The sequence below is a fragment of the Streptomyces verrucosisporus genome, assembly GCF_017114865.1.
GTDB lineage: Bacteria > Actinomycetota > Actinomycetes > Streptomycetales > Streptomycetaceae > Streptomyces > Streptomyces fenghuangensis.
Map to the genome: position 1 here is coordinate 1 of NZ_JADEYH010000026.1, position 57370 is coordinate 57370.

Genomic DNA, 57370 nt, shown 5'->3' on the forward strand with positions numbered 1-57370 from the left:
GCCGCTCGGGCGCCGCGAGGAGCCCCCGGCCTCGCGGCGCCCGAGCGGCGCCCCGTCGTTCCTCCCCTCGGTCCGTCCGCTGACGCGGTGGTCGCGCCCGGGGCCGTCCCCGTGTCGTACGGATGGATGGCCGCGGGCACACCCGTTTGAAAAAAGTGTGTCAAGCGGTTCTCGGACGGAACGAAGGCCGTATGGCCCCCATCCCCCGGCCGTGCGGCCCTATGGAGGAGCATGGGAGAAGATCAGTGTGATCAGTGCACAACGGAACACGGTGCGGAGGAGTCGAGCGGGCAGCACGGACATGGCCGCGGCTTCCGCACGGAGTTGGGAGAGGGAAGATGAACGGACCGGTCGTGGTGGGAGTGGACGGCTCGCCGTCGAGCCTGGACGCGGTGGCCGCCGCGGCACACGAGGCACGGCTGCGCGGTGTGGGGCTGCGGGTGGTGCACGCGTTCCTGTGGCCGGTTCTGCACGTGCCGCTGGGGCCGTCCCCGATGGGCCCGCCCGAGGGCGGACTGCGCAACATGGCCGACCAGCTGGTGGCGCAGGCGGTCGAGCACGCGCGCGGCGCGGAGGCCGGAATCGAGGTCGAGGGCGAGGTCGTCGTCGGCGAGCCGCTGACGGTGCTGGAGGCCCGGTCGCGGTCCGCGTCGCTGGTCGTGGTCGGCAGCCGCGGCCTGGGCGGTTTCACCGGACTGCTGCTCGGCTCCACCGCCGTGCACCTGTCCGCGCACAGCCACTGCCCGGTCCTGGTGGTGCGCGGCAGGCAGGACCCGACGGGCCACGTGCTGCTGGGCGTGGACGGCTCGGCGGCCGGCGAGGCCGCCGTCGGGTTCGCGTTCGCCGAGGCGGCGGCGCGGGGCGCGGCCCTGGTCGCACTGCACACCTGGAACAACTGGACCGGTCCGGTCTCCGGCGGTCCCGCCGAGCCGCTGCCCCTGGTCTACGACGTGGACATGCTCCGGGACGAGGAGGAGCGGGCGATGGCCGAGGCGCTGTCGGGCTGGCAGGCGAAGTACCCCGACGTCACCGTGCACCGGCAGCTCGTCCAGGGAGGCGCCCGCCAGGCGCTGATCGAGGCCAGCGGCAGCGCCCAGCTGCTGGTGGTCGGGGCGCGCGGCCGGGGCGGCTTCTCCGGTCTGCTGCTGGGCTCGGTCAGCCAGGCCGCCCTGCACCACGCGCACTGCCCCGTCGCCGTGGTCCGGGCCTCCGGAGCCGACCGGAAGGGGTGAGGCCGTGCCGCGTCGCCCGGACTCTCCCGCCTCCGTCCTCCGCGCCGGGGAAGCCCACCACGGGCTGCCCGTCCACGAGGTCGTGCTGCTGCTGGAGACCGACCCCGACCGAGGCCTGGCGGGGGACGAGGCGGCGCGGCGGCTGGACCGCTTCGGGCCCAACACGTTTCCCGCCGCGGCGCGCGGCGGGCCGCTGCTGCGGGCCCTGCGCCAGTTCCACCATCCGCTGATCTACATCCTGATCGCCGCGGGCGCGGTCACCGCCGCGCTGGGCGAGTCCGTGGACTCCGCGGTGATCTTCGCGGTCGTGCTGATCAACGCGTTCGTCGGCTTCGCGCAGGAGTCGAGGGCCGAGGCCGCGCTGGACAGCCTGCGGTCGATGGTGCGCACCACGGCCAGGGTGGTGCGGGACGGGCACGAGCGCGCGGTGCCCTCGGAGGATCTCGCCCCCGGGGACCTGGTGCTGGTGGAGGCCGGCGACAAGGTGCCGGCCGACGTACGCCTGCTGCGGGCGGTGGAGCTGCGGGCGGACGAGTCGGCGCTGACCGGCGAGTCCGTCCCCGTCGCCAAGGACGAGGTGCTGCTTGATCCGCTGACGCCGGTCGCCGACCGGCGCAACACGCTCCACTCCGGCACGCTGGTGACGGCCGGGCGCGGGGCGGGCGTCGCGGTGTCCACCGGGGCCGGCACCGAGCTGGGGGAGATCCACCGGCTGGTGGGCGCCGCGGAGGTGCTGACCACACCGCTGACGGAGAAGCTCGCCAGGTTCAGCAGGGTACTGACGGTGGTCATCCTGGTGCTGGCGGCGGCGACCTTCGCGATCGGCCTGGTCCGCGGGCAGGGTGCGTCGGGCACGTTCACCGCGGCGGTGGCCCTGGCGGTCGGGGCCATTCCCGAGGGGCTGCCCGCGGTGGTCACGATCACCCTGGCCATCGGCGTGTCGCGGATGGCGCGCCGACGGGCGGTGATCCGCAGACTGCCGGCGGTGGAGACGCTCGGCAGCACCACCGTCATCTGCTCGGACAAGACGGGGACGCTGACCGAGAACCAGATGACGGTGCGGGCGGTGTGGACACCGGACGGCGAGTTCTCCGTGACCGGTTCGGGGTACGCGCCGGACGGCGAGTTCCGGCGAGGAGACGGCGGCGCCGTCCCCGTGGCGGCGGACCGGGCGCTGTACCGGTGCCTGCTGGCCGGGGCCCTGTGCAACGACGCCGTCCTCACCGGCGGGGCCGCGGAGTCCGGCGGGGAGGGGCGCTGGAGCCTGACGGGCGATCCCACCGAGGGGGCGCTGATGGTCGCGGCGGCCAAGGGGGGCCTGGGCCCGGACGCCACGGTGGCGTTCCCCCGTGTCGGTACCGTCCCCTTCAGTTCCGAGCGGCGGTACATGGCGACTGTGCACCGGGACGAGGCGGCGGGCGGTCACCTCCTGCTGGTCAAGGGCGCCGTCGAGCGGATCGTGGAGCTGTGCTCGGGCGGGATGGGGGCCGACGGCGCCGTCCGGCCGCTGGACCGCGAGGCGGTCCTGCGCGCCGCCGGCGAGCTGGCGGGCAGGGGGCTGCGAGTCCTGGCGACCGCCGAGCTGCCGGGAGTGGAGCCGGAGGGCTTCGGGGACGGGGCGCTGCCGGACTCCATGGTGTTCACCGGGTTGCAGGCCATGCTCGATCCGCCCCGTGCCGCGGCGGTCGACGCGGTGCGGGCGTGCCGCACGGCCGGGATCGGGGTCAAGATGATCACGGGCGACCACGCGGCCACCGCCACCGCCGTCGCCGGCCGGATCGGCCTGCTGACCGGGCGGCGCGAGGGGGAGGTGCTCACCGGGGCCGATCTGGACGCGCTGCCGGCGCGGGGGTACCCGGACGCGGTGGAGCGGGCCCGGGTGTTCGCCCGGGTGTCCCCGGAGCAGAAACTCTGGCTGGTCGAGGCGCTCCAGGCACGGGGCCAGGTGGTGGCCATGACCGGGGACGGGGTCAACGACGCCCCGGCGCTGCGGCAGGCGAACATCGGCGTCGCCATGGGCCGGGGCGGCACCGAGGTGGCCAAGGACGCCGCCGACATGGTGCTCACCGACGACGACTTCGCCACCATTGAGGCCGCGGTCGAGGAGGGCCGCGGAGTCTTCGACAACCTCGTCAAGTTCATCGTGTGGGTGCTGCCGACGAGCCTGGGCCAGGGGATGCTCGTCCTGGTGGCGATCGTGTTCGGCGCCACGCTGCCGGTCCTGCCCACCCAGATCCTGTGGATCAACATGACCACCGCCGTCGCGCTCGGGCTGATGCTCGCCTTCGAGCCGAAGGAGGAGGGGATCATGCGGCGGCCGCCCCGTGATCCCGGCAGGCCCCTGCTGACGACGGGGCTGGCCCTGCGTGTCCTGCTGGTCTCCGCGCTGATCGTCGGCGGGGCCTGGTGGCTGTTCACCTGGGAGCTGGCGGAGGGCGCGGGCCTGGCCGAGGCGCGTACCGCCGCGGTCAACCTGGTCGTCGCCGTCGAGCTGTTCTACCTGTTCAGCTGCCGCTCGCTCACCCGCTCGGTATGGAGCGCCGGGGTCTTCGGCAACCGGTGGATCGTCGGGGGAGTGCTCGCCCAGACGGTCGGCCAGCTCGCCATCACGTATCTGCCGGCCATGAACCGGCTGTTCCACACGGCCCCGATCAGCGGGACGGCGTGGCTGCGGATCCTCGGTGTCGCGCTGCTCGCCTCCCTCGCGGTCGCCGTCGACAAACGGCTTCGGCGGCAGCTGGTGTGAGCGGCGGGCGGTGCGGGGCGCGAGGGCGCCGCCCGCCGCCTCTCATCGGCTAGGGAAGGCGCACGACCACGCCCGGCGGCGTGGGGTCGTCCTCGTCCCAGGTGAGGTGGTCCACCACCCTCACCACGCCGGGGACCTGTTCGGTCAGGCGCACGGCGAAGGCGGCCGTGGTGCGCCGGTCGACCTGGCCGCGCAGTTCGGCCACGCCGTCGCCGACGTGGACGTCCACCTGGGACGGGGCGACCCACAGCGTGTGTTTGAGCACCCCGTCCACGATGTCCGCGCGGATGTCGGCGTCCGGGCGTACGTGCATCCGCACCAGGTCGCGGCGCGAGACGATGCCGAGCAGTCGCCGCTCGCCGTCGACGACCGGCAGCCGTTTGACTCCCCTGCCCTCGATCAGTCTGGCGGCCTGTGCCACCGGCTCGTCCGGTCCGACCGTCACCGCCGGCGCGGTCATCAGCTCCCGTGCGGTCCCGGTCCGGTCCGGAGGGCGCGGAGGGCGCGGGAGCCGGGGGAGCGGGGAGCGCGGCCTGTCCCCGGTGTGCCCCTCGGCCCGCAGCAGGTCGGCCTCGGAGACTACACCGACCACCCGGTCCTCCGCGTCGACGACCGGGAGGGCGCTGACGCGATTGCGGTCCAGCGCGTCGAGGATCTCCCGGTACCGGGCGTCCTCGCGCACCGAGACCACGTCGGCGGTCATCAGGTCGCGTACGTGCCACTGCCTCATCGAAGCTCCCGCTGGTGTCGTCGCCGGGTCACCTGAACCTGGATGGCACAATCTTCCCAAAACCTGCCTGAATCCGGCAAAAGGGTCTGTATGGGTGACCTCTGGTTTGTACTGATCGCCGTCGTCGTATGGGTCGCGGCCGGGCTCCTGGCCGCCTGGTGGCTGGCTCGCCGGGGGCACGGCGGTCCGGGCTGGCTGCTCATGGGCGTCGTCTTCGGCCCCGTTCTGGCCTTGGTCGCCGGCGAGCGCGTCCGGCGCCGGCCGACGACGGTCGCGCGGGCCGAGGCGGGGCCCCGCGGCCCCGGCCGGCTGAGGGTGCTGGTCGGCGTGGACGGGTCGCCGGAGTCCGAGGCGGCGCTCGGACTCGCGGTCAGCCTGCTCGGGCCGTACACGCAGACGCTGGTGGCCGCGCAGGTCGTGGACTACGACGCGGCGGAACTCGACTGGCAGGGGAGGATCGTGGCGGCCAAGGAACGCCTCAGTGCCGTGGCGGAGGAGGCCGGCGGGCGGGTGACCGAGTGCGAGATCCTGGCGGGCCCGCCCGCGGCCGCGCTGGCGCGGTTCGCCGATGAGAACGACATCGACGTGGTGGTCGTGGGCAGGCACGGCCGAGGGCTGTCCAAGCGGCTGCTGGGCGACGTGGCCCGGGAACTGCTGCGCGACGGATCGGTACCGGTCCTGGTGACCGGCGGGCGCCACGGTGTGTCCGGGCGATGAGCGGCGAAGGGGGTGCGCTGGCCGCCGCGCTGCTCTCGATGGGCGTACTGGCCCTGCTCTCGCCCGTCCTGGACCGCCGTCTGGGGCGCGACACGGGATATGTGCTCGCGGTCGGCTTCCTCGTCGTGGCGGCGGTGCTCGCCCCGGCGGCCTCGACGGCGCTGGACGGCGGCGCGGTCACCTTCTCCCACGCCTGGACCGATTCCCCCGAGATCTCCTTCACGCTCCGCATGGACGGGCTGGCCACCCTGTTCTGCCTGCTGGTCCTGGGAGTCGGCGCGCTGATCATGGCGTACTGCCCCCGCTACCTGACCGCCGGTGGAAGGCACGGCAGGACCTACCTCCTGCTCACCCTCTTCGGCGGCGCGATGCTGGGCCTGGTCCTCGCCGGCGACCTGCTGCTGCTGTTCGTGTTCTGGGAGATGACCACGGTCGCCTCCTTCTTCCTGATCGGGACCGGCGGAGCCAGGGCGGCCAGACCGGCGGTGCGCGCCCTGCTGGTGACGGGCATGGGGGGACTGGCCCTGCTGGTGGCGATGGTGCTTCTCGGCATCGCCGCGGGCAGCACCGACCTGGCCACCGTGCTGAGGGCGCGGGAGGAGGTGCTCGACTCCCCGCTGTCACCCGCCATCGCGACTCTGCTCATCCTCGCGGCCTTCACCAAGTCGGCGCAGGTGCCGTTCCAGTTCTGGCTGCCCGGAGCCATGGTGGCGATCACACCGGTGAGCGCCTATCTGCACGCGGCCACCATGGTGAAGGCGGGCATCTACCTGCTGCTGCGGTTCTCCGCGCTGTACTCCGGACAGACCGGGTGGGTGATCTGCCTGATGGGGGTCGGGCTGTTCACCGCCGTGCTGGGCGCCGTCCAGGCGCTTCGCGAGCACGATCTCAAGGCCATGCTCGCCCACTCCACGGTCAGCCAGCTCGGCCTGCTGGTCGCCGCCATCGGGGTGGGGACGACCGTCGCACTGGCCGCCGCCATCCTGCACACCTTCGCGCACGCGCTGTTCAAGGCCACCCTCTTCATGATCATCGGCGTCATCGACCGGCAGGCCGGCAGCCGCGACATCCGGGAGCTGTCCGGACTGATGCGGATCATGCCGGTCACCGCCACACTGGCCGGTCTGGCCGGACTGTCGATGGCCGGGGTCCTGCCGATGATCGGTTTCGTCAGCAAGGAGTCGCTCTTCCAGGGGTTCGCGGGCGCGGACGTCTTCCCCGGCGCCGGGGTGGTGGCCGCGGCGCTCGCGGTCACCGCCTCGGTGCTGACCTTCGCCTACGGCATGCGGATCTTCTACGGCGCGTTCGCCGGGCCCATGCTGCAGCGGCAACTGCACGAGCCCTCCTGGGCGTTCATCGCCCCGGCCGCGGTGGCGGCGGTCGCCGGGGCGGTGCTCGGTCCCGCGGTGTCCGTCCTCGACCCGCTGATGCGCCAGGCCGTCTTGAACGCCGAACCATGGGCCGTGCCGCCGTACTTCGCCTTCTGGCACGGGCTCAGCCCCGAACTGTTCCTGTCCGCCCTCACGATCGCCAGCGGCCTGGTGCTGTTCTCGGCGCGCGACCGGGTGGACCGGATGCTGCAGCGGCTGCCGCGGCCGGACGGCGCGGCCGCCTTCGACCGGGTCCACTCGGCCGTACTGGGCGCGGGCGCGGTGGTGGGACGGCCCGACCGCAGCGACTCCACGGCGGCGTACCTGGCCCGCCCCGCGGCCGCCCTGGTGGTCCTCGGCTGCGTGGGGGTGTTCGCGGCCGACGGGCCGGGGATCCGGGCCGGGGCGCCGTCGGACCCGGTGGACTGGGGGGTGCTCGCGCTGCTGGCGATGGCGGTGGCCGCCCTGGTGCGGACGCGGTCGGCGCTGGCCGCCGTGTCGCTGCTGGGAGCGGTCGGACTGATCGTGGCCCTGTGGTTCCTGCTGGCCGGGGCGCCGGACGTGGCGCTGACGCTGCTCCTGGTGGAGGTGCTGACCGCGATGACCGCGGCGTTCGTTCTGAGCGACCTGTCCACCCGGTTCCCGCGGCCCCGCCGCGGCGCGGCCGCGGCGGCACTGGCCGGGGCGGCCGGGCTCGTCGCCGCACTGGGCACACTGGCGCTGACCGGAAGGCGGGAACTGTCGCCCGCGGGCGCGTACTTCCTCGAGGCCGCCGAGCCGGAGACCGGCGGGCGCAACGTGGTCAACACGATCCTGGTGGACTTCCGCGGCCTGGACACCCTCGGCGAGGCGAGCGTACTGGCCGCCGCCGCGCTCGGCCTGCTCCTGCTGCTGCCCGGGCAGCCGGACGGGACGGTCGGCGGGCCGCGGGCGCCGTACGGCCGGGTGCTCGGCCCGGCCCACCGTCTGCTGCTCCCGGGCATCGCGGGGCTGTCGGCGTACCTGTTCCTGCGCGGGCACTACGAGCCGGGCGGGGGTTTCAGCGCCGCACTCGTCGCGGGCACGGCGGTCGCCTTCGGTTACCTGGCCGGCCGCACCGGCCCGCGGTGGCTGAGCCCCCGGCCGCTGCTGGCCGCGGGGCTGGTGCTCGGCGCGGCCGTGGGCCTGGCCGCCATGGTGCTCGGCGACCCCTTCCTGACCCCCTTCACAATTCCGGTGCCCGGTGGCGGTCTGTCCTCGCCGCTGCTGTTCGACGCCGCCGTCTACCTGATGGTCCTCGGGCTGGTGGTCACGGTGGTGGACCGGCTCGGCGCCGGCCGGGCGGAGCACCGGTGACCGCGGCGATCGCCGTCGGCGTCCTGACGGCGGGAGGGTTCTTCCTGCTGCTGCGTCCCGGTCTGGTCCGGGTCACGTTCGGGTTCGTGCTGCTGGGCCACGCGGCGAACGTACTGCTGCTGGCGGCCGGGGGGCCGGAGCGCCGGGAACCCCCGCTGATCGGCGACGGCGACCCGGCCGGGATGGCGGATCCGCTGCCGCAGGCCTTCGTGCTCACCGCCATCGTCATCACCTTCGGCATCACCGTGTACCTGCTGGGCCTGGCCCGCGCCGAGCACCTCGCCGGCTCCGGCAGCCGCTCCGGCACCGGGCCCGAAGGGCCCGCCGAGTCCGCGGAGCCCCCGCGGTGAGCGGCCTGGTGCTCGCCCTCCCGGTGGCCGTTCCGCTGCTGGCGGCCGGCGTGCTCGTGGCGTGCCCCGGCGGCCGACGGGCGCAGCGGCTGATCACGTCGGCGGTCAGCGCCGGGATTCTGGTGCTGTCCGCGGTCCTGCTCGCCGGGAGTCTGGACGGAACGGTCCGGGGCCTGAGCATGGGCGGCTGGCCGCCCGGCTTCGCGATCGTGTTCGCCGCCGACGCGCTCAGCACGCTCATGCTGTGCGTCAGCGCCGCCCTGGTGCTGGCCTCCCTCGCCTTCGCCGCCGGGACCGGGGACGACGCGAGCCCCTGGTTCGCCCCGCTGGCGATGATCCTCTCGGCCGGGGTGTACGGGGCCTTCCTGACCGCGGACCTGTTCAACCTCTTCGTCTTCGTCGAGGTCATGCTCGTGCCGTCGTACGCGCTGCTGACGATGAGCGGAGGCCGCGCGCGGACCGCCGCCGGACGGATCTACCTCACCTTCAGCCTGCTGGCCTCCACCCTCCTGCTCGCCGGCGTCGGCCTGGTCTACGGGGTCACTGGCACCGTGAATCTGGGGGAACTGGCCGGGGCGGCACGGCAGAGCACCGCCGCGGCCCTGGCCGTCGGCGTGGTGCTCCTGGCCCTGGCGGCCAAGGCGGCGGTCGTGCCGCTGCACGGCTGGCTGCCGCGCACCTACCCCGAGGCCCCACCCGCGGTCACCGTCCTGTTCTCCGGGCTGCTGACCAAGGTCGGTGTGTACGGGCTCCTCCGGGTCTACGCGGTCGTCCACGAGGGGACGGGCCTGCGCTGGCCGGTGATGGCCGCGGCCCTGCTGACCATGGTGGTGGGGGTGCTGGGCGCGGTCGGGGAACGGGGTATGCGGAGCATCCTGACGTTCCACATGGTGAGCCAGATCGGTTACATCCTGCTCGGCCTGGCACTGTTCACCCGCGCCGGACTCACCGCCGCGGTCTTCTTCCTGGTGCAGTACGTGCTGGTGAAAGCCGCGCTCCTGATGTGCGCGGGTGCCGTGGAGACCGCCTACGGCACCGACCGGACCGACTCGCTCGCCCGCCGCGAGCCCCTGATCGCCGCCGCCTTCCTGGTCTCGGCGCTCTCCCTGGCCGGGCTGCCGCCGCTGTCCGGATTCGTCGCCAAGCTGGGCCTGGTCGACGCCGCCGCGACCGAGTCCGATCATCTGGCCGTCGGGGTCGCCGTCGGAGTCAGCTTCCTCACCCTGGTCTCCATGGTCAAGATCTGGGCCGGCTCCTTCTGGGGCGGGGAGGACCCTTCCAGGGAGGAGTCCCTGCTCCGGCTGATGGCCCGCGCCACCGTCCGGCCGGCGCTCGCCGTGCCCGCGCTGGTGCTCACCGTGCCGTCGGTGGTGCTGGGCATCGCGGCGCAGCCGCTGCTCACCGCGGCGGCGGAGGCGGCCGGCGGACTGCTGGACGCCTCCGCCTACGTACGGGCGGTGACGCGATGAGCGCACGTCGGCCGGCCCGGCTGCGCCGCGCGGCCGTCCGCTGCGCACGGGTGATGGCCTTCCTCGGCCACTACGGGGTGCGGTTCCTGCACGCCAACGTGACCGTGGCCCGGGAGATCGTGACACCGGGCAGCGGGCTGGCGCCCGCCGTGGTCGAGATGCGGCTGCGCTGCCGCACCCAGGCGGAGACGGCCGCCCTCGCGCACCTGATCACGCTGACGCCGGGAACGCTCGTGCTGGAGGTGCGCACGGAGCCGCCGGCCCTGTTCGTCCACGGAATGCACGCGGCCGACGCCGACCGTTTCCTCGGCGAGCTCGGTGATCTGGAGGGCCGGCTGCTGACGGCCCTGCGCCCCCCGGACTCCCGGGCGGCGCGGGGGACGAGGAGACGGGAAGGGAACCCATGACGATGACCGCAGTCCTGCTCGGCGTGCTCGCGGTGGTGATGGCCGTGGCCGTGTGGCGCATGGCGGCCGGGCCCACGGAGGCCGACCGGGTGGTCGCGGTGGACCTCGGTTTCGTGGTGTTCGTGGCGGCCGTCGCCCTGCTGGCGGTGCGGCTGGACACCCCCGCGGTGCTGATCCTGGTGCTCGCCGCGACACTGCTCGGCTTCCTGTCCACCGTCGCGGTGGCCCATCTGCTGGAGCGGTGGTCGTCGTGACCGTCTCGGAACTGCTCGGCCACGTACTCGCGACCACCGGCACCGTGCTGATGGCCGTCGCCGCGCTGGGCCTGGTCCGCCTGCCCGACGCCTACAACCGTGCCAACGCGGTGACCAAGGCGGCGACACTGGGCGTGGTGTGCGTGCTGCTGGGCGTCTTCCTGCTGATGCCCGGTGTGTTCACGGGCGTCGTCCTCGTCCTCGGGGTGCTGCTGCAGCTGCTCACCACCCCGTTCGCGGCGTACGCGGTGGGGCGTTCGGCGCACCGCTCGGGCGCCCCACTGGCCCGGGCCACGTACCGCGACGACCTGGGCGGAGTCCCGCGCGACGGAGGGTGGTGAGACCGGGCGCCGTTCCGGTCCGGAACGGCGCCCGGGCCGGAGCGGCCGCGGCGGGGTCCTCAGGACAGGGAGAGGAAGAGCTTCTCCATCTTCTGGGCGTCGAGGCTGTCCGCGCCGCCCTCCTGCGCCATGCACTGCTTGAGGCCGCTGGCCACGATGGAGAAGCCCGCCCGGTCCAGCGCGCGGTTGACCGCGGCGAGCTGGGTGACGACGTCCTCGCAGTCGCGTCCTTCCTCCAGCATGCGAAGGACGCCGGCGAGCTGGCCCTGGGCGCGCTTGAGCCGGTTGACGGCCGATCGCACGTTCTCGGGAGGAAGCTGGACCACGATGGTCGATCCTTTCGTTCGTTCTGAGCCGGGCGGGCTCAGTCGCTCTGACCGGAGCCGGGGTTCTGGGCGGCGACGGAGGCGTGCACCTCGTCCATGTCGAGTCCGCGGACGGCGGTGATCACCTGGTCCAGGGCCTGGGCCGGAAGCGCGCCGGGCTGGGAGAAGACCAGGACTCCCTCGCGGAAGGCCATCAGGGTCGGGATGGAGGTGATGTCGGCGGCGGCCGCCAGGGCCTGCTCGGCCTCGGTGTCGACCTTGCCGAAGACGATGTCGGAGTTGGCCTCGGAGGCCTTCTCGTAGACCGGGGCGAACATGCGGCACGGGCCGCACCAGGAGGCCCAGAAGTCGACCAGGACGATGTCGTTGCCGGTGACGGTCTTCTCGAAGTCGGCGGCGGTGAGTGCGACGGTGCTCATATGGTGGTTCCTTCCGTTTCACCGGAGTGGTGGCGGTTGATACCCCCTGGGGTAGTCAACGCCGGGATGGGGCGGAACATTCCGCCTGTGCTCCGGTGCCTTCCGCATGGCGGGCGGCACCGGTGTGCCAGTGTCCTGGTACACCGGTACCCCGGAGCGCCGACGGGAGGCGTTCCGGGGTACCGGGTCGGGAGTGGGGGCCGGGGTCAGGTGCCGTGCACGGCCCGCCGCAGCGGACAGCGGTCGACGAAGCCGTAGCAGACACCCGCTCCGGCGCCGAGCGAGGCGACGGCGGCGAGGACCGGCAGACGTATGTCGGCGGGGGCCTGCTGGACCAGGACGAAGGTGCCCATGGCCAGCACGAACCAGGCGAACAGCCGGGAGAGGACGTCCGCGGGGACGCGTCCGGCCAGCCTGGCCCCGGCGAGGCTGCCGACGATCGCGGAACCGGTGACGGCCAGGGTCAGTGCCCAGTCGATCTGGATGGTGGAGAGGTATCCGGCGAACCCGGCGGCGGACTTCATCGCGATGACCAGCAGCGATGTGCCGACGGCCACCGGCATGGGCAGCCCGCCCAGCAGGGCCAGGGCGGGCACGACCAGGAAGCCCCCGCCCGCGCCGACCAGGCCGGTGGCCAGGCCGACGGCCGCTCCGTCCAGCAGCATCCGCCCCACCGGGAGCTGCTTGTGGGCCTTGCCGGGGTCGACGTTCCGGCGGCCGCGGAGCATGGCGGCGGCGGTGACGATCATCATGACCGCGAAGGCGATCAGCAGGACGACGTCGGGGATGTTGCCGCCGATGAGCCCGCCGGTGTAGGCGCCGGCCATGCCGGCCGCTCCGAACAGCACGCCGGTACGCCAGCGGACCCGCCCGCCGCGGGCATGGTTGACCACGCCCACGGCGGAGGTGACGCCGACGACGAACAGGGAGGTGGCGATGGCCTCCTTGGCGTCCATGCCCGCGACGTAGACCAGCAGCGGCACGGTCAGGATCGACCCGCCTCCCCCGAGGAGCCCGAGGGAGACGCCGACCAGCAGCGCGAGGATCAGGACGAGCGTCAGCGTCATGGTGGTCACCTGCTGCCGGCGAGCTGCGCGACGGCCTTGCGCGGGTCGAAGGACGGCGTGCGGTTCCACGGCATCCTCGACAGCAGCACGCCCATGGCGCAGGTGTTGCTGATGGCGGCGAAGGCCAGGCCGCCGCCGACGAACGCGGACAGGGCCTGCAGCCCGGGCACCACGAAGCTGCCGAGGGCGCCGACCAGGACGAGGGAGCCGGCCACCAGGCGGACCTGGCGCTCCATGTCCCAGCGCTCCTGGCCGTAGTTGGTCGGGGCGCCGGACTTCTCCCAGGAGGTCATGCCGCCCGACAGGACGCTCAGTCCGGGCAGCCCGGCCTCGGCGAGGGCGCGCTCGGCCTGGCCGGCCCGCTGCCCGGAGCGGCACACCAGCACCACGTCGGTGTCCAGGTGCCTGGTCAGCTCCTCGCGGTGCTCGCGCAGGGTGTCCAGCGGGACGTTGTAGGAGCCGGGGATGTGCGCGGCCTCGAACTCGGCGGGGGAGCGGACGTCGAGCAGCCGCGGCGGGTGCTCCGAGTCGAGCTTGGCGCGCAGTTCCTCGGTGGTCAGGCTGCGGGGAGTGGTGGAGGTGGTCATGTACTGCTCTCCTGCGGTGTTCGCTGGTTCAGAGGGGGTCGGTGGCCCGGGGCCGGGGTTCTTCGGGGTTCCGGGGTCAGGGGACCTGGGCGGGTACGGGGCACAGGCCCAGGTCGCGGGCGTTGTCGAAGCTGTCGTCGATGGCGACGACGTTGCGGCCGCGGGCGTCGAGCAGGGCGGCGACGACCCCCGCGCGGTAGCCGCCGGCGCAGTGCACCCAGACCCGGCCCGCGGGGATCTCCCCGATGCGGCCCGGCACCTCGTGGACGGGAATGTGCACCGAGCCGGGGATGTGCGCCTCGGCGCGCTCCTGGTCGCGGCGCACGTCGAGGAGGACGAACTCCTCCCCGCCGTCGGAGCTCTTGTCCAGGGCGGCCTTGAGGTCCTCGAAGCCGGCGCGCTCGTAGGCGGCCAGGGGCTCGCCGCCGGCCCAGTCCTCGGGGCCGCCGGTGGCCATGGCGGCCGGGTGGTCGATGCCGATGCGGACCATCTCGCGCTGGGCCTCGGCCACGTCCTCGGCGCTCTCACCGAGCAGGGTGACCGGGGTGCCCCACGGGATCAGCCAGCCCAGGTAGGTGATGAACTGGCCGTCCAGGCCGAAGTTGAGGCTGCCGGCCAGGTGCCCGGCGGCGAAGGCGGTGCGGTCGCGCAGGTCGACCACCCACTCGCCGGCCTCGATGCGGCGGCGCAGCTCGGCCGGGTCGGCGACGGAGGGCGCGGACAGGTCCGGCTTGCCGGGTCCGCCGGAGTTGGCCGGGCCCATGTGGGCGTAGTAGGCCGGGTAGGCGTCCAGGCCCGCCAGGAGCTGCTCGACGTAGGCCTCCTCGTCGGCGGTCAGGGCGGTGTTGGTCCTCTTCTCCTCGCCGATGGTGCTGGACAGGCCGGCGGACTGGGTCGCGGAGCAGAACGAGCCGAAACCGTGGGTGGGGTAGACGGCGGTGGAGTCGGGCAGCTCCTTCGCCAGCCGGTGCGCCGAGCGCCACTGGGCCCGCACCAGGGTGTCGGTGTGGTCGGGGCCGAGCAGGTCGGGGCGCCCGGTGGAGCCGTACAGCAGCGATCCGCCGGTGAACACCGCGATCTGCTCGCCGTCGGCCTCCAGGGCGAAGGAGAGGTGGGTGTGGGTGTGGCCCGGGGTGTGGATCACTCTCACCCGCATGGTGCCGGCCTCGACGATGTCGCCGTCGCGGACGCCGGTGCGCTCGTAGGAGACCTCGTCGTCGGCGTTGACCAGGTACTGCGCGCCGGTCTCCCGGGCCAGGGCCAGACCGCCGGTCACGTAGTCGTTGTGGATGTGGGTCTCGAAGACGTGGGTGATCCGCACGCCCGCGGCCTCGGCCAGCGCCGTGACGCGGTCGTAGTCGCGCTGCGGGTCGACCACCAGCGCGGTGGAGCCGTCGTGGGCGAGGTAGGTGCGGTCGCCCAGGCCGGGGGTCTCGATGGGCAGAACGGTGATCATCGGGTCTCCTCGGTGGTGGCGGTGACGTCGGGGGTGCCGGGCTCGTCGCCGGTGGTCACGGGCCGGCCCGCGTCGGTCCAGGCCGCGGTGCCGCCGCTGACGCTGTGGGCGTCGTAGCCCACGTCGCGCAGCAGTGCGGTCGCCTGCGCGCTGCGGCCGCCGCTCTGGCAGATCACGTAGACCGGGCGGTCCTTGGGCAGCTCGGCCAGCTTCAGGGGGAGCAGGCTGAGCGGCGCGGGCCGGGCGCCGGGGACGTGACCGGTGCGGTACTCGCCGCGGTCGCGGACGTCGACGACGAGGGCGCCGGCCGCGTGCGCCTCGGCGAACCGCTGCTGGTCGATCTCGGGAACCATGCGGGGACTCCTGCTCGCTTGCCTTCGATGAATACCCGGGGGGGTATGACTGGGTCAACCGTAACAGGGGTCGCCTTATGCCCCGGGGGGTATATGCGGTGACGTGGGTCACAGCAGGAGGGCTACGAGGTTCGCCGGATCGGTCTTCGAACGTCCCGCCGCGGCGGAGGCACGGGTCCGCCGCGGCGGGAGCGGGGAGCGCACGGCCGCCTGAACACGGTCGGACCGCGGCCGGGCCGGGGTCGGGAGAGGCCGTCCGCACTCATCGGTGCCGCACGTTCCGCGTGTGGCACGGGAGCCGGGGCGGCGGGGGAGAGGGGCGGAGCCCGCGGAGGAACCTAGGAGCGGTCCATGTGCAGCCGTACGGTCAGCCCGGCGGACGTGGAGCGGGTCTCGACCAGATCGCACAGCTGGTGCATCATCCACAGCCCGCGCCCGCCGTCGGCGGAGTCCAGCGCCGGGCGGCGGCGGCCGGCCAGCAGATCGGCGAGATGCCCGCCGTCGCGGATCTCGGCAACGCAGGCGGGGCCGTCGGACCACAGGCGCAGGGTGCCGTGCCCGCCGCCGTGGGCGATGGAGTTGGCCGCGGCCTCCGCCACGGCGAGGACGAAGTCACCGCGCCGAGGCATGCCGAGCCCGGTCGCGTCGGCCCAGGTGTCCGCGTGGTGGCGGACTTCGCCGAGATCGCCGGTGGTGAACGCCAGAGTGCGGGTGTGCGCGGGCGGGGGAGCCGGCGGAAGGGCGTCGCACTCGGCGCTGAGGGCGCGGGGATCGGTGTAGTGCGGGCTGGGCCGCTCCCGGCCGTCCTCCCGCAGCACCGGATGGGTGCGGCGGGCGTCGGCGCACACCCGCGCGGGGAGCCCGAAGACGTCGTAGGGGCACAGGACGGTCGCGGCGCGGCCGGCGAAGGCCGCGTTGATCAGCGCCTCGTGCCGGGTGGCCTCCACCAGTTCGGCCGGGGAGCGTCGCGCCCAGATCGGCTCCCCGACGATACGGGCGGTCCGGCCGGGGTGCCGGTCGGCGAAGTCGCGCAGACCCGAGAGGATGCGGCCGGGGTTGCGTCCGAACTCGGCCATGTCCACCAGGGTGAGGTGGTCCGCGGCGGCGGCGTCCCCCAGGCGCTCGCGCAGCATCCCCAACCGGGGGCCGGGGACGGCGACGAGAACGGGATCGCCGGCCTCCAGCGCGCCGTCGACGAATCCGCCCACCCCGGCGAGGTATTCCCCGGGGCTCCGGTAGAACAGCGCGGGATGGACGAAGGGGTCCGGATTCCTCCGTTCGGCGGGGGCGTGTTCGCTTCGGGTCACGGAAGCACCACCTCTGGCGCGGCGGGAAGGTGCGGGAGAGGGCCGGCCGCACGTGCCGACGGCCGGGGACCGGCCGCGGATCCGCACGGGCGGACGGACGCCGGGGCGACAGCCCGGGAGGGGACGCGCCGGACACACCGGCCCGGTGCCGGTATCGGCACGTCGGTGAACACCTCCGCTCGGTCCTCGGCCCTGCTCCACGAGCCCGTCTGCCCTGCGGGGCCCGGTGTACACCGGCGTTCTCGACTTGTGACCCGGGCCGGGATCGTGGCCGGGCGCGCCGCGTGGAGGCGGACGGCCCCCGGCGGCACGGGGTGTACGAGGTGTAAGGGGCGTGCGGGAAGTACGGGGAGTGCTGGGACAGACGGGGAAGGGTGCGGAGGCTCCCGGGCGCGGTCCGGGCGCAGGTGGCGGGTGTCCGGCCGGTCAGCTCCTCCTGCCGTGCCAGTCCAGGCACACCACCATGGCGTCGTCGTGCGCGGGCGGCTCGCCGCGGTGCCGGGCGAGTTCGGTGAGGACCGCCCGCGGCACCTGGGAGGGGGGAAGGAGCCGGGTGCTGGTCATGGCGCGTGCCAGGGCCCGCTCGCCGAACCGCTCGCCCGACGGCGAGGCGACCTCGTAGACCCCGTCGCTGGCGAACAGCAGCCGGTCCCCGGCCTCGATCCGGAAGTGCTGGACGGCGTAGGGGGTGTCCTCGAACATCCCCAGCGGGAGCTGCGCCTCCAGTTCGACCGGCTCCACCGCGCCGCCGCGCAGCCGCCAGATGCGCGGCGACCCGGCGTCGACGGCCTCCAGCCGCCCGGTGGCCAGGTGGATGCGCAGCAGCAGGACGGAGACATGGGCGGCACCGCGGTGCTGTCCGTAGACGGCCTGGTCGGCCAGGACCGCCTGGCCGACCAGGTCCAGCCCGGCCCGGCGGGCGTTGCGCAGCGCGCTGAGGGCGAGGTTGGTCAGGAGCGCCGCGTCGACACCCTCGCCCATCCCGTCGGTCAGGGTCACGGTGAGGTGGTCGGCCGAGACGGACCAGTCGAAGTTGTCCCCGAAGACGGCGTAGGCGGGTTCGAGCTGGGCGCCGAGCTCGTACTCGGGGCCGGAGCAGGAGCGGCCGGGGAGCAGCTGCCACTGCATCTCGGCGGCGAGGGTGAGGCGCTCGGCCCGCCGTGCCCTCAGATAGACGTCGGTGCTGTGGTCGGCGACGAGGACCTCCCGGCCGAGCGCCTCGCACAACTGCCGCAGCTCTCCCAGTGCCTCGGGCGAGGCCCCTTCGCCGGGCAGGGTCACCGACAGCACGCCCAGCCGGTCGCCGCGGACGGTGACCGGCAGGTGCGCGGTGACGGTGCCGGCGCGCTCGTCGGGGGAGAGGCGGGGCTGCTGGGAGGCGAACGCCCTTCCGGGTTCGGTGGAGTGGACCGGGAAGGGCTCCGTCGGGTAAGGAAGGGGACCGACCGGCTGGAGTATGGTCGTTCCGTAGTCGGCCATCAGCAGGTCCACGGTGAGCGCCCCGAAGTGCCGTGCCAGTGAGGCGCGGAGCGCGTCGAGCAGTGCGTGGGGAGCGGCATCGCGCAGGGCGCGCTCCACGGCCGTGAATCTGTCCACCGTGTCACAACTACTTTCTGTTTCCGCAGAAAAATCCGATATGGGAAGTTAAGTGCCGTTCGGAGCTCGGGCTGACAATACAGACGCGGAGTGTCACAGTTATGGTCGTGAATTCCGGACCCTCCCAGCGCCACTCCGCAGAGGCGGCCCATGCCGCGTCCGAGGTGATAGAGCTCCTGGAAGTGCTGTGGGAACGGGGCCGGGAGGCCGCGTCGCCCGCGCCCGTCTCCGCCTCCCAGCTGAGGGTTCTGTACACCCTCGACCGAGACGAGGGCATCAATCTGCGCACACTCAGCGAGACGCTGGGTTCCGCCCCGTCGTCGGTCAGCCGGCTGTGCGACCGGTTGCAGGCGGTCGGGTTCGTGGAACGCGCCCCCAGCCCGGCGAGCCGGCGGGAACTCGAACTGAGGCTGACCGGCCGGGGCAGGACGTACCTGCGGGACCTGCGGGACCTGCGGGAGGAGGCGCTGGCTACGGCCATGGCGGCGATGTCGCCCGCGGCGCGCAGGGCGCTCGCCGAGGGGCTGCGGGGGTTCCGGGCGGCGGTGGACGAAGCGCTGCCCAGGCGCCGGGGGGCAGGGGCCGGCGGTGGTGTGAGATCGGCGTGAGGCCGCCGCCCTGGAGGGCATGTGCGCCGCCATTCTGTCTCACCGATACATCACACACCTCGTGGCCGCCGCGGAGCGCCGCACCGCGGGGGAGTCCTGGCGTGATGGCCGGTCGGGGCGGGTGCGACAGGGAAAGATTGTTGTGCCGCGGATACAGTTGTCAAATGGAAACAATCGATCGGGGATGCTTTGGAGGGCGGTTTCGGGGAAGGTCCCGTCAGGGGGCGGCGGGTCTCACCATGGCCTGATGCCCCGTCAGTTGGGGCCGACAGGCTTCGCGGCCGCTGCTAATATTTGCCGGACGGCAACAAAAGGGGTGAACGGTACTGTCCCGTCACCCCGCACTTCCAGCCGGATGCCGACGTCACGGGCGTGGGCCGGCGACGAACGACTGTGAGAGGGCTTGTCAGTGAACGCCAGCGACGCAGCCGTACGAGACCGGTTGACAACCGCAATCCGCGAGCGAGGCGACGAGATCGCCGACCGGTGGGTGCAGTTGCAGCGGGAACGTGCGGCGATCGGGATAGACGAGGGCGAGCTGCGGGAGGAGGCCGACGCGCTCCTCGTCCTGCTGGGCGGAGCCCTCAACAGCGACTACGGCATGGAGAACGTGGTCGACGCCCACCAGGACCTGCGCGGCGCGGTGATGGAGCTGTCCCTGCGCAGGGAGCGCAGCGGCGCGACCCCGACGGCCACGTCCCTGGCCATCCTGGCGCTCAAGGACGCCCTGCTGGAGGCCGTGGAGCGCGACAACCGCGATCCGCGGGAGCTGTTCCCGGCGGCCCTGACGATCAACCGGCTGCTGGACGAGGCCGCCGCCCTGTCCTTCAACGCCTACGTGGAGCGCCGCGAGGAGATCATCCAGCGGCAGAGCCGCCAGCTGCTGGAGCTGTCCACCCCCGTGGTCCACCTGTGGAAGCGGATCCTGGCCGTGCCGCTGATCGGCACCCTGGACACCGCGCGCACCCAGGTGGTGATGGAGAACCTCCTGCAGTCCATCCAGACCCATGACGCCCGGGTGGCGATCATCGACATCACCGGTGTGCCCACGGTCGACACCGCCGTCGCCCAGCACCTGATGCAGACCGTCAACGCGGTGCGCCTGATGGGCGCCGACTGCTTCATCAGCGGCGTGCGGCCCTCCATCGCGCAGACCATCGCCCAGCTGGGCATCGACCTGTCCACCATCCTCACCCGCGCCACCCTCGCCGACGCCCTGGCCGCGGCGGTCGACATGACGGGGCAGGACTCACCGGCCACCGGGGCGACGACGAACCGATGACCGGCCGGCAGTCCATGGACATCCCCATCCTCAGGCTCGGTGACGTACTGGTCACCGGGCTCATCAACGAGCTCGACGACAAGACGGCCACCGTCTTCGCCGACGAGCTGACCGAGCGCATCGCCACCGAGCGGGCCACGGGAGTCCTCATCGACATCTCCCGGCTGGAGATCATCGACTCCTTCGTGGCGCGCACCCTGACCGAGCTGAGTACCATGGCCCGGCTGCTGGGCGCCCGGGTGATCGTGGCCGGCATGCGGCCGCCCGTGGCGATCACCCTCGTCGAGCTGGGCCTGCAGCTCACCGGAGTGGAGACCGCACTCAACGCGGAGCAGGGGATGGCCGCACTGGGCTGGCACCATGCCCCGCGGCCCCCGGAAGGGGTGACCCGGCGTGAAACTCTCGGGTGAAAGGACGATGGGCGCCCCGACGGCTCCCGTCGAGGGAGGCGGCGGCGCGGGCGCCGGGGCCACCTACCCGGTCCGTACCGACGAGGACCTCATCACGGTCCGGCACGCGGTACGGGCCGCCACCGTCGAGACCGGCTTCGGGCTCGTCGACCAGACCCGCGTCGTCACCGCCGCCAGCGAACTGGCGCGCAACGCCTACATCCACGGCGGGGGCGGCACGGTGACCATCGAGTTCCCCAGGAACGCCGGACGCCGGGGCGTGCGGCTGACCGTCAGGGACGAGGGGCCCGGCATCCCCGATCTGGAGGCGGCGCTGGCCGACGGCTTCACCACCGGCTCCGGCCTGGGGCACGGGCTGGGAGGCGCGCGCCGCCTCATGCACGAGTTCGAGGTGCACACCGAAGCGGGCCGGGGCACCACCATCAGCGTGACCCGCTGGAACACGCAGTGAGCCGGCCGTCCCCCGCAGCGGAGGGCCTGACCGAAGAGATCCGCATCGACCACGAGAGCGCGATCCACGTGGCGGCCTCGGCCGCGCGCGGCTGCGCGCAGCGGTGCGGGCTGCCCGGGGCCGTGCCCGACCAGGCGGCCGTCATCGCCAGCGAACTGGCCAGCAACCAGGTCAAGCACGCCGCCGACGGAACGGTGTACGTACAGCCGACGCTCCGGGGCGACGGGGTGGAGATCACCGCCGTCGACCGCGGCCCCGGCATCCGCGACCTGGACCGCTCGATGGCCGACGGCTACACCACCACCGGCTCCCTCGGGGCGGGGCTGGGCGCGGTCCGCCGGATCGCCACCGAGTTCACCATCCGCACCCAGCCGGGCTCGGGCACCCTGGTCAACGCCCGGCTGTCCGCTCCCGGCGAGCAGCCGAAGCCCCGGTACGGCGTCGGGTCGGTGTGCCTGCCCGCCCACGGCGAGAAGCACTGCGGCGACGCCTGCGCCGTGGCCGACACCGACGGCGCCCTCACCGGCCTCGTCGTCGACGGACTGGGACACGGCGCCGCGGCCGCCGAGGCGGCCCGCTGCGCCCTGCGCGCCTTCCACACCGCACCCGAACGCCCCCTGGCCGAGATCCTGACCTCGCTGCACCGCTCGCTGCGCCACACCCGCGGCGCGGCGGCGGGCGTGGTGCGGCTGCACCCCGGCCGCGCCGAGTACTGCGGCACGGGCAACATCCGCGCCACGGTGCTCTCGGGCGGGGAGGTGGCCCACCGGATGGCCGGCCAGCCCGGCATCGTGGGCTGGAACGTCCCCACCCCCCGGCCGCGCGCCGTGCCCCTGGCGCGGGGAGCGGCGGTCGTCCTGCACAGCGACGGCATCGAGTCCCGCTGGTCGCACAGCCCGCCCACCTTTCTGCTGCGGCTTCCACCGCCCCTGCTGGCGGCGTCCCTGGCCCACGGGCACCGGCGAGTCCGCGACGACGCCACCGTGCTCACCGTCCGAGCGGCCTGAGCGGCCCAGAGGTTCCATGACCGACAACACCACTTCCCACCACCACACGCTGCCGAGCCTGCGGCACGCGGTACGCGGCATCGCGCGCGTCCACCGGCTGCCGGTGGAGACCAGGGCCCGGCTGGTGATGTCCGCGGTGGAGCTGGCGCGCACCGAGATCGCGGCGGGGCGGCCGGTACGGCTGAAGGCGTACGCCGAGCCGTCCGGCGGCGAACCGGCGGGGCAGCTCGTCGTCACGCTCGACATCCTCAGCGATCTGACGGCCGACCGCGACGGCATCGCCGACCTCCCCCTCCCCGCCCAGTTCGCCTCCGGGGGTTCGGCCACCTGGCGCGTGCCCCTGCCCGGCCGGCACGGTGACGGCGGCAGCGGCGGCGAGGCGGGCATGGTCCCGCCCGCCCGCAACGGCGGCGGGCCGGATGCCGGGAGCGGCTGCCCCACGTCGGAGATCCACGCGGTGGAGCAGGAACTGCGCGCGACGCTGGCCCGCCTGGACGCCCTCACCGCCGAGCACCGACGGCTCAAGCACGAACTCGCCGAGACCAACCGGGGCACCCTCGCCCTCTACGTCCAGCTGGAGGAGCGAGACGAGCAGCTGCGCAAGGCCCACGGCCAGACCCTGCGCGAGCTGGAGGACGCGCTGCGGCCCGCCCCCATCGAGGTCGACGGCCTGGAGATGGCCGTCCACTACGCGCCGGCCGGCACCGACGCGCCCACCGGCGGTGACCTGTACGACTGGCTCCAGCTTCCCGACGGCACCGTCCACATCACCGTCGTCGACGCCCTCGGCCACGGTGTGACCAGCACGCGCGGTGCGCTCAACGTCACCCACGCGGTACGGACCCTGGCGCTGGAAGGGCATCCGCTGGAGTCGATCATCGCCCGGACCGCCGAGATCCTGATGCCCTTCGACAGCGAGCTGATGTCCACCGTGCTGCTCGCCCGGATCAACCCGGCCACCGGCGATCTGTTCCTGGCCAACGGCAGCCACCCGCCGGCGCTGCTGCTGCCGGCCGGGGGCGAGCCCGGGTACCTGGAGGTACGCGGCCGGGGCATCGGCTACCCGCTGCCGGGCAGCGAGCGCCTGCTGCACACCCGGATGGGGCCCGGGGACATGCTCATCCTCTACACCGACGGCCTCACCGAGAGCCGCAAGGACCCGCGCGAGGGCGAGAAGCGGCTGATCGAGGCGTCCCGCCGCCACGCCGACAGGCCCATCACGGAGGTCCCCGGCGCCATCGCCGAGGACATGCACACGGTCATCCTGCACCCCGACGACACACTGGCACTGGCCGTGCGCGTCCCGCCCGCCTGAGCGGCGCACGGGACGCGCACGGGCGGAGTTCCTCAGCCGCCCAGCTCGGAGACCACGGTCTGCAGCCTGGAGGCCAGCGCCTCCAGATCCCGTTCCGAGGGCGCCCCCGGACCGATCCGGGCGGTGAGGTCCTCGCGCGAGACGACCTCGACGGCTCCGCGGTAGCGGTCGGCACCGGTCTCGGCGGCGGGCACCACCCGCGGGCGGCCCTCCAGGAGGACCAGCCGGGGATCGGGGTCGGGGGAGCTGAGCAGCTCCCGTACGTGCTGGGCTGTGATCGTGTTCGTGCTCGGCACCTTGTGGGCCTTCCTCTCGGCTGTCTCGGTCCTTCTCGGGGCCTGGAACCGTCAGGGCCGCCCCGGCCCCGCCGCGCCGGCCTCGACAGGGCCGGCGGCGTCGACGGTCACCCGCTCCCCCCGCGGGCAGTGCAGTACGCCGGAGGGGAAACCGGGCCGCTCCGCCTCCCGGAGGAAGTCCGGCAGAGGGGATTTCATGACGGTGTAGTCGTCGTAGTGCACCGGCAGCACGCGGCGTGGACGCAGCACGGAGACGAGGTCGGCGCCCTGCAGGGCGTCCATGGTCACCAGCAGCCCCCCGGGGAGCGTGGTGCCGCCCAGATGGACCACCGCCAGGTGGATGTCCGGGCACAGACGCGCGATCTCGTGGACGCCGGGGAACATCAGAGTGTCGCCGGAGACGTACAGCCGCAGCCTCACCGTCCCTCCCGGGTCGCCGAACTCCAGCAGGCTGCCCATCACCGGCGGCAGCAGGAAGTCCACCGGGCCGGGGCCGTGGCGGCCGGGCAGCGCCGTGATCCGCACCTGGCTGCCGCCGCGCACCAGGACGTGGTCGTGCCAGGTGGGCAGGCCCGTGGCGCGGCTGAACCCGTGCAGCCCCTGAAGCCGCCGCGAGGCGTGCGGGGTGGTGACGATCGGCAGGGAGCGGGGCAGGCCGCGGCGGGCGATCCGGTCCCAGTGGTCGCCGTGCAGATGGGACAGCACCACCGCGTCCAGATCCGGCGGGAGGTCCTCCACCCGCAGAGCGGGCTCCCTCAGCCGCCGGGACAGCAGCCCCTTGCCCAGGTAGGCGTACTGGCCGCGGTGGAGGAAGTTGGGATCGGTCAGCAGCTTCAGCTCGCCGTAGCGGATCAGGAGGGTGGCGTTGCCGACGAAGAGGAGCTCGGCGGCTCCCGGGGGCGGCGCGGGTCGCATGGCGGAGCCTCCTCGCGTTCTTCACCGTCTCCGGTGGGCCGGGGCCCGGTCGGGCGGCCGGAATCAGGCGGCGGTCGTGGTGCGGCGACCGCCCAGAACCGCGCCGAGAGCGATCATGCCCGCGCCCAGTACGAAGTGGAGCCAGTCGTCGGCCGAGTTCAGGGGCACGAAGTTCGCGCCGCTGTCCTTGTCGATGATCAGTCCGTAGAGCCACAGCAGCAGGTAGATCACACCGCCGCCGATCAGGAACGCCTTGGCCCCGGCGACGCTACGGGCCATGGCCAGGCCGACGACACCGAAGGCGAGGTGCACCAGGTTGTGCAGGATCGACACCTGGAAGAGGCCGAGCAGCTGGGCCTGCGACTCGTGTCCCGCGAACTGCATGTCGCCGTAGTCCGTGGTGATGCCCGGGACGAACCCCAGGATCCCCACCAGCAGGAAGACCAGCGACACCGCCATGGCCGCGGTGCTCACCGGTGCGCGGCGCGCCGTGCCCGCCGCCCTCGGGCCTGTGCTGGCCATCGTCATCATCTCCACTCGGGTCGGTTGACGGCCGGTACGGGGTACCCCCGCTTCCCGGACGGAAACGACGCGGGTGACGCCTCCTCAGGCGCGGCCCTCCCGGGATCCCTCGTACGCGGCCGGCCGCACCGCCGCGAAGGCCGTGCCCGGCGCCAGTTCCGGCAGGCTGTTGCGGTGGACGTCGAAACCAGGGGTGGAGCGGGGCGCTTTCGGCAGCGGCGAGCGGACGGTGAGCACCGCGAAGGTCCGCCACCGGCCGAGCGGTTCGGCGGCCCGCAGGTCGAACACCAGCGGACCGCCGGCGAGCGCCCGCCGCAGGGCGGGGGGACTGCCGTGGACCGGGCGCAGCCGGCGGCGCGGGAAGGCGGCCAGCACCATGCCGCGCCCGCCGACCCGGTAGGTGAGCAGACTGCTGTACGGGCCGCCCAGCGCGTCGCCGCGCGGCAGTGGCAGCCGGCGCAGTACGGGAGGCCGGGCGCTGCTGGTCAGCAGCAGGTCGACGGGCCGGCCGGGGCCGCCCCCGTCCAGCGCCCGGACGGCGAGTCCGAGCCAGTCGGGCAGCGGCCGCGGCAGGCCGGCGCCCCGGGACAGCCGTACCAGGCACTCGTACCGGCCCAGCCCGTCCAGCCAGGGGACGCCCCAGGCGGCCCCGGTGAGACCGGGCATCACCAGCTCACCGGCGCAGGTCAGACCGTCGGGGTGGAAGGCGGGGGCGTGGCGCAGCCGGGCGAGCTGCCTGAAGCCCGCCCGGGTGCCGCGTACACGCAGGGGCACGGGTCGGGACATCGGCGCCTCCTGGAGGTGGGCGGACCGGCCGGACTCGCCGGCGGGTTCCGGTTGAACCCTCCCGGTCCGCAGTTGCCGCGGGGCGGGTGCCGAAACCCCGGCGCGCCCGGCACCGGACCGCCGCCTTACCGGCCGGCCGGGGGAGGGCCCATACTGGACGGGCCGGGGGGCGGCAGGGCGAGAGGGGGCGGCGGCACGCGATGAGGCGGAGCACACTGATCCAGGGCCGGTACCGGCTGCTGGACCTCGTCGGGCGCGGCGGTATGGGACAGGTGTGGCGCTCGCACGACGAGTCGCTGGACCGCGAGGTCGCCGTCAAGTGCCTCAAGCCGCTTGGCGGCCAGGACGACCCGCACGCGACCGGGGCGCTGCGCGAGCGCTTCCGCCGCGAGGCGCGCCTCGCGGCCTCGCTCCAGCACCGCGGTGTGACCGTCGTCCACGACTTCGGAGAGCACGACGGAGTGCTCTACCTGGTGATGGAGCTGCTGAACGGGCACGACCTCGGCCGGCTCCTGGAACTGGGCGGACGGCGGCCGCTGCCCGTGCCCGACCTCTTCGACATCGCCGAGCAGATGGCCGACGCCCTCGCCTACACCCACGACCGGGGCATAGTCCACCGCGACCTCAAACCCGCCAACGTGATGCGCACCGCCGACGGCACCGTGAAGATCTGCGACTTCGGCATAGCCCGGCCCGACTGCGGCACGGCCTCCCCGTCAGGGTCCACCGGAACCAACGGCGGCTTTCCCATGGGCACCCCGCACTACATGTCGCCCGAGCAGATAGCCGGAGCCCACCTCGACCACCGCAGCGACCTGTACTCGCTCGGCTGCGTGCTGTACGAGATGGCCACCGGCGCCCCGCCCTTCGACCTGGAGGGCACCTGGGGCGTCTTCGTCGGCCACCGCGAGACCGCCCCCCGCCCGCCGCGCGAACTCCGCCCCGGCCTGCCCGGGGACCTGGAGCGGATCATCCTCGACCTGCTGGCCAAGGAACCGCACGAGCGGCCCGGGGACGCGGCGGAACTCGGCCGCCGTACCGCCGAGGCGCGCCGCGCGGGGAGCCCCGGCGGGCGGCCGGCCCCGCTCCGGGAGCGGCCCGGCTCCTTCGGACGGCTCCCGGTGTGGACCCACGGCATGGGCGCCGGCGCCAGGGCCGTCGCCGGCCTGCCGCCGCGTCCCGGCACCTCGCCGCTCTTCGGACACCAGGGGGTGCTCAGTGGCCCGTGGACCGGCCCCGGAGCCGACGCCGGGCAAGCCGGTGCCGACCGGGACGGGGATCAGCCGGTGAGGGCCGCCACCGCCTCCTCGACGCTGCCGTAGAAGTCGAAGATCTGGTCCAGCCCGACGATCCCGAAGACACGCATGATGTCGTCGTCCAGACCGGCCAGCGCCAGGCTGCCGCCCACGGCCTGGGTGAGGTGGTAGGCCGTGATCAGGACGGTGATGCCGCTGGAGTCGCAGTAGACCAGGCCGGACAGGTCGATGACGACCGCGGTTCCCCGGTCGCGGGGCAGCTCGTTGAGCGCCTGGCGCATCCGGTCGGCGGTGTGGTGGTCCAGTTCGCCGGCCACCTCCAGCAGACAGGGGCCCGCGGGGTGGGGGCGCAGCGTGACGGTCAGATCTCGGTCGGGCACCCGTGTTCTCCTGTACGCGCTGGTCGGTCCGGTCGTCCCCCCACGGCACGGCCCGGGAGGCGGGACGGCGCCGGGGCGGGACTCCCCGCGGTGCGGATCCGCGGGGACGCTGATCGACTGCCCGCTCCCGGAGCGGGCGAACCCCGCGACCCGGCCGCGCCACGGGCCGTGGCCGACCGCGTTTATCCTACGGGACCGGATGCGGCGCATCCTCGCCGTACCAGTGGATATGCGCATCGGTGACGGGGTCGCGGGACCGCGGGTGCACACGGCGGGCGAGGAGGGCGGAGGCGATGGGCGACGCTGACGGGGCCGAGCCGCTGGAGCTGCTCTTCCCCGGGAACGGCGAGATGGCCGAAAGGATGCGCGCCCTCGACTGGGCGGGCACCCCGATGGGCGACCCGGCCGGCTGGCCGGCGAGTCTGCGTACGGCCTGCCGCATCTGCCTGACCTCCCGCTACCCCATGTTCCTGTGGTGGGGCGAGGACCTGCGGTTGCTGTACAACGACGCCTATCTTCCACTGCTGGGCGACAAGCACCCCGGGCTGGGCAAGCCGGGCAGGCAGGTGTGGGGCGAGATCTGGGACGTGATCGGCCCGATGCTGCGGTCGGTGACGGAGACCGGGCAGGCCACCTGGTCGGAGGACCTGCTGCTGAGGATGGAGCGGCACGGCTATCTGGAGGAGTCGTACTGGACGTACTCCTACAGTCCGCTGCACGACGACGACGGCCGGGTGCGGGGGGTGTTCACCGCGTGCAACGAGACCACCGAGCGCGTCGTGGGCGAGCGGCGGCTCGCCGTGCTGCAGGATCTGGGCGCCCAGGCGGGCACCGCCCGCAGCGTGGGGGAGGCGTGCCGACTGGTCGCCGGGGTGCTGGGCCGCGCGCAGCGGGACGTGCCGTTCGCCGCGGTCCACCTGCGCGACTCCGGCGGTGAGCCGGTCCCGGCCGCCGTCAGCCCGCCGGGCACGTCCCTCCGGCCCCTGCCCCAGGGTCCCGGGGACTGGCCCCTGGAGCGGGTGCTGGCCACCGGCGAGCCGGTGGCCGTCGATGACGTCGTGCCCCGGTTCGGGCGGCTGCCGTCCGGAGGCTGGGAGAGGCCGCCGACCCAGGCGGTGGTCCTGCCGCTGCCGGGCGAGACCGGGACGGGGCCGGTCGGGGCGATCGTCCTGGCCGTCAGTGCCGGGCGGGTCCTGGACGACAACTACCGGGCCTTCTTGGACCTGGTGGCCCGGCAGACCGCCGCGCTGGTCAACGGAGCCGTGGCGTACGAGGTCCAGCAGCGCAGGGCCGAGGAACTCGCCGAGCTGGACCGCGCCAAGACCGCGTTCTTCTCCAACATCAGCCACGAGTTCCGCACCCCGCTGACGCTGATCACGGGCCCGCTGGAGGAGCTGCGCGGGCAGCTCGCCGGAGCCGGTGAGCGGGTCGGGGAGGAGCTGGAGGTCATCCACCGCAACGCGTTGCGCATGGGCAAGCTCGTCAACACCCTGCTGGACTTCTCCCGCATCGAGGCCGGGAGGATGCGGGCCGGCTTCGAACCGGTGGACCTGGCGGCCGTCACCACGGGGCTCGCCGGCGTCTTCCGCTCGGCGGTGGAGCGGGTCGGCCTGGACTTCGAGGTGGACTGCCCCGCGCTGCCCGAACCGGTCCACATCGACCGCGACATGTGGGAGAAGGTGGTCCTCAACCTGCTGAGCAACGCGCTGAAGTTCACCTTCGACGGCTCCATCGGTGTGACGCTGCGCGCCGAGGACGGACAGGCGGTGCTGCGCGTGTCCGACACCGGCGTCGGGGTGCCCCGCGGCGAGCTGCCGAGGCTGTTCGAGCGGTTCCACCGCATCGAGAACGCCCGCGCGCGCTCGAACGAGGGCAGCGGCATCGGGCTGGCGATGGTGAAGGAACTGGTCGGCCTGCACAGCGGCACCATCACCGCCGACAGCACCGAGGGCGAGGGCACCGTATTCACCGTCCGGCTGCCCTTCGGGACGGCGCATCTGCCGGCCGGTTCGGTGGTCCGGGGCGCCGAACCGTTCCCGGTGTCCGCCGCGGACCCGTACCTCCAGGAGGCGCTGCGGTGGCTGCCGGACGGGGAGGAAGGGGAGGAGGGGGAGGACGAGCGAGGGGGCACCGGGCGGGACGAGCCCGTACCGCCGGCCCCCGGGACGGCGCGGGCCCGGGTGCTGGTCGCCGACGACAACGCCGACATGCGCGAGTACCTGCGGCGGATCCTGGCCCCCGGCTACCGGGTGACGACGGTGGCCGACGGGCGGGCGGCCCTGGAGGCGGTCCGCGCCGACGCCCCGGACATGGTCGTCAGCGATGTGATGATGCCCCGGATGGACGGCCTGGAGCTGGTGGCGGCGCTGCGCGCCGACTCCCGCACCGCCTCCGTGCCGGTGCTGCTGCTGTCGGCCAGGGCCGGCCAGGAGGCGTCCATCGAAGGACTGGAGGCGGGAGCCGACGACTACCTGGTCAAGCCGTTCTCCGCCGCGGAGCTGCTGGCGCGGGTACGGGCGGCCGTGAAGCTGTCGCGGCTGCGCAACCACCACGCCCAGTGGCGCACCGCCCTGGTCGACTCGCTCCAGGAGGCGTTCTTCGTCTGCGACGAGGAGGGCGCCGTCGTCGAGATCAACTCCGCCTTCACCGACGTGCTCGGCTACGGCCCGGAGGACCTCCCCTACCGGCCCAAGCACCCCTGGTGGCCGGACGAGGACACCGACTCCGAGGCCCACCGTGCCATCGAGAGGGCCTTCGCCCAGGTCGTGGGCGAGCGGAAGGGCAGCTACGTCACCCCCGTCAGGCACCGCGACGGACACCGGCTGTGGGTGTACGCCTCCTTCAACGAGGTCCGCGACCCCGACACCGGCAGGCGCATGGTGGTCGGCACCTTCCGCGACGTCACCGCCGAACGCCTCACCGCCCAGCGCGAGACCGCCCTGGCGGCGCTGAGCGTACGGCTGTCCGAGGCCGGGAGCGTCCCCGAGGCCCTGCGGGCCGCGCTCGACGAACTGCGCGGGGTGTGGCGGGCCCCCCGCGCGCTGGCCGTCACCTGGGACGGCCCGGACCGGGCCCCCCGGCCGGCCGCCGCGGTGCCCGGCACCGCGTGGGGCCGGCCGGGCGACCCGGTGCGCGAGGCCGTCGACTCCCTGCGCGGCCGCAACCCCCTGCATCCGGTGGCCACCGCCGAACCGGCCGGAATCGGCATCACCCTGGAGCATCCCGGGGGGCCGCTGGCTCTGTGGGTCGAGGCCGGCGCGGAACGGCCCTTCATCGGCGAGGACCACACCCTGCTGGCCGTGCTGGGCGGCTACCTCGGACAGACGCTGCAACGCGTCCACGTCTTCGAGCAGCAGCGCGAGACCGCCCTGGCCCTCCAGCGGGCCATCCTCGGCCCCGACCGCCTCCCGGCGGGGTTCGCCGTCCGCTACGAGCCCGCCGCCCGGCCCCTGGAGGTCGGCGGGGACTGGTACGACACCGTCGAACTGCCCGACGGCCGTATCGGCATCGTCGTCGGCGACTGCGTCGGCCGCGGCCTGGAGGCGGCCACCGTCATGGGCCAGCTGCGCAGCGCCTGCCGGGCCCTGCTGCTGCAGCTCGCCGACCCGGCCCAGGTGCTGACCGCGCTCGACCGGTTCGCCGCCCTGATCCCCGGAGCGTTGTGCGCCACCGTCTTCTGCGGTGTGCTCGACCCCTCGACCGGCCGGCTGGCCTACAGCAGCGCCGGCCACCCGCCGGGCATCCTGACCCACCCGGACGGCACCACCGAACTGCTCGACCAGGCCCGCTCCATCCCCCTGGCGGTGCGGCCGGGGCGCCCGCGGCCCACGGGAACGCGCACCATGCCGCCGGCCTCCGTCCTGCTGCTGTACACCGACGGCCTGATCGAGCGCCGCAGCCGCCCGCTGCACGCGGGCATCGCCGAGGCCTCGGCCGCCGCCCGGCGCGGGCGCGGCGCGGACCTGGAGAAACTGGCCGACGACGTCCGCACCGGTCTGGAACCGGCCGGCGGCTACGACGACGACATGGCGCTGCTGCTCTACCGCCACCCCGCGCCCCTGGAAGTGGCCTTCCCCGCCGAGTCCGCCCAGCTCGCCCGCGTCCGCGGCGCCCTGCGCGACTGGCTGGAGCGGCTGGAGGCCGGACCGCGTCTGACGCAGGCGGTCCTGGTCGCGGTGGGGGAGGCCTGCGCCAACGCCATCGAGCACGGCCACCGCCACAATCCCGGCCGCACCGTGCGCCTGAGGGCCGTCGCCGCCGCGGACGACCTGCACTTGACCGTCACCGACACCGGGAGCTGGAAGCCCCCGCGGCCCGAGGCCAACGCCCACCGCGGCCGCGGCCTGATCCTGATCCACGCGCTCATGGACCAGGTCGGCATCGTCACCGACGAGACCGGAACCACCGTTGACATGCATGTGAGGATCACACGTTGACCACCACCCTGACACTCACCGACCAGCAGCGTCCCGACGGCACCCCGGTCCTCGTGGCCGAGGGGGAGATCGACATGAGCAACGTCGGCGAGTTCCGGGCCGCGGTGGACCGGGCCGCCGGCGCCGGCGCCGGACGGCTGGTGGTGGACCTCACCGCCGTGGACTACCTGGACAGCGCCGGGCTGGCGGCGCTGTTCGCCCACGCCGACCGTCTGGAACTGATCGCCCCGCCGCTGCTGGGCCCCGTCCTCACCGTCTCGGGCCTCGCCGACCTGGCCACCGTGCACATGGCCTGACGGGCGGCCGGGCCTCCGGAAGCGCCCCGTCCATGACGGGGTGTCAGTCGGCCGAGAGCGACCAGCCGTCGGCCGTGACACGGCCGGCGTCCCGGCGCCGCGAGTCGTCGAACACCGTGCGCCCGCCGTCCTCGATCCGGACGCCGTCGACGTACACGCCGCGTCCCACATAGCGGGCGTCGGTGGTGTACCGCCAGCGCAGCCGCACCGCCCGGCCGCGCCAGGCGTCCAGGTCCGCCAGCGCCCGGTGCCAGACGCGTCCGGAGAAGCCGTGCAGCGCACCCTCCGGGTGCTCCACCGGGGCCTGGCCGGGGCGGGAGGTGGTGAACGGCACCGGCTTCCACGTGACGCCGCCGTCGCCGGACGCCTCCAGGCGCAGGACGTCGAAGGTGCGCTCGGTGTCCCACCACACCGAGAAGCTCAGCCGGGCGCCCGTACCGCCGTCCGCGCCCTCTTCCGCGCCGTCGCCGAGCGCCACCTCGGGCAGGGCGAGCACGGCCGGGGCGCCGCTCGTCGTCCCAGAGAACCAGGCCGCGCGCCCGGCAGCGGGACGCACCGGCACGGCCCGGGCCAGATGGGTGGCGGCGGCCACGCGCGGCGCGCTGCCGGAGCGCCAGGTGCGCACCGGGTGGACGGAGTTGCCCAGCAGCACCAGGAAGGTGTCGGTGGTCGGGTCCAGCACCAGGCAGGTGCCCGTGAAGCCGGTGTGCCCGGCGGTGCGGGGGGTCGCCATGGCCCCCATGAACCAGTGCTGGTACAGCTCGAAACCGAGGCCGTGCTCGTCGCCGGGGAAGGCGGTGTTGAAGTCGCGGAAGAGCAGGTCCACCGACTCCGGCTCCAGGACGCGGGCGCCGCCGTACGCGCCGCCGTTCAGCAGGGCGCGGCACAACACGGCCAGGTCCCAGGCGCGGGAGAAGACCCCGGCGTGGCCGGCCACGCCGCCGAAGGCGTACGCGTTCTCGTCGTGGACCTCGCCGTGCACCATGCCCCGGTCCAGGCCCGACCAGGGGCGGCGGGCGTCCTCGGTCGCGGCGATGAGCGGCTTCCAGGAGGCGGGCGGGTTGTAGCGGGTCCACCGCATGCCCAGCGGTCCGGTGATGTCCTCGCGCAGCAGCGTGTCCAGCCCCTTGCCGGTGACCCGCTCCAGCACGAGCTGAAGGGTGATCAGGTTGAGGTCGGAGTAGCGGTACACCGTGCCCGGCGGGTCCAGGGGCTCCTCCCGCCACAGCCGCCGCAGCCGGTCCTCCCCGGTGGGCTCGGCGTACAGCGGGAGCCAGGCGGCCAGCCCGGAGGTGTGGGTGAGCAGATGCAGCAGGGTGATCTTCTCCTTGCCCGCCGCGCCGAACTCCGGCAGGTAGGAGGCGACCTCGCCCTCCAGGTCCAGGGCGCCGCGCTCCATCTGCCGCACGGCCAGGATCGCGGTGAACAGCTTGGAGACGGAGGCCAGGTCGTAGACGGTCTCCGGGACGGCGGGGACCTGTTCGCCGGCGGGGAGCTCGACGCCGGTGCCGGTGGCCTCGTCGTAGGCCGAGTAGCGCACCGCGTGGCCGATGGCCTCGTGGAGGGCGACGGTGCCGCCGCGTCCGGCCAGCAGGACCGCGCCCGCGTACCAGGGGTGCTCGGGGGAGGGGCCCAGGAAGGTCCGCGCGTCCTCCACCAGGCGCCGCAGATGCGGCTCCAGCAGTCCGGCCCGCCGCGCGGAGCCGCGGCGCAGGACGGGCGCGTGCCCGCCGGCGGCGAGGGCGTGCCCGCCCCGGGCGCGGGCCGCCGCGACGGGCGCCGAGGCCAGGACCAGGCCGCCGCCGAGCGCGAGCGCCCGCAGGCCGAGCTGCCGCCGGCCGATGTCCCCGCCCGCGTCCGGGCCGGAGGCGGGCGCAGGGCCCGGTGTGCGATCCCGTGCCGAACCTGTCATACCGCGCCCCTTCGGGAAAGTATCCTCCAGTGGATCGGGAGAACGCTGAAACCTTCTTCCCGAGCGCTCCGCCCGTCAACCCCCGCGGCACGGCGGACGGGCGTTCCGGGCGTCCCGCCCGCCTAACGGAGCACCACGCAGCCGCGCCGCTCCAGCTCCTCCACCGGCCCCGGCGCGACCGCCGCCCCGTTCCAGCGCAGATCAAGCTTCTCCAGCGCGGGCAGCTCCCGCCCCAGCCAGCGCGGCACCGTGCGCAGCCGGTTGCCCCGCAGGTCCAGGCGGCGCAGCAGCGGCAGGCCGCGCAGCGCCCCGGGCACCTCCTCCAGGGCGTTCTCGCGCAGTTCCACCTCGCGCAGCTCCCGCAGCCGGGAGAGGGAGGCGGGCAGCGAGACCAGGGCGTTGCCGCGCAGCCACAGCTCCCGCAGCGCGGTGAGCCGCCCGAGTGAGGCCGGCAGCTCCCGCAGCCCGCACCGCTGGGCCCGCAGCTCCACCAGCCCCGCCATGCCGCCGATCTCCTCGGGCAGCGCGCCCAGCGGGTTGTCGCCGACGTTCAGATACGTCAGCGAGCGCAGCCGCCCCAATGAGCGCGGCAGCGCGGTGAGCCGGTTGTCGTGGAGGTAGAGGCAGCCGTCCAGCCCGGTCAGCTCCCCGATCTCCTCGGGCAGGGAGGTGAGCGCGTTGTGGCCGAGGTCGAGGGTGCGCAGGCGCCGCAGCCGGCCGATCCGCGGCGGGAGGCCGGTGAGTGCGTTGTCCGCGAGGATCAGCACCCGCGACTCCAGGTGCTCCCACACCCGTTCGGGAACGCGGGTCAGGCCCGCGCGCCAGAGGTCGACCGTCGCCCCGCCGTCCGTCCGCTCCGCCGCATCCGTCATGTCCGCACCGTATCCGCCGTACCGGCACCGGCCGTCGTACCGGCCCCGTGCTCCGGCGCACCCGCCTGCGGCGGCCGGGCCCACGGGCGCAGGCGCCCGCCGCTGGCGGCGGCGACCCCGGCGTCGTCGTAGCGCCCGCTCTCCAGGGACCAGTCGAGGTTGCCCCGCATCACGTTGCGCATGCCGTCGACGTAGTCCTCCACATGTGCTCGTGTCGTGCGGGATACGCCCGAGGCCTCCAGCAGGCCGGGCAGTCGCGCGGCGAGCTCCCGGAAGCGGGCGACCCGCCCGTTGGCGGCGGCGCCGATCTCGTGCACGCAGTCCGGAAGCGGGCGGCCGGTGCCGTGCCGCAGGAGGACGACGGTGTTGTTGACGTCGCCGGCGGCCAGCTCCTTGTCCAGCGAGACGATGTCGTTGACGAAGATCGCCACGTCGTCGGTGATCCGCCGCATCTGCCTCAGCGGGCGGCCGCCGTGCAGCTCGGACGGCAGGATGTAGCGGCCGCAGCGTTCGGCCAGGTCCAGGCAGGGCTGTATGCCGATGGTGTGCCGCCGGGCGGACAGGAACTCCTCCACCGTGGGCAGTCGCGCCCCGGAGCGGTTGAGGGCCTCACGGCGGTGGGCCAGCAGATAGCCGTGCCAGTGCCCGCGGAAGCGGTTCCGCCACACCGGCGGCATCCCCTCGTTTGCCCGCTGCCACAGGTCGCGGAAACTCTCGACCAGCGGGTCCGCGGGGACGCCGGACGGCGGCCGGTGCCCGTCCATGACGCGGGCCAGGCGGTCCACGAGGCGGGTGACATCGTGCGGCCTCCGCCCCGAAGGCCCGTCCAGCCGGTCGTCGAAGACGAAGAACCAGCCGTTGACGTCGGTGGCCAGCATCAGGTCCTCGTCCGCGGCCCGGGGGTGGAAGCGGGCCATCGCCCGTTCCAGCCGCAGGGCGTCATACTCCTCCACCGCCGCTTCCCCGGTGAGCAGTCCGAAGTCCCCGAGCCACCGGAGGGTGTGGAGCCTGGCCCTGCCGACGGCGGGGCTGACGGCCCCGGGGAAAGGTATCTCCAGGTGAGCCGTCCGCCGTAGCAGGCCCTCCCGCCCGGCGGTTTCCCCGGCCGTGCCGGCTTCGGTCACGGGCATGACGCCTCCCCGGCGAGCGGTGAACGAGCGGTGAGCGAGCTGGTCGACACGATGGTGGGAATGACGGGCGCATACGCCAACCCACCTTTGGACAAAGGCAGTTGCCGGTCAAGAGTGCCGGGGACACTCCGTGCTTCCTCCGGTACGGGGAGTGCGCGCGGGCGGCACTACCCGAAACGGCCCTCCGCCGCCGGGGAAACCGGCCAAGAGCACCGCGTCCGGTTCACACCGGCGTACGCTCTCCACCACCTGCCGCGGGAGTGGCAAGGCGGCAGCCGTGGCGGCGGACGAAGAGCAGGGGCGCATGCAGCGGGCGATGTTCGACAGGGAGTCCGGACCCGGAGCGCCGGACGACGTGCCGGCCGGGCGGGGCGGGGCCCGGGGACGCGCCGCCGCGCGCGGCCGTACCGCACCGCCGGCGCGCGGCGCCGAGCAGGAGCGGGAACCGCCCTCCCGCACCGCCGCGCGGCCCGTCCGGCCGGTGCCCGCGGGAACCGGCCGGGACAGCGGACCCGTCGAGTGCATGGAACGTCTGGGGGCCTCCGCCGTGCGGCTGGCCTGGGCCGCCGCGGTGCTCGGCGCCGAGGCGGCCCCCTCGCTCGCCGCGGACGTCGCCGCCCTGGGACCTCGGGAGGCGGCCGAGGCCCGTGCACGGCTGGCCGCCGCCCGCGTTCTCACCGGTGGTGAGGAGGGGCGGCCGCTGCGCTTCTCCCACCCGCTGACCGCCACCGCCGTCCACCGGTCCATCCCGCCCGCCCTGCGCGTCGCCTTCCACGGTCAGGCCGCCGCGGTCGTCGCCGGCGCCGGACGCGGCCCCAGGGCCGCCGCACGCCATCTGCTGGAGGTCCATCCCGAAGGCGACCCGACCGTCGTCGCCACCCTGCGCGAGGCCGCCGCCGAGTATCTGGGGGCCGACGCCCCCGAGGAGGCCCGGCGCTGCCTGGAACGCGCCCTGCGCGAGCCCCCGGGGCCGGTGGAGAGGGCCGCCGTCCTCCACGAACTGGACCGCTGCCCCCCTCCCGCCCGGTCCGCCACCACCGGCCGTCCGCGGGCGGCCCCGGCGCGGGTCCTCGGGCGACAGTAGGGCATCCACCGGGCTCCCGCGACCCCGGCGAGGCGGGGCCCGAAGACCGGCCCCGCCGCCGTACGGCAGGGGGTGCGGGCCACCGGCCCGAGGCGGCACCGGGCCCGTACCATGGCCGCATGTCCTTTCTCCGCCGCCGCAGTGCCGCCACACCCGCCGGACCCGACTTCGACGTGCTGGCCATGGACCCCGGGGACTGGCCGGGTAACCTCGGGGCCGGGCTGCTGCCCGCGCCGGACGGAAGCTGCCAGGGCGTCTTCCTGCGCTACGACCTGTTCGGCGGACGCGGACCGGCCATGGTCATCGGGAACCTGCCGGAGGGCTCCCAGGTCCGCGAGACGGCCGAGGGACAGATCCCGTTCGAGGTCGCACAGCTGCTGGCGGCGCTGGAGAACGACGAGGAGGTCACCGTCACCGGGACGGAGGAGAGCCCGGTGATGCTGGACGACAATCTCCTGATCGTGCGGCGGATCATCTGCTCGGAGAGCCGGATCTCCTGCGTCCAGTTCGACCGCAGTGACGGCGTGCTGGTCACCATCGCCAGCTGGGACCGGCCGATCACCGAGGACCTCTACCAGCTGCTGAAGCCACTGCCCGCGGAGCTGTTCCAGCGCTGACGCACCGGCGGCGCGGACGGCCGGGGCACGAGGGACACGGAAGGGGAGGGGCGCTTCGCGGCGCCCCTCCCCTGTGCCTTGTACTCGCCGGCGTCACCTCACCGCCGGGCCGGCCGCACCGTGACGTCGGCGGCCTTGACGAAGGCCACCCGGTGCCCGAGCTGGATCTGGTAGTACTCCTCCTCGCCGCGCACCACCACGTGGTTCGCGGGGTCGAAGGTCTTGGCGTAGTAGTACTCGCCCTTCGTCCGCAGCCCCAGCGCGTACGCCTGGCCCGCCTCCACCGTGTACGGCAGCGGCGAGATCGCCTGGGCCGGGATCCCCTCGGGGTAGGCGGAGGCCTCCGGATAGGCGCGGCCGTAGACGGGCACCGGCCCCGCGCCCTCCTTCGGGGTGACGACCGGGCCGCGGGAGGGCACCGCGGTCGGGGCGCCGGCGGGGTTGTGGAACCATGCCTTCCGCCCGAGGTACCAGATCGCCGTCCACTCGCCCCGGCGCTCGGCCACCGCGTACCGCTGGCCGGTCGAGGCGCGGGCGCCGGTGTCGTTGACGCCGGTGGTGGAGTCGCCGCCGCCCGGCCGCAGCCCGGCGTCCTTCACCAGCGGCGCGTCGGCGCTCGGCCCGGTGTGCAGCCGCACCGCGCCCGAACCGTGCGGCGGGCAGGGCTGCCCGGAGCCGTCGCAGCGGGTGTAGAGGGGCTTGTGCTTCTCGTAGTCGGGCCGGATGGTCACCAGCTCCGAGTCCGGCCCGGCCGTGGGGTGGAAGGGCGCGCCCAGCAGCGTGAAGTAGTGCTGCCAGTCCCAGTACGGCCCCGGATCGGTGTGCATCCCGGGGATGTGGGCGGACGTCACGCCCGGCACGTTGTCGTGCCCGATGATGTGCTGCCGGTCCAGCGGGATGTCGTACCGGTGGGCCAGGTACCGCACCAGCCGCGCCGAGGTGCGGTACATCGCCTCGGTGTACCAGGCGTCGGGGGCGGTCAGGAAGCCCTCGTGCTCCAGGCCGACCGACTTGGCGTTGACGTACCAGTTGCCCGCGTGCCAGCCCACGTCCCCGGTGGGGACGTGCTGGGCGATGTGGCCGTCAGAGGCGCGCAGCGAGTAGTGCCAGGAGACGTACTTCGGGTTCCGCACCAGGCTCAGGGTGGTGTCCCAGGTCGCCTCGGTGTCGTGCACCACGATGTAGTCGATCTTCTGCGACGCGGGGCGGTCGGCCTTGTCGTGGTTGCCGTAGTTCGGCGAGCCGTCGGGGTTGGCGTACTCCTCGTACGGCGCCGGGATCCACTCGCACGAGACGGACTTCGGGCACTCCACGCGCTCGTCGCGCGCCGGGGACGCCGGGCGCAGCCCCGGGCCGTCCAGCTGCGCGGTCCTCGGGATCAGGTCCGGGTGGCCCGCCAGCACCACGTGCTGGCCGGAGTCGGTGGTGCGCCGCCGCCCCTCGCGGATCACGTCGAAGACCTCGTCGGCGAAGACCCCGGCCGCCCGCGCGTCACCGGAGCCCGGGTAGCGGGCCACGGCCCCGTACCACTGGGCTGGGTCGTCGCTCAGCGGCAGCCCCAGCTCCCGCTGGGCCGCGGCCAGCAGTGCCGCACCGCCGGCGACGTTGGCCGCCGGGTCCCTCCGCAGCTCCTCCTCGTCCAGCCCGGTCAGCTCGGCCGCCCGCTCCAGGGTGCGCAGCCGGTCGGGAAGGTCGGCGGGATCGGGCAGCGCGTCGTGGGCCCGCCTGGTGCCGCGGGCGGTGTCGCCGCGCGGGTCCTCCGAGCCGTGGCTGTGGTGGGGGTCCTCGGCCAGCGCGGTGCGCGCGTCGGTCAGGTGCATGGGACCGTAGCCGCCCGAGACGCTGGGCGCGCCGCGGTGGCCGTCCCAGCGGGACTGCAGGTACGACACTCCCAGCAGCACGCTCTCGGGCACCCGGTAGCGGTCGGAGGCGCGGGTGAACGCCTCCCGCAGCGAGTCCGGGTCCCGCCCGCCGGCGTCGGCGCCGGCCGGGAGGAGGGGCAGCAGCAGGGCGGCGACCGAGGCCGCGGTGAGCATCCGCAGCCGCCGGCGGACGGAACCGCGCGGGGATGTCTGCGGGTGGGAGGGGACGGGTCCTGGCAAGACGGCCTCCTGAGGGGTACGCCGCGTCCGAGCGGCACGGGACTGCCCACAGGGGTATCGGCCGGCCGACGATCCGTCAACGACCGGGAGACAAGGGATCGCTGGTGGATCCTCCCACGTCAGAGGCCATATGGGGGAGTCTTCGCCCCGGGGCGGGCCCGGACCTGCGCGGCGTCACAGGTCCAGCCCGGTGACGCTCCGCCCCGGATCGCCGCCCCCCGTACTGCCCCGGACCGCCGGGCGCCCCAGGGCCCGGCCCGCGCGGCACCGCGCGGGCCGGGCCGTCAGCGGGTCCCCACCGCCGCCCGCACCGCACGCCGGGCCATCGCGCAGTCGTCGTGCAGACGGCGCAGCAGCAGCCGCTGCTCCTCGCCGGCGCTCAGCAGACCGGTCCGGTCGCAGCCCGGGGCCGGTCCCGGGTCCCGCATGGCGCGCTGCACGGCCGTCTCGCAGGCGCGGACCTCCCGGGTGAGGACGAGCAGCAGGTTCACCAGGAAGGCGTCCCGCGCGTCGCGGCCCCCGGCCTGGGCGAGCCGGCTGATCCGGCGGCGGGCCGCCGGGCTGTCGCCCAGCACCGACCACAAGGTGGCCAGGTCGTAGCCCGGCAGGTACCAGCCCGCGTGCTCCCAGTCCAGCAGCACCGGGCCGGACGGGGAGAGCAGCACGTTCGACGGCAGGGCGTCGCCGTGGCAGAACTGCGCGCGTCCGCCGCCGCGCGCCAGACCGTGGAGCAGCTTGCCCAGATCGCTCAGATCGCGGTCCGTCAGCAGTCCCAGCCCGTGGTAGCGGGCGATCCGCACCCCGTAGTCGACCGGGGCCCCGAAGCTTCCCGGCGGCGGCTGCCAGGCGTTCACCCGGGACACCGCGCCCAGCACCGCCCGCAGATCGGCCGGCGACGGGGGTTCCAGCGGATGCCGCTGGAGCGCCAACGGGCGGCCGGGAGCCCGCTCGGCGACCAGGACGCAGCCGTCGGGGTCGGCCGCGATGAGCCGGGGCACCCGCACCGGCGGCCGGTGGCGCACGAAGGTGCGGTGGACCGCTATCTCGTGCCGGAACCGCTCGACCCGCGCGGGCGCGTGGTCCAGCAGGCACTTGGCGACCGCGGTGCCGCGGCCGACGGTGCCCACCAGCAGCACCGAGCGCCCGCCGCGGCGCAGCACCTGCACCGGCTGGAAGTCCGGGCAGACCCGGTGCACCGAGGCGATGGCGGTGCGCAGCCGCCCGTCCTGCGGGCCGGACGGTTCCGGCCTCCCGGCGGCCGGCCCGCCCCCCGCGCCGGGCGCCCGGCGCGGCCGGGGCAGACCGGCGACCGCGGGCGGTGTGCGCACCGGCTCGGGGCGGACCATGCCGTACCGCGGTCGCGGACGCATCCGGACCGGGGCCGGCACGGGGGACGGTGTTGGATTCATGGACGAGCCGGATCCCTTCGTGCGCCGACGGATTGCCGCGCCACCCGGCCGGCCGGGGCGTACCGCACCCTGGGGAATGCGGGAGCCCGGGTGACCGGACGGGGTGGCGCGTTCCTACAGCATACCCGGGTGCGGGTGGCACACCACCTGGCGGACCCTGGCGAACCCTGGCGAATGTCCGCGCGCCCCTTCGGGGGCGATCGGCGAGGGCTACTGTCGAGGCAGCCGAGAACCTGGGGGCTTCGACGTGACCAAGGGACCCAACACCCGCCTGGCGGACCTGTTCGGCCTCACCGGCTGGTCCAAGGGCGAACTCGCCCGGCGCGTGAACCGGCAGGCGGCGGCCATGGGCCACCCGCAGCTGGCGACCGACACCTCCCGGGTGAGGCGCTGGATCGACATGGGGGAGACCCCGCGCGATCCGGTGCCGAAGGTGCTGGCGACCCTGTTCACCGAGCGACTCGGCCGTGTCGTGACCATCGAGGACCTCGGGTTCAGCCGATCGGGGCAGGCAGGAAGACGGCAGTCCGTCCACGGACTGCCGTGGGCCCCCGAGCAGACCGCCGCGGTCCTCACCGAATTCACGGGAATGGACCTCATGCTCAACCGACGCGGCTTGGTGGGCGCGGGCGCCGCGCTCACCGCAGGACCGGCTCTCAGCAGCGCTCTGTACGACTGGCTCCGGACCGACCCGGCCCCGGCGGGCGCCCTCCGGTCCGCCGGGGCCCCACCCGCCGTCCCCGCCTCATCCGGCCGCTACGAGGCCGTGCCCGTCGGCTCGGAGGAGGTGGACTCACTGGAACACTCCGTGGAGGTCTTCCGCGCGTGGGACGCGGCACGCGGTGGCGGTCTCCAGCGCAAGGCGGTGGTGGGCCAGCTCAACGAGGTGGGAGGCATGCTCGCCTACCGCCACCCGCAGCACATCCAGCGGCGGCTGTGGGGGGTGGCGGCCAACCTGTCGGTGCTCGCCGGCTGGATGTCCCACGACGTCGGCCTGGAGCCCACCGCCCAGAAGTACTTCGTCATCGCCGCGCACGCGGCCCGCGAGGGCGGCGACCGGCCCCGCGCCGGGGAGGCGGTCTCCCGGGCCGCGCGCCAGATGGTGCACCTGGGCAAGCCCGACGAGGCCCTGGACCTGATGAAGCTGGCCAAGGCCGGCTGCGGCGAGGAGACCCTGCCGCGCACCCGTGCGATGCTGCACACCATCGAGGCCTGGGCCCAGGCCTCGATGGGGCGCGGGCAGGCGATGCGACGCACCCTCGGCCGGGCCGAGGACCTGTTCGTCTCCGACCGCGGGGACGTGCCGCCGCCCAGCTGGATGCAGCTGTTCGACGAGGCCGATCTGCACGGGATGCAGGCACTGGCGTACCGCACCCTGGCCGAGCACGACCCCTCGGCCGCGAGGACGGCCGAGAAGCACGCCAAGGAGGCGCTGCGGCTGCGGGAGAAGGGGCGCGAGCGGTCCAAGATCCTCGACTACATCTCGCTCGCCTCGGCCTGCTTCATCGCCGACGACCCCGAGCAGGCGGACCGCTACGCGCGGCTGGCCCTGGTCAGCATCGGCAGCACCTCCTCCCACCGCACCTGGGACCGGCTGCGGGAGATGTACCGGCTCACCGGACGGTACGCCGGGTACCCGGAGGTCGAGGACCTGCGCGAGGAGCTCGCGCTCGCCCTGCCCACGGCTCCCGGGTCCCCCGGCGCGGGAGCCGCCGTGCCCGAGCCCCGGCGGGCCGGGGGCGGCGCCGCGGTGTAGGGGCGGACGGGTCCCGGGACGCCCCGGCGTCCCGGGACCACCTTTTCGCGCGCCACCGGTGCGCGCGGACTCGGCGCGGCGCCGCGGGCCCGGTATCCTTCGGCGGCCGGAGTGACCGCTTTCCGCACGGTGCCGGGAAGCCGCGAAAGGCCCTGGGACGAACGGGGGGCGAACCCGCGGTGACCGGCCGGAACACCGGAGAGCGGAAATCCCGTTGCCAGTCCCTCACCCCGCACCGGATGCTGACCTTATGTTCGCCGATTCCGTCGATTCCGACATAGCGCCCAGCGGCACGCTGCTCGGCCTCCTCCAGAGGGGCCGCGGCGACGGCACGCTGCACGCTCTCGCGGCCCCGCGTGCCGAAGCGCTCGCCGCGCTGAGCCACTGCCTGCGCTGTGACCCCCGGCGCGACTGGCGGCTCGAGCACCGCTCCCTCTACTACGCACGGCTCCACGTGGAGCTGGACGCCGGGCTCGACGACATCGAGGAGCACCTGTTCGGCCCCGACGACCTCACCGACACCGGCGAGGAACGCACCGGACTGGCCCTCTCCGTCCTCGGGCACCTGGCCTCCTACGGAGACCGCGGCGCGCTGCTGCTGCTGCGCCGCTACACCGCGCGCGGCGCCAACTGGCGCTGGGCCCTGGACGAGCTGGCCGTCCGCGACGACGACGCCGGACTGCGTCCGCTGGGCCCCGCCGTCCTGGCACGCTTCCCGCGAACCCCCGAGGGCGACGCCGAACTCGCGGCGGCCGTCCGCGACGCCTTCGAGCCCAGGCCCTGGAGGCTGTGGGCCGAGGACCCGACCCGCCCCGAACAGGGCGAACGCCTGGAGCACGCCCGTGAACAGGGCTCCTTCGGCCGCTGGCAGCGCCAGATGAGGCCGTCCGGGCCGCGCCCCGGCTGGAGCGTGCGCGCGGTGCTCGACTGGGCACAGGAAGGCGACCGGATCCTCTTTGCCGACCCCGCCTCCGACCCCGCCGCCGGCGGACCGCTCGCCTCCGAGACCGCGGGATCCGCCGTGCCCGGGGGCTCCGCGGACCGCGACCCGCGGAGCCGAGAGGCCGCCGCGGCCCGCTGCCTGGCCGCCGTCGCCGGGCCCGAGGACCGCCCCGAACTGCTCGACGCCGCCCGGTCCGGCCCAGGCATCGCGCGCGCCGTCGCCCTGCGCCACCTCGCCGAGCGCGGCGACCCCGCAGCGCTCGACCTGATCGAGGCCGCCGTGGCGGACCCGGCCGCCTCCGGAGCGGGCGACCCCTCCGGCACCGCCGCCCGGGCCGCACTGGACGCCCTCGCCCGGATGCGCGGCACCGCCGCGCTGGACCGCGCCCGCCGGTGGGCGCGGCGCGAGGACGCCCTGGGCACGGCGGCCGCCGCACTGCTGGCCTGCCACGGCACGGAGCGGGACGCCCCTCCGGTGCTGGCCGCGCTGCGCCGCACCGTGTGTACCGAAGGACCCGACTGCGACGGTCTGCGGCCGCTGGTCGACGGCGCCGGCCGGCTGACCGTGCACCGCGCCGCCCCCCTTCTGCGACACGTCTACCGCGAGACCTCCTCCTCCCAGCTGCGCGGCCGGGCGGCCCGCGCCCTGGCCGCCACCGACCCCTCCTTCGCCGCGGGCTTCGCCATCGAGTGCCTGTGGGACTGCGAGGAGTCCACCCGTGAGATCGCCGCCCGCCACGCCGCCACCGGCGACACCCGGGTCGTCGAGCGGCTGCGCCGGCTGGCCGCCGATCCGGCGGAGGAGGAGGGCGTGCAGAGCGCGGTGCGCGGCCGGCTCGACTCCGACGGCGCCCCGGCCCGCTGATCCGGCCGCGCGGGCCTTGTCGGCCGGGTTGCCGGGCCGCCGGCCGGCCGACAAGGCCCGCGCGGACCGGGCGCATACTCGCCGTTTCGATCTTTGTCGGTGCCAGCGCCTAATCTGTGCCGTGTGACCACAGCAGTATCCGTATCGTCCCCCGGCGCCGGGCGGCCCGCACCAGGCCCGGCCGCCGACGAGGGCCTGGCCCGGCGTCTGCGGGCACTGGCCTGCACCGCGCCCCTGCACGACCTGGACACGCGCAAGGCCAACCTGGCCGGGGAGTACGGCACGTACTCGATGGCGGAGGTGGCGCTGGCCGCCATCGACCTGGTCACCCTGCACATGGACTTCGACACCGGCGCCGACCACGAGGAGATAGTGGCCCGGCTGCTGCCGCGGGTGGCGGCCCAGGCCCCGCGGCGGCCCGCCGCCGAGCACGAACGGGTCGCCCGCTGGGTCCTGGAGAACCTGATCAACGTCGGCAGCGTCGACCGGGGCTTCCGCGCCGTCTACGGCACCTTCGGCCCCGACGGCGAGTACGTGCGGCGCGACTACGACTTCAAGCTGATCGAGGAGGTGCCGGGGCCGGGCGGAGGCGTGTACCTGCGCACCACCGACGAGGCCGTCAACGTCCTGGTCGGCGCCCTGGACACCGATGTCACCAGCGCGCAGATCGCCGCCGAGGTCAAGCTGGAGGTGCTGGTCAGCCGGGGCCGCCTCGCCGACGCCCAGCTCGCCGCCGAGCAGGCCCGCTACCGCACCGTGCAGTACGCCGAGACGCTGCGCCGCACCCTGGAGGCCACCCGGCGCAACGTCCGCGCGGTCGACTGGCTCAACGCCGTCCCCGACATGATCGCCGAGGCGCTCGACCACGTCGCCGACCGCTACCGCCACGAGAACGCCATCCTCACCAACATCCGCAGGGCGCGGGACGAGGCCCCGGCCGACAAGAACCCCGACCACAAGCTGTGCGCCGCCGAACTGGTCGACATCGTCAAGGACTGCATCCGGCGCCACACCCAGCTCCAGTCACGGCTGCTGGAGGCCGGGCCTCTCTTCCGCGCGGAGCAGGACCGGCAGGCCTTCGCCCCGCCCGCCGCCGCCTCCGGCCTGGATCTGTACGGGCAGCTGCTGGCGCCCCTGCTGCCTCTGCCGGTGGAGCGGGCCGGCAAGGTCACCGACGCCTTCTTCGCCCGCGGTACCGGACTGCGCGCCCCGGCGGCCGTACGCCTGGGGGACCTGACCGAGATGCTGCTCACCCCGCCCGTGCCCCGAGAGCACCTGGGCGCCGAGATGCCCGAGCCGGATCTGGTCGCCACCCCCGACGACAGCCGGTTCAGCGAGGAGCAGATGGAGGCCGCCCGGGAGCTGCTGGAGCTGCCCGCCGACGCTCCGCGCCGGCTGTCGGGCCTGCTGGCCGAGGCCCGCCGCCGCGACCCGGAGCTGCCCTACCTGGTGGCCCTGCTGGCGGTGCACGCCGCCAGCCCGCCGGTCGGCACCGCCTACCGGCAGGGCGAGCGGCGCCTGCTGTTCGCCGTGGACGACGGAACGGAACTGGACGACCCGGAGTTCGGCGGCGCCGACCTCGTGGTGGGGACGGCCCTGCTGGACGCCGCGGGCATGGCGGCCGACCGTACGGAGGTGGCATCGTGAACGAGTACGGCCCATACGGCGGTCACGTCGGTCACGAGGATCACGACGAGCGTGAGGGGCCGGGCGGGCACGGGGTGCCCGGAACGGAAGTCCCACCGGAGTCCGCGCGGCGCCCCGCCGTCCTCGCCCCGCCGGACGCCGCCGACGCCGCCCGGCTGGTCTCCTTCGGCCTCCAGCCCAAGCTGCTGCCCGCCCGCGACGCCGAGTACGCGGAACTGCTGCGCCGCTACCGGGAGGAGCCCGCCTTCGCCCGGCTCACCGACGCCGTCGCCACCGGTCTCGGACTGGTCGTGCTGGAGGTCTCCCCGCGCGCGGGGATGGCCGTCACCGCCGCCGAGGACTCCGTCTTCGCCGTGCGCATGGGCGACTACGCCCGCCGCGCCACCTCCGACTCCACCGACCGCTTCCTGCACGGCCTGGCCCACCTGGCCGTCGCCGCCCTGGCCTTCCCCCGCCCCGAGGATCTGGCCGACGACGGCTACGTCGGCAGGATCTCCGTCAACGGCGTGGACGCCTTCGTCCGCCAGGCCTGCCGGAGACTGGAGGAACGCGCCGAGCGGGAGGGCGAGAACACCGACCCGGCCAGCGACACGCCCGGCCTGGAGGCCGCCTGGCGGGTGTACACCCGGCGCAGCGCCACCGGGGCCACCAAGGACTCCCGCCGGCTGGCCGGCTCCACCACCGGGATCGTCGCCAAGGCCGCCGCCTTCCTCGCCGACTCAGGCTTCCTCCAGCGCACCGGCGACGACGCCGGTGGCACCTACCGCACCACCGCCCGCTACCAGCTCCAGGTGCGCGACATGGCGGGCAGCGCCGCCATGGCCGAGCTGCTGGAGCTGGGCGTGGTGCCCGTCGGCGACGGCAGCGCCACCCTGCTGCCGCCCCCCGATCCCGACGCCCCGGAGCCGGCCGCCGACGCCGGACTGCCCTTCCACAGCTGAATCCCGTCCCCCAGACGCCAGAGCAACGAGAGCCCCGCCGCCATGTACGAGCTGTCCCGGATCCGCCTCTACTCCATCGGGCCCGCCGGTGCGCGCTACGCCGACACCGTGCTGGACCTGCGCGGGGTCGGCGAGCCGGTGCCCAGCCCCGCCCCCGCCCAGGCGGACTTCTTCGAGGACGAGCCGATCGGCCCGCCGCGCCGCCCCGCGCCCGCCGGCGTGCTCTTCCTGGAGAACGGCGGCGGCAAGTCCGTCCTGCTCAAGCTGATCTTCTCGGTGATGCTGCCCGGCCACCGCAACACCCTCGGCGGCGCCAGCTCCGGTGTGCTGCGCAAGTTCCTGCTGGCCGACGACTGCGGGCACGTCGCCCTGGAGTGGCAGCACACCCTCACCGGGGAGACCGTCGTCGTCGGCAAGGTCAGCGAGTGGCGCGGTCGCCAGATCTCCAGCGACCCGCGGAAGTTCGCCGAGGCCTGGTACAGCTTCCGGCCCGGCCCCGGCATGAACCTGGACTCCCTGCCGGTGGCCGAGTCCACCGCGCTGCGGCCCGTCGCCGAGGGCGCCTCCGCCGCCCGCGGCCGGCGCCGTACCATGAAGGGCTTCCGCGACGTCCTGGTGGAGACGGGCAAGGCCTACCCGGGCCTCGACGTGGTCTGGGAGGAGGTCCACGAACGCTGGAACGAGCACCTGGGCCACCTGGGCCTGGACCCCGAACTCTTCCGCTACCAGCGGGAGATGAACGCCGACGAGGGCGAGGCCGCCGGCCTGTTCGCCGTCAAGAACGACTCCGACTTCACCGATCTGCTGCTGCGCGCCGTCACCGACACCCGCGACACCGACGGGCTGGCCGACCTGGTGCACGGCTTCGCCCACAAGCTCGGCCGCCGCGCCGAACTCACCGCCGAGAAGGACTTCACCGCCGGGTCGCTGGACCTGCTGCGCCGCATCGACGAGGCCGCCCGGCACCGGGAGCGGGCCCGCGCCGTCCACGCCGGAGCCGAGCAGCGCACCCGCGCCCTGGCCCGGCGGCTGTCCGCCCGCGGCACCGAGGAGCGCGGCCGCGCCGCCGAACTCGCCGAGCGGGCCGACCACGCAGCCCGGTCCGCGGCCGCGGCCGAACGCGAACGCGAGCGCGCCGGGCTCATCGCCGCCGAACTCGCCTACCGCCATGCCTCCCTCGCGCTGGCCGCCGGCGAGAGGAGCGCCGCCGCCCAGCGCCGGGAGCTGAGCGACGCCCGCACTCTGCACGCCGCCTGGCAGGCGGCCGAGACGGTACTGGCGCACCGCGCCGCCGCCGACCGCGCCACCCGGGTCGCCGCTGCCATCCGGGAGGCCGAGCGCGACGCCGCCCCCGCGCTGGCCGCCCGCGCCCGGGCCGCCACCGACCTGGTGCGCGCCCTGCACGCCGCCGCGGAGCAGGCCGAGCACCTCGCGGCCGAGGAGGAGGAGCGCTCCACGGCCCTGCAGGGCGAGGGCGAGGCCGCCCACCGCGACGCCACCGCCGCCGCCACCGAGGCCCAGCGCGCCCGCAGCGAGGGCGAGCATCTGCGCCAGCGCCTGGCCGAGGTCGAGCAGGAGACGGCCGAGGCCGTACGCGCCGGCTGGCTGGACGACTCGTCGCCCGACGCCGACCCGGCCCGCGCAGCCCTGGCCGCCAGCGACGCCGAGAAGGCCGCCGTCGCCGCGTGGGAGACCGCGCGCGAGAGCGCCCGGCGCGCCGCCGACCGCGCCCGCGAGACCGCCGCGGCCCGCTCCCGCGCCGAACTGGCCGCGGCCCGCGCCGCGGACGCCGCCGAGGCGGCCGGAGGCGCGTACGCCGCCGAGCGGCGCGCCGCCGAGGCCCTGGGCGCCGAGGAACGGCTGGCCGAGTTGTTGGGACTGCCGGGCGGACAGCGGTCGGCGGCCTCCCCGGAGCCCGGCCCCTTTGGTCACGGCCCCTTCGGCGCGCTGGACGCCGAGGAACTGGACCGCAACGCCGAGACCTTGCGCGAGCTGCTGGAGGAGTCGGTCGCCACCGCCGAGCGCCAGCTGTTCGACCTGCGCACGGCCGCCGCCGACGACTCCCGCATCCTCGGCGCCCTCGGCGACGGCGGGCTGCTGCCGCCCGGCCCCGACGTCCTGGCCACCGTCGAGTACCTGGGCGAGCACGGCATCCCCGCCCTGCCCGGCTGGCGCTATCTCGCCCAGTCCGTGGACCCGGCCGACCACGCAGCCGTCCTGGCCGCCCGGCCCGAGCTGGTCGACGGTGTCGTCATCACCGATCCCGGAAGCCACGTCCGCGCCCGGGAAGTCCTGGCGGGCGCGGCCCTGCTGCCCCGCTCGGCCGTCGCCGTGGGCACCGCCGCCGCGCTGCTGGCGCCCGTCCCCGCGCCCGGTGGCGAGAGCGCCGGGGCCCTGGACGGCTCCGGCGTGTTCCTCGTGCCGCCCAACCCGGCCATGCACGACGAGTACGCGGCCGACGACGAGCGCCGCCGGCTGCGCGAGCGCGCCACCGCCCGTGACGAGGAGATCCGCTCCCTGGCCGCGCGGCTGTCCGCCGACCGCTCCCTGGCCGCGCGGATCGCCTCCTGGCGCACCGGCTGCCCGCCCGGCCGCCTGGCCGAGCTGGCCGCCGGGGCCCGGGCCGCGGCCGAGGCCGCCGAGACCGCCCGGCAGCACCTGGAGGAGACCCGCGCCGCCGCCGCCGAGGCCGAGGAGAGCGCCGCCGAGGCCGCCCGCGTACGCGAGGAGAGGCAGGAGGGGGCCCAGCAGTCCCGCCGCTCCGCCGACGCCCTGGCCGGACTCGCCTTCCGGCTGCGCGAGCGCGCCAGGTGGCAGGCCCGGCTGCGGGAGCTGGCCGACGAGACGGCCGAGGCCGAGGCCCGGGCCGGCGCCTGCCTGGAGCGAGCCCGCGCCGCCGACGAGGACCGGCGCGCGGCCCAGCGCGCCGCCGACGACGCACGCCGTACCGCCCGCGCGCTGCGCGCCGAGCGAGCCGAGATCGCGGGCGCCCCCGACACGCTCGACGCGGCCGACACCCCGGACACCGGCGCGCCGTCCGCCGGCCCTCCCGCCTCCCTGCCCGCCCTGCGCGAGGCGTACCGCGCGGCCTCCCGGCTCTACGAGAAGGTCGGGGTCGGCGCCGACCTGCGCGCCGAGCAGGCGCGTGCCGAGGGCGACGAGAGCGCCGCGCGCGCGGCCCTGGACCGGCTCACCAACAAGGTCCGCACCCGTGCCGCCCAGCTCCTGCAGGGGCCCGACGGTGCCGACGGCCCCTCCCGGCAGGCCGCCGCGGCCCGCGCCGAGGCCCTGGTCCAGATGCTGGAGTCCCGCGCCTCGGCCGCCAGCGAGCAGCTCGGCCGGCTGCGCGGCGAGGCCGAACGCCTGGCCCCCGGCGAGGACCGGGAGGCCTACACCGATCTGCCGCAGGAGCTGATCCCCGCCGACGCGGAGCAGGCCCAGACCCTGCTGCGCGGCGCCAACACCGAACTGGCCGCCCGCACCGGCGAACTGGAGGCCGCCCGCGCCGCCCACGCCGAGCTGCTGCGCGCCCAGCGCGCCGCCGAGGACGCCGCCGGGGCCTTCGACGAACTGGCCGCCATGCTCCGCGACCTGCTGCGCGACCCGCACGGCACGGGCCCGGAGGAGGAGGGGGAGCGGCCCGAGCCGTACGCCGGCGCCCTCGACCAGGCCCGGCAGGCGGCCGCCGAGGCCCGCCGCTCCCTGCGCGGCTGCGCCGCCGACCTCACCGCCGCCGAGTCGGCCGTGCGCGAGGCGAGCGACATCCTGGTACGGCACGCCAACTCCACCCGCTACGAGCAGGTGCGCACCCCCGCCCGCCAGCAGATCCGCGAACTCCCGGCCGCCGCCCTGCCCGACCACGCCGCCTCCTGGGCCGCCGCCTTCGAGCCCCGGCTGCGCGTCCTGACCGACGAGCTGGAGCAACTGGAGCGCAACCGGGACAGCATCGTGGACCGGCTGCGCGGCCTGGTGGAGTCCTCGCTGGCCACCCTCCGCTCCGCGCAGCGCCTGTCCAGGCTCCCCGGCGGACTGGGGGAGTGGTCCGGCCAGGAGTTCCTGCGCATCCGCTTCGACGACCCCGACCAGGCCGCTCTCACCGAGTGGCTGGGAGAGGTCATCGACGAGGCCACCCGGGCGGCCGTGCGCCGCAACTCCGATCTGCGCCGGGACGGCATGACGCTGCTGCTGCGCGGCGTGCACGCCGCCCTCCGTCCGCGCGGGGTGTCGGTGGAGATCCTCAAGCCCGACGCGGTGCTGCGCGCCGAGCGGGTGCCGGTCGGGCAGATGGGGGACGTCTTCTCCGGCGGCCAGCTGCTGACCGCGGCGATTGCCCTGTACTGCACGATGGCCGCGCTGCGCAGCAACGACCGGGGCCGCGACCGGCACCGGCACGCGGGCACGCTCTTCCTCGACAACCCCATCGGCCGGGCCAACGCCACCTATCTGCTGGAGCTCCAGCGCGCGGTGGCCGACGCGCTGGGCGTCCAGCTCATCTACACCACCGGTCTGTTCGACACCACGGCGCTGGCGGAGTTCCCCCTGGTGATCCGGCTGCGCAACGACGCCGACCTGAGGGCGGGGCTGAAGTACATCAGCGTCGAGGAGCACCTGCGGCCCGGGCTTCCCAGGCGGGATCCGGAGTCCGAACCGGTCCACGGCGAGATCACCGCCACCCGGATGTTCCGCCGCCCCGACGCCGTCGGCCGGACGCAGGAGGTGCCGCCCTCCGTCCCGGTGCCCTCCGTCCCGGCGCCCACCGCCCCCGGCGAGGAGACCACAGCGGCGAGCGCCTCCGACGCCCCCGGCTGAGGCCGCGGGGCGTGCCGGCCGATCCGCCCCGCGGGCCGTCCGCCGGGCGGATCAGCGGTCGAAGGCGGGGAACGCGTCGGCGCCGGCCACCGCGGGAAGGCGGGGGCGGGCCACCGCAGGCAGGGCCAGCGGGCCCGCCGCCAGCCCGAGGACGAGGGCGGCTGCCAGGACGGTACGGGTGCTGTCTCATCGGCTCCTCCAGTGGTGCGGACGGGGCGTCCGCCGTGCACCACATCCTCGGCGACCGGCCCGGACGGCGTGATCGTTCCCGAGGAGGGCGTGCGCCCTGCCGGATCCCTGAACAACGGGCCTGTTCCGTAACGGAGTCGTGAGGGGCTCCCCCCGGAGTCCCGTGGTCCGGGGAGCCCGGCTCGCCGGGCCCGTCAGCCGTGTCCTCGGCGGAAGGCGCCGCGCTCGCGCGCCACGCTGCTCGGCGTGGAGACCACCCCGTTGCGCTGGTTCCACATCTGCCGGGTGACCCACACGTCCAGCACCCCCCAGGTGGTGACCACCGTGCCCGCCACCGCCGCGAGCACCATGGGGAGGGCCAGCCACACCTGCGCCAGGGAGCACAGGACGGCGACCATCACCAGCACCAGGGTCACGGCCACCAGGACGACCGCGCGCACGGCCGCCGCCCGCACCGGGTCGGGCAGCCCCGGTCCGGTGCCCACGGGATCTCCACTCTCCTCGTACATCACATCCTCATCCCGGTCCCGCCGAAACTGATCGAACCCACCCGGTCCCCAGTCGGCCCTGCTCAGCCCCATGCCATCTCCCCGTGCCCTGCCGTGCGCGCGTTCCCCGCGCACCGTGCGGCATCCGGCGTATCACACCACAGCGTCACAACAGCGCCCGACAGGCGCCGTACGGGGGCCCGATGTCCCGGACGCGCCCACGGCCCACCCGTTGCCAGTAGTAGGCTCGCGCCGTTTGCTGAGGGAACCCATGCTCCCGTTCGACGGGATGGACACAGGGGAGGCCATGCGCTTTCGCGGCAAGTCGATCCGGCGGAAGATCGTGGCGCTGCTGCTGGTCCCCCTGGTGGCGCTCACCTCGATCTGGGCGTTCGCCACTGTGATCACCGGCCGTGAGGCGGACCGGCTGCTGGACGCCGCGGCCGTCATGGGCGAGCTCGGCGAACCGGTCCAGGAAGCCGTCCGTGCCCTCCAGACCGAGCGCCGCCACACCCTCGTCCACCTCGCCGACCCGCGCCGCTCCGATTCCCTGACCGCCCTGCACGACGGTCGGCAGGCCACCGACGAGGCGGTGGCGGCCCTGCGCTCCCGGGCCGAGGGCGAGGGGGTCCGCGGTGAGCTGGACGACGACCCCCGCAGGCGCCTGGACGAACTCCTCGCCGCGCTCGACCGGCTGGAGAAGGTGCGCGCCCGGGTCACGGACAACGCCATCGAGCGCCAGGACGCCTACGACGCTTACAACGCCCTCATCGACCCGTGCCACACCTTCCTCACCGGCATGCGCGGCGTCGACGACGTCCGGCTGGAGAGGGAGGGCCGAGCCCTCATCGGCCTCACCCGCGCCCGCGAGTACCTCTCCCGCCAGGACGCCCTGCTGGCCGCCGCGTTCGCCGCCGGCCGGATGACCGGGGAGCAGCTGCGGGCCGTGTCCGACCGGGTGGCCGAGCGCGAACTCACCTACCGCACGCACCTCTCGGTGCTTCCCGCCGAGGACCGGGAGAGGTACTGGAGGTTCTGGTCCGGCCCCGACGGCCGGGCCCTGCGCGCGGCCGAGGACGAGATCATCGCCGCCGGCGCCGCGGGAGCGGTGGAGGCCTTCGACGGAGAGCGCTGGCGGAAGACCTCCGGCACCGCACTGGAGGAGCTGCGGCGCATGGACGGGGAGACCGGCGAGCGCTACCACCGGCGGGTCGAACCGGAGGCCGCCTCCGTGCTGCTGCGCGCCGCCGTCGTCGGAATCCTGGGCTTCGCGGCCGTCGTCGTCTCCGTGGCCGTCTCCCTGCGCATCGGCCGCGGCCTGGTCCGTGACCTCGGCGCCCTGCGCAGGGAGGCGGGGGAGGCCGCGGGCATACGGCTGCCCGGGGTCATGCGGCGGCTCGCCGCGGGCGAGCAGGTCGACGTGGAGACCGAGGCGCCGCTCCTGGAGTACGGACGCGACGAGATCGGGCAGGTCGGACAGGCCCTCAACACCCTCCAGAGGGCCGCCGTCGAGGCCGCCGTCAGGCAGGCGGACATGCGCCGCGGCGTCTCCGAGGTCTTCGTCAACCTCGCCCGCCGCAGCCAGGTGCTGCTCCACCGCCAGCTCACCCTGCTGGACGCGATGGAGCGGCGTACCGAGGATCCCGGAGAACTGGCCGACCTCTTCCGGCTCGACCACCTCACCACCCGTATGCGCCGGCATGCGGAGGGGCTGGTCATCCTCTCCGGCGCCACGCCCTCCCGCCAGTGGCGCAAGCCCATCCCCCTGATGGACGTCGTCCGCGCCGCCGTCTCCGAGGTGGAGGACTACGAGCGCATCGATGTGCGGCCGATGCCCCCGCTCGCGGTCGACGGCGCCGCCATCGCCGACCTGACCCACCTCGTCGCCGAACTCCTGGAGAACGCGACGGTTTTCTCGCCACCGCACACCGCGGTCCAGGTGCTCGGAGAGCGGGTCCCCAGCGGCTTCGCCCTGGAGATCCACGACCGGGGCCTGGGCATGTCCCCCGACGCGCTGCTGGAGGCCGGCCTCCGGCTCTCCGAGACGCCCGACTTCCGGCTCTCCGACACCGACAGGCTCGGCCTTTTCGTTGTCTCCCGGCTCGCCCGGCGCCAGAACGTCCGAGTCTCCCTGCAGCCCTCGCCCTACGGGGGCACCACCGCCGTCGTGCTCATCCCCGGCGCGCTGCTCACCGAGATCCCCGGCGCCTCCCGGAACGCCGTGGCGGCGGGGGAGGAGGAGACCGGGGAGCACCCCGCCCGGACCGCCGCGGGCCTCCCGCTGCGCGGCGCCCGGACCGCCATAGCGGCGGGCCGGGGAGGCCCGGACGGAACGGAACCGCCCGCCGGGGAGGTCAGGGGCACAGAAGCGGACGTCGGGACCCTGCTGCGCGGCCACGCCGCCGACCACCGCGGCGATCCGGCGCCGCGGCCCCCGTCCCGCCGCCCGCCCGGAGAGAGCGGCGGCACCGGACTCGTCCGGGAACTGCGGCCCGGCGTCCGCCGGGCACCGGACGGGGGCCGGGAACGGGAGCAGGACCCGAGCCGGGGCGGGGGCCGGGAGCGGGGAGGGGACGCCGACCGGGCGCGCACCCGGATGGCCTCGTTCCAGCACGGACTGCGGCGCGGTCGGCAGCAGAGCGTGAACTCCCCCGGCGGTACGGGTGTGGACGCCCCGGAGGACGGGAACGGCTCGGACGGTGGGACCGGTTCGCAGGACGCGGCACCGCGACCGACACACTGGAGGGGGACGGCCGATGACCGCAGTGCACGGTATGGGAGAGGGCACCAGGGGGACGAAGGGTGAGCCGGACCGGTTCCCCGGCGGTCCGGCGGGCCCGGCCGGACAGCCCCGGCACGACGCGACCGGTGCGGGGTGAGCCCGCCGTGACGGACCGTTGGTTCGACGACGCCGCAGGACCGGTGGTGCGGCCGTACGCCATGACGCGCGGCCGCACCCGCAGCGCGACCGGAAGCCGTATCGACCCGGTCGCGCTGGTGGTCGCCGAGACGCAGGCCGGGTCCGCGGGCGGCACCGGCGTACTCGGCCCGGAGCACCTGGACATCGTCGCCCGGTGCCGCCGGGCCCCTCAGCCGGTCGCCGAACTGGCGGCCGTGCTGGACCTGCCGGTGGGTGTCGTACGCGTCCTGGTCGGAGATCTCGTCGAGGCCGAGCTGGTCCGCGTCGCCCGTCCCGTGCCCCCGGCCGAACTGCCGGACGAGCGCATACTGCGCGACGTGATCAACGGCCTGCGGGCGCTCTGAGCCATTTCCGGACACCCCGGGCGTCCCCGGAGCGGCCGCGGGAGACCTGCTCAGGCCGGGCCGGCCGGATCGGCCGGTCCGGCCGATCCGGCCACGGGGCGGTGCGCCCGGTCCGGATCCTGGATCAGGCGTGCCTCCACCCGGCCGTCCACCAGCCGGGTCTCGAAGACCGGCTGGGGGGAGGTCGCGGGACCCCGTACGTTCCAGCCGTCCGCCAGGCGGAAGACGCTGCCGTGCCAGGGGCACCGCACACACCCGTCGGCGACCGTGCCCTGCGACAGCGGTCCGGCCATGTGGCTGCACCGGTCGGCCAGGGCGTGCACCCGCCCGCCGGTCTCGCGGACGACGACCACCGGCGTCTCGCCCACGTACCGCCGGACCGGCTCGCCGACCGGCAGGTCGGCCATGTCGCCGATGGGGTGCCAGCCGGGCTCGACCACGGCGGGCACCTGCTCGGCGTGGTTGACGGCGGCGGCCTGCCGGTAGGCCAGATGGCCGCCCAGGGCCCCTCCCGCGCTCACCACGGCCAGTCCCGCGAAGCCCAGCAGGCGGCCCCGGGCCCGCCGGTCGCGCAGGCGGGCGGCCAGCGAGGCCGAGTACAGACCGACGGCCGCGGCGTTGGCCGCGGCGTGTACCAGGCCGACCCGCATCTGCGGTTTGCGCAGCTCGGCCCAGTCCACCCAGCCCGTCAGGGCGGCCGGTGCGGCCGCCGCCAGGCCGACCCCCACCAGGACGTCGGCGCCGCGGCGCTGTCCGGGCAGCAGATCGAGTACGGCGGCGGACATCCAGGTGCCGATGGGGACCTGCACCATCAGCGGATGCACCGCGTGGCCCAGCCAGCGGCCGTGCAGGGCGTCGCGCGCACCGCCCAGCGGAAGCGCGTGCACGGCGCGCCGCAGAGGTCCGAGCGCGGCGTCGAGACGCGGAGTGCTCTCCAGCCTCTCCACCGCGGTCAGGACCCGTCCCGGACGCTCGGAATCCGGAAGTGCGGAACGGACGGCGGATCGGGCGGCGGAGAAGGCCGTGCGGACGTTCTGAGAAACAGGCATACCGCCCAGTTCCCTGGCGATACCGGCCGTAAACGACCCGCGGAGGTGGCACAGGCCGTACTCGACGGCCATTGGCGGTACTTGGCCCGTAGCGGTACTTGGCCTGATCACGTCCCGGCCGCCGCGGGGACTTGTCGTCACCGCGCCGGTACGGAACGATCCCATGCTCCGACGGGCGGCACCGCGGAGGGCGGGCCGCACTGCGAGATGCGGAGGAATAACCGATGGTCTTCGCGGACTCCGGCGCCTGGCGAGAGCACCGAGAGAGCGTC

Annotated in this window: 48 protein-coding genes and 1 pseudogene (1 of these 49 cut by a window edge); 28 read left to right on the plus strand and 21 right to left on the minus strand. The window is 74.7% G+C overall.

What is annotated here, in order from left to right; genetic code table 11:
* The first annotated feature begins 338 nt into the window (after positions 1–338).
* Together IQ279_RS22545 and IQ279_RS22550 are read left to right on the plus strand one after the other, a co-directional pair.
* A complete protein-coding gene (locus IQ279_RS22545; RefSeq protein WP_206350924.1) occupies positions 339–1232 on the plus strand; it encodes a universal stress protein in 894 nt (297 codons plus the stop codon).
* Between the two features lie 4 nt (positions 1233–1236).
* Positions 1237–3978, plus strand: a complete 2742-nt coding sequence (locus IQ279_RS22550; protein WP_206350926.1) for an HAD-IC family P-type ATPase — start codon at positions 1237–1239, stop codon at positions 3976–3978.
* A gap of 49 nt (positions 3979–4027) precedes the next feature.
* Here IQ279_RS22550 and IQ279_RS22555 read toward each other — a convergent pair whose 3' ends face one another.
* Positions 4028–4708, minus strand: a complete 681-nt coding sequence (locus IQ279_RS22555) for a CBS domain-containing protein (RefSeq protein WP_206350928.1) — start codon at positions 4706–4708, stop codon at positions 4028–4030.
* A 90-nt stretch (positions 4709–4798) separates the two neighbouring features.
* Between IQ279_RS22555 and IQ279_RS22560 the strand changes: the two genes are divergently transcribed.
* The 7 genes from IQ279_RS22560 to mnhG are packed head-to-tail and all read left to right on the plus strand — an operon-like array spanning position 4799 to position 10951.
* Positions 4799–5425 (plus strand): universal stress protein, encoded by a 627-nt coding sequence (locus IQ279_RS22560; RefSeq protein ID WP_206350930.1) that lies wholly within the window; start codon positions 4799–4801, stop codon positions 5423–5425.
* Positions 5422–8130: a hydrogen gas-evolving membrane-bound hydrogenase subunit E gene (gene mbhE, locus IQ279_RS22565; RefSeq protein WP_206350932.1), complete on the plus strand. Its 2709-nt coding sequence runs from the start codon at positions 5422–5424 to the stop codon at positions 8128–8130. Before IQ279_RS22560 ends, mbhE begins: the two co-directional genes overlap by 4 nt.
* On the plus strand, positions 8127–8480 hold the full coding sequence (locus IQ279_RS22570) for a sodium:proton antiporter (RefSeq protein ID WP_206350934.1): 354 nt from the start codon (positions 8127–8129) through the stop codon (positions 8478–8480). The genes mbhE and IQ279_RS22570 overlap by 4 nt, the downstream gene beginning before the upstream one ends.
* Positions 8477–9949, plus strand: coding sequence for a monovalent cation/H+ antiporter subunit D family protein (locus IQ279_RS22575; protein ID WP_206350936.1), 1473 nt, complete (start codon positions 8477–8479; stop codon positions 9947–9949). Before IQ279_RS22570 ends, IQ279_RS22575 begins: the two co-directional genes overlap by 4 nt.
* Positions 9946–10356, plus strand: coding sequence for a Na+/H+ antiporter subunit E (locus tag IQ279_RS22580; protein ID WP_206350938.1), 411 nt, complete (start codon positions 9946–9948; stop codon positions 10354–10356). The genes IQ279_RS22575 and IQ279_RS22580 overlap by 4 nt, the downstream gene beginning before the upstream one ends.
* The gene (locus IQ279_RS22585) at positions 10353–10610 is read left to right on the plus strand and encodes an MrpF/PhaF family protein (protein ID WP_206350940.1); all 258 of its coding nucleotides are present in this window, start codon (positions 10353–10355) and stop codon (positions 10608–10610) included. The genes IQ279_RS22580 and IQ279_RS22585 overlap by 4 nt, the downstream gene beginning before the upstream one ends.
* Entirely contained in the window at positions 10598–10951 is a 354-nt protein-coding gene (gene mnhG, locus IQ279_RS22590; protein ID WP_206350941.1) for a monovalent cation/H(+) antiporter subunit G, read from the plus strand. Before IQ279_RS22585 ends, mnhG begins: the two co-directional genes overlap by 13 nt.
* A 59-nt stretch (positions 10952–11010) precedes the next feature.
* Here mnhG and IQ279_RS22595 read toward each other — a convergent pair whose 3' ends face one another.
* The 8 genes from IQ279_RS22595 to IQ279_RS22630 all read right to left on the minus strand — a co-directional run bounded on the left by IQ279_RS22595 (position 11011) and on the right by IQ279_RS22630 (position 18062).
* Complete coding sequence (locus tag IQ279_RS22595) at positions 11011–11277, minus strand: metal-sensitive transcriptional regulator (protein WP_101255927.1); 267 nt, start codon at positions 11275–11277, stop codon at positions 11011–11013.
* Positions 11278–11315: 38 nt separating this feature from the next.
* Positions 11316–11696 carry a thioredoxin gene (gene trxA, locus IQ279_RS22600; protein ID WP_206350942.1) on the minus strand — a complete coding sequence of 127 codons (381 nt, stop codon included), beginning with the start codon at positions 11694–11696 and terminating at the stop codon, positions 11316–11318.
* Between the two features lie 206 nt (positions 11697–11902).
* Positions 11903–12763, minus strand: coding sequence for a sulfite exporter TauE/SafE family protein (locus tag IQ279_RS22605; RefSeq protein WP_206350943.1), 861 nt, complete (start codon positions 12761–12763; stop codon positions 11903–11905).
* Positions 12764–12768: 5 nt separating this feature from the next.
* Positions 12769–13350, minus strand: a complete 582-nt coding sequence (locus IQ279_RS22610; RefSeq protein ID WP_206350944.1) for a rhodanese-like domain-containing protein — start codon at positions 13348–13350, stop codon at positions 12769–12771.
* Between the two features lie 76 nt (positions 13351–13426).
* Entirely contained in the window at positions 13427–14806 is a 1380-nt protein-coding gene (locus IQ279_RS22615) for an MBL fold metallo-hydrolase (RefSeq protein WP_206350945.1), read from the minus strand.
* Entirely contained in the window at positions 14803–15159 is a 357-nt protein-coding gene (locus IQ279_RS22620; RefSeq protein ID WP_206350946.1) for a rhodanese-like domain-containing protein, read from the minus strand. Before IQ279_RS22620 ends, IQ279_RS22615 begins: the two co-directional genes overlap by 4 nt.
* Before the next feature lie 338 nt (positions 15160–15497).
* Positions 15498–16466 carry an anti-sigma factor RsbA family regulatory protein gene (locus IQ279_RS22625; RefSeq protein ID WP_206350947.1) on the minus strand — a complete coding sequence of 323 codons (969 nt, stop codon included), beginning with the start codon at positions 16464–16466 and terminating at the stop codon, positions 15498–15500.
* 426 nt (positions 16467–16892) lie between these two features.
* Entirely contained in the window at positions 16893–18062 is a 1170-nt protein-coding gene (locus tag IQ279_RS22630; RefSeq protein ID WP_206350949.1) for a PP2C family protein-serine/threonine phosphatase, read from the minus strand.
* A gap of 101 nt (positions 18063–18163) precedes the next feature.
* Between IQ279_RS22630 and IQ279_RS22635 the strand changes: the two genes are divergently transcribed.
* The 6 genes from IQ279_RS22635 to IQ279_RS22660 all read left to right on the plus strand — a co-directional run bounded on the left by IQ279_RS22635 (position 18164) and on the right by IQ279_RS22660 (position 23135).
* Complete coding sequence (locus tag IQ279_RS22635) at positions 18164–18670, plus strand: MarR family winged helix-turn-helix transcriptional regulator (protein WP_206350951.1); 507 nt, start codon at positions 18164–18166, stop codon at positions 18668–18670.
* 409 nt (positions 18671–19079) lie between these two features.
* Positions 19080–19952 carry an STAS domain-containing protein gene (locus IQ279_RS22640; protein WP_206350953.1) on the plus strand — a complete coding sequence of 291 codons (873 nt, stop codon included), beginning with the start codon at positions 19080–19082 and terminating at the stop codon, positions 19950–19952.
* Positions 19949–20362 carry an STAS domain-containing protein gene (locus IQ279_RS22645; RefSeq protein ID WP_206350954.1) on the plus strand — a complete coding sequence of 138 codons (414 nt, stop codon included), beginning with the start codon at positions 19949–19951 and terminating at the stop codon, positions 20360–20362. The genes IQ279_RS22640 and IQ279_RS22645 overlap by 4 nt, the downstream gene beginning before the upstream one ends.
* Positions 20363–20369: 7 nt before the next feature.
* A complete protein-coding gene (locus IQ279_RS22650; protein WP_206350956.1) occupies positions 20370–20813 on the plus strand; it encodes an anti-sigma regulatory factor in 444 nt (147 codons plus the stop codon).
* The gene (locus IQ279_RS22655) at positions 20810–21820 is read left to right on the plus strand and encodes a SpoIIE family protein phosphatase (protein WP_206350957.1); all 1011 of its coding nucleotides are present in this window, start codon (positions 20810–20812) and stop codon (positions 21818–21820) included. Before IQ279_RS22650 ends, IQ279_RS22655 begins: the two co-directional genes overlap by 4 nt.
* A 16-nt stretch (positions 21821–21836) precedes the next feature.
* Positions 21837–23135, plus strand: a complete 1299-nt coding sequence (locus IQ279_RS22660; RefSeq protein ID WP_206350959.1) for a PP2C family protein-serine/threonine phosphatase — start codon at positions 21837–21839, stop codon at positions 23133–23135.
* A 32-nt stretch (positions 23136–23167) separates the two neighbouring features.
* On the opposite strand, the gene IQ279_RS22665 is transcribed toward IQ279_RS22660, so the two are convergent.
* The 4 genes from IQ279_RS22665 to IQ279_RS22680 all read right to left on the minus strand — a co-directional run bounded on the left by IQ279_RS22665 (position 23168) and on the right by IQ279_RS22680 (position 25654).
* On the minus strand, positions 23168–23431 hold the full coding sequence (locus IQ279_RS22665) for a hypothetical protein (protein WP_206350960.1): 264 nt from the start codon (positions 23429–23431) through the stop codon (positions 23168–23170).
* A gap of 51 nt (positions 23432–23482) precedes the next feature.
* Positions 23483–24346 carry an MBL fold metallo-hydrolase gene (locus tag IQ279_RS22670; RefSeq protein WP_206350961.1) on the minus strand — a complete coding sequence of 288 codons (864 nt, stop codon included), beginning with the start codon at positions 24344–24346 and terminating at the stop codon, positions 23483–23485.
* 63 nt (positions 24347–24409) lie between these two features.
* Complete coding sequence (locus IQ279_RS22675; protein ID WP_206350962.1) at positions 24410–24868, minus strand: DUF4383 domain-containing protein; 459 nt, start codon at positions 24866–24868, stop codon at positions 24410–24412.
* Positions 24869–24952: 84 nt separating this feature from the next.
* Entirely contained in the window at positions 24953–25654 is a 702-nt protein-coding gene (locus tag IQ279_RS22680) for a phosphodiesterase (protein ID WP_206350963.1), read from the minus strand.
* A 200-nt stretch (positions 25655–25854) separates the two neighbouring features.
* Between IQ279_RS22680 and IQ279_RS22685 the strand changes: the two are divergent.
* A pseudogene (locus tag IQ279_RS22685) lies at positions 25855–26883 on the plus strand (serine/threonine-protein kinase); the annotation flags it as partial.
* 50 nt (positions 26884–26933) lie between these two features.
* Here IQ279_RS22685 and IQ279_RS28225 read toward each other — a convergent pair.
* Positions 26934–27290 carry an STAS domain-containing protein gene (locus IQ279_RS28225; RefSeq protein WP_307792488.1) on the minus strand — a complete coding sequence of 119 codons (357 nt, stop codon included), beginning with the start codon at positions 27288–27290 and terminating at the stop codon, positions 26934–26936.
* Positions 27291–27583: 293 nt separating this feature from the next.
* Between IQ279_RS28225 and IQ279_RS22695 the strand changes: the two genes are divergently transcribed.
* Positions 27584–31726, plus strand: coding sequence for a SpoIIE family protein phosphatase (locus IQ279_RS22695; RefSeq protein ID WP_206350965.1), 4143 nt, complete (start codon positions 27584–27586; stop codon positions 31724–31726).
* Positions 31723–32022 (plus strand): STAS domain-containing protein, encoded by a 300-nt coding sequence (locus tag IQ279_RS22700; protein WP_206350968.1) that lies wholly within the window; start codon positions 31723–31725, stop codon positions 32020–32022. The genes IQ279_RS22695 and IQ279_RS22700 overlap by 4 nt, the downstream gene beginning before the upstream one ends.
* Positions 32023–32065: 43 nt before the next feature.
* On the opposite strand, the gene IQ279_RS22705 is transcribed toward IQ279_RS22700, so the two are convergent.
* The 3 genes from IQ279_RS22705 to IQ279_RS22715 all read right to left on the minus strand — a co-directional run bounded on the left by IQ279_RS22705 (position 32066) and on the right by IQ279_RS22715 (position 35936).
* Positions 32066–33934: a serine hydrolase domain-containing protein gene (locus IQ279_RS22705; protein ID WP_206350970.1), complete on the minus strand. Its 1869-nt coding sequence runs from the start codon at positions 33932–33934 to the stop codon at positions 32066–32068.
* 122 nt (positions 33935–34056) lie between these two features.
* The gene (locus IQ279_RS22710) at positions 34057–34806 is read right to left on the minus strand and encodes a leucine-rich repeat domain-containing protein (protein WP_206350971.1); all 750 of its coding nucleotides are present in this window, start codon (positions 34804–34806) and stop codon (positions 34057–34059) included.
* The gene (locus IQ279_RS22715; protein WP_206350973.1) at positions 34803–35936 is read right to left on the minus strand and encodes an isoafricanol synthase; all 1134 of its coding nucleotides are present in this window, start codon (positions 35934–35936) and stop codon (positions 34803–34805) included. The genes IQ279_RS22710 and IQ279_RS22715 overlap by 4 nt, the downstream gene beginning before the upstream one ends.
* Before the next feature lie 277 nt (positions 35937–36213).
* On the opposite strand from IQ279_RS22715, the gene IQ279_RS22720 reads away from it, so the two are divergent.
* Both IQ279_RS22720 and IQ279_RS22725 read left to right on the plus strand, forming a co-directional pair.
* Entirely contained in the window at positions 36214–37020 is an 807-nt protein-coding gene (locus IQ279_RS22720) for a hypothetical protein (protein ID WP_206350975.1), read from the plus strand.
* A gap of 119 nt (positions 37021–37139) precedes the next feature.
* Complete coding sequence (locus tag IQ279_RS22725; protein ID WP_206350977.1) at positions 37140–37637, plus strand: glycosyltransferase family protein; 498 nt, start codon at positions 37140–37142, stop codon at positions 37635–37637.
* Positions 37638–37735: 98 nt separating this feature from the next.
* On the opposite strand, the gene IQ279_RS22730 is transcribed toward IQ279_RS22725, so the two are convergent.
* Together IQ279_RS22730 and IQ279_RS22735 are read right to left on the minus strand one after the other, a co-directional pair.
* Entirely contained in the window at positions 37736–39673 is a 1938-nt protein-coding gene (locus tag IQ279_RS22730) for an N-acetylmuramoyl-L-alanine amidase (RefSeq protein ID WP_206351000.1), read from the minus strand.
* Positions 39674–40023: 350 nt separating this feature from the next.
* Complete coding sequence (locus IQ279_RS22735) at positions 40024–41148, minus strand: aminoglycoside phosphotransferase family protein (protein WP_206350979.1); 1125 nt, start codon at positions 41146–41148, stop codon at positions 40024–40026.
* Between the two features lie 247 nt (positions 41149–41395).
* Here IQ279_RS22735 and IQ279_RS22740 point away from each other — a divergent pair, with 247 nt between their 5' ends.
* From IQ279_RS22740 to IQ279_RS22760, 5 genes are all read left to right on the plus strand, one after another.
* On the plus strand, positions 41396–42904 hold the full coding sequence (locus IQ279_RS22740) for a DNA-binding protein NsdB (RefSeq protein WP_307792489.1): 1509 nt from the start codon (positions 41396–41398) through the stop codon (positions 42902–42904).
* 250 nt (positions 42905–43154) lie between these two features.
* Positions 43155–44711 carry a HEAT repeat domain-containing protein gene (locus tag IQ279_RS22745; protein WP_206350981.1) on the plus strand — a complete coding sequence of 519 codons (1557 nt, stop codon included), beginning with the start codon at positions 43155–43157 and terminating at the stop codon, positions 44709–44711.
* A gap of 123 nt (positions 44712–44834) precedes the next feature.
* A complete protein-coding gene (locus IQ279_RS22750; protein ID WP_307792490.1) occupies positions 44835–46358 on the plus strand; it encodes a hypothetical protein in 1524 nt (507 codons plus the stop codon).
* Positions 46359–46432: 74 nt separating this feature from the next.
* Positions 46433–47299 (plus strand): hypothetical protein, encoded by an 867-nt coding sequence (locus IQ279_RS22755; protein ID WP_307792492.1) that lies wholly within the window; start codon positions 46433–46435, stop codon positions 47297–47299.
* A gap of 42 nt (positions 47300–47341) precedes the next feature.
* A complete protein-coding gene (locus IQ279_RS22760; RefSeq protein ID WP_206350982.1) occupies positions 47342–52108 on the plus strand; it encodes a hypothetical protein in 4767 nt (1588 codons plus the stop codon).
* Positions 52109–52491: 383 nt separating this feature from the next.
* Here IQ279_RS22760 and IQ279_RS22765 read toward each other — a convergent pair whose 3' ends face one another.
* Positions 52492–52782 (minus strand): hypothetical protein, encoded by a 291-nt coding sequence (locus IQ279_RS22765; RefSeq protein WP_372445213.1) that lies wholly within the window; start codon positions 52780–52782, stop codon positions 52492–52494.
* A 310-nt stretch (positions 52783–53092) separates the two neighbouring features.
* On the opposite strand from IQ279_RS22765, the gene IQ279_RS22770 reads away from it, so the two are divergent.
* The gene (locus IQ279_RS22770) at positions 53093–55591 is read left to right on the plus strand and encodes a sensor histidine kinase (protein ID WP_206351004.1); all 2499 of its coding nucleotides are present in this window, start codon (positions 53093–53095) and stop codon (positions 55589–55591) included.
* The gene (locus tag IQ279_RS22775; RefSeq protein WP_372445215.1) at positions 55588–56049 is read left to right on the plus strand and encodes a DUF742 domain-containing protein; all 462 of its coding nucleotides are present in this window, start codon (positions 55588–55590) and stop codon (positions 56047–56049) included. The genes IQ279_RS22770 and IQ279_RS22775 overlap by 4 nt, the downstream gene beginning before the upstream one ends.
* 50 nt (positions 56050–56099) lie before the next feature.
* Here IQ279_RS22775 and IQ279_RS22780 read toward each other — a convergent pair whose 3' ends face one another.
* A complete protein-coding gene (locus tag IQ279_RS22780; protein ID WP_206350985.1) occupies positions 56100–57098 on the minus strand; it encodes a Rieske (2Fe-2S) protein in 999 nt (332 codons plus the stop codon).
* Between the two features lie 224 nt (positions 57099–57322).
* Here IQ279_RS22780 and IQ279_RS22785 point away from each other — a divergent pair, with 224 nt between their 5' ends.
* A protein-coding gene (locus IQ279_RS22785; protein WP_206350986.1) for a GTP-binding protein crosses the window boundary here: on the plus strand, positions 57323–57370 show its 5' portion. It continues 624 nt past the right edge of the window; the window shows 48 of its 672 coding nt (coding positions 1–48); it begins with the start codon at positions 57323–57325; the stop codon falls past the right edge of the window.

Excerpts from the sequence above, each read along its gene's own strand:
- IQ279_RS22680 (WP_206350963.1), bottom strand. The coding sequence starts at position 25,654 with ATGTCCCGACCCGTGCCCCTGCGTGTACGCGGCACCCGGGCGGGCTTC.
- IQ279_RS22770 (WP_206351004.1), top strand. The coding sequence starts at position 53,093 with ATGCGCTTTCGCGGCAAGTCGATCCGGCGGAAGATCGTGGCGCTGCTG.
- IQ279_RS22605 (WP_206350943.1), bottom strand. The coding sequence starts at position 12,763 with ATGACGCTGACGCTCGTCCTGATCCTCGCGCTGCTGGTCGGCGTCTCC.
- IQ279_RS22675 (WP_206350962.1), bottom strand. The coding sequence starts at position 24,868 with ATGGCCAGCACAGGCCCGAGGGCGGCGGGCACGGCGCGCCGCGCACCG.
- IQ279_RS22715 (WP_206350973.1), bottom strand. The coding sequence starts at position 35,936 with ATGCCCGTGACCGAAGCCGGCACGGCCGGGGAAACCGCCGGGCGGGAG.
- IQ279_RS22650 (WP_206350956.1), top strand. The coding sequence starts at position 20,370 with ATGGGCGCCCCGACGGCTCCCGTCGAGGGAGGCGGCGGCGCGGGCGCC.
- IQ279_RS22615 (WP_206350945.1), bottom strand. The coding sequence starts at position 14,806 with ATGATCACCGTTCTGCCCATCGAGACCCCCGGCCTGGGCGACCGCACC.
- IQ279_RS22670 (WP_206350961.1), bottom strand. The coding sequence starts at position 24,346 with ATGCGACCCGCGCCGCCCCCGGGAGCCGCCGAGCTCCTCTTCGTCGGC.
- IQ279_RS22610 (WP_206350944.1), bottom strand. The coding sequence starts at position 13,350 with ATGACCACCTCCACCACTCCCCGCAGCCTGACCACCGAGGAACTGCGC.
- IQ279_RS22635 (WP_206350951.1), top strand. The coding sequence starts at position 18,164 with ATGGTCGTGAATTCCGGACCCTCCCAGCGCCACTCCGCAGAGGCGGCC.
- IQ279_RS22725 (WP_206350977.1), top strand. The coding sequence starts at position 37,140 with ATGTCCTTTCTCCGCCGCCGCAGTGCCGCCACACCCGCCGGACCCGAC.
- IQ279_RS22555 (WP_206350928.1), bottom strand. The coding sequence starts at position 4,708 with ATGAGGCAGTGGCACGTACGCGACCTGATGACCGCCGACGTGGTCTCG.
- IQ279_RS22580 (WP_206350938.1), top strand. The coding sequence starts at position 9,946 with ATGAGCGCACGTCGGCCGGCCCGGCTGCGCCGCGCGGCCGTCCGCTGC.
- IQ279_RS22645 (WP_206350954.1), top strand. The coding sequence starts at position 19,949 with ATGACCGGCCGGCAGTCCATGGACATCCCCATCCTCAGGCTCGGTGAC.
- IQ279_RS22760 (WP_206350982.1), top strand. The coding sequence starts at position 47,342 with ATGTACGAGCTGTCCCGGATCCGCCTCTACTCCATCGGGCCCGCCGGT.
- IQ279_RS22560 (WP_206350930.1), top strand. The coding sequence starts at position 4,799 with ATGGGTGACCTCTGGTTTGTACTGATCGCCGTCGTCGTATGGGTCGCG.
- IQ279_RS22705 (WP_206350970.1), bottom strand. The coding sequence starts at position 33,934 with ATGACAGGTTCGGCACGGGATCGCACACCGGGCCCTGCGCCCGCCTCC.
- IQ279_RS22660 (WP_206350959.1), top strand. The coding sequence starts at position 21,837 with ATGACCGACAACACCACTTCCCACCACCACACGCTGCCGAGCCTGCGG.
- IQ279_RS22780 (WP_206350985.1), bottom strand. The coding sequence starts at position 57,098 with ATGCCTGTTTCTCAGAACGTCCGCACGGCCTTCTCCGCCGCCCGATCC.
- IQ279_RS22745 (WP_206350981.1), top strand. The coding sequence starts at position 43,155 with ATGTTCGCCGATTCCGTCGATTCCGACATAGCGCCCAGCGGCACGCTG.
- trxA (WP_206350942.1), bottom strand. The coding sequence starts at position 11,696 with ATGAGCACCGTCGCACTCACCGCCGCCGACTTCGAGAAGACCGTCACC.
- IQ279_RS22710 (WP_206350971.1), bottom strand. The coding sequence starts at position 34,806 with ATGACGGATGCGGCGGAGCGGACGGACGGCGGGGCGACGGTCGACCTC.
- IQ279_RS22620 (WP_206350946.1), bottom strand. The coding sequence starts at position 15,159 with ATGGTTCCCGAGATCGACCAGCAGCGGTTCGCCGAGGCGCACGCGGCC.
- IQ279_RS22695 (WP_206350965.1), top strand. The coding sequence starts at position 27,584 with ATGGGCGACGCTGACGGGGCCGAGCCGCTGGAGCTGCTCTTCCCCGGG.
- IQ279_RS22730 (WP_206351000.1), bottom strand. The coding sequence starts at position 39,673 with ATGCTCACCGCGGCCTCGGTCGCCGCCCTGCTGCTGCCCCTCCTCCCG.
- mbhE (WP_206350932.1), top strand. The coding sequence starts at position 5,422 with ATGAGCGGCGAAGGGGGTGCGCTGGCCGCCGCGCTGCTCTCGATGGGC.
- IQ279_RS22735 (WP_206350979.1), bottom strand. The coding sequence starts at position 41,148 with ATGAATCCAACACCGTCCCCCGTGCCGGCCCCGGTCCGGATGCGTCCG.
- IQ279_RS22545 (WP_206350924.1), top strand. The coding sequence starts at position 339 with ATGAACGGACCGGTCGTGGTGGGAGTGGACGGCTCGCCGTCGAGCCTG.
- IQ279_RS22585 (WP_206350940.1), top strand. The coding sequence starts at position 10,353 with ATGACGATGACCGCAGTCCTGCTCGGCGTGCTCGCGGTGGTGATGGCC.